Genomic DNA, 57,671 nt, shown 5'->3' with positions numbered 1-57,671 from the left:
TTATAGCTTTCTCTACACACACCTTCTGCAATGTTGCTCGGCACTGAAAGGCCTGAGCGTGTTAACTGATCTCTGAACCCATAATCTTTTATATCTGCTGTAGACCTGTAAATATCTACGCTAAGATGTGCAGATCGTTTCCATACATCTAAATTTTCAAAATTCATTAGTGTTACTTTTATTTATATCATTTTTACTAGCTTAGTTTTAAATATACAAATAACAACTAGCTAACTAAACTAGCCAACTAAACTAGCCAAAAAATACAATATTCATTAATAACTAAAATCTTCAGTCTAATCACTAATGTCTAAAAGCTTCTATCTGATAACTAAGTACTAACCACTGACAAACTAAATGAGGCCTTAAAGCTTTTCTAAGACATGTTCTGCACGGCTTACCGTGAACTCTTTGCCTTCTTCTACAAATAACCCAGTAACGACCCCGTTATTTACAATCATCGCGTAGCGAGATGAACGAATACCACCAAAGCCAGCGGTGTCTTTTTCAAGCCCGAGTGCTTTGGTAAAGCTTGCATCACCATCGGCTAGCATTAATACTTCTTCAGAGTTTTGCGAGTCGCCCCATGCTTTCATTACAAAGGCATCGTTTACCGAAACACAATAAATAGCATCAACACCTTTTGCTTTAATTTTATCAGCAAGCGTAATAAATTCAGGTAAATGCGCATTTGAACACGTTGGCGTAAACGCCCCCGGCACAGCAAATAACACCACTTTTTTACCATCAAATAATTCTTTGTTAGTCAGTGTTTGCATACCTTCGCTTGTTAACTGCGTAAGTGTAACCTCTGGTACGTTTTGGCCTTGTTCAATCATGATAAATCCTTAAAAATATAAATAACGAATAGCCCATAGCATAGTGGACTTTGCTAATAGGCGCAGCTTTATTATCAATAAGCATAAATACAAATTTTTCACACAATATACGTTAAGGTACAAGTTGGAATGCTCATCTACTAATGCAAACTTACAGTAGCACAGCGAATTTAATGTATGCGCTTTGCTTGCTAACGTACTTTGTTTATAGATAGTTAAATAAACAACCTTTTACGTGAGCAAGCTTCACACCTTCGTTGAAATAACTCTAAAAATTAATTACCACCGAGAACACTGAGGCGCTGCGCACTTCACAGAGAAGAGCGTAATACAATATATATGTTTTAGAATTACTTCTCCTGTACTACTCCTTGTCTTCTCTGTGGTGATAATAATGTTTTATTCACCTTATAAATCAAGTACAAAGCTTAACCACAAAACAATTTTGAGCACCGAGGCGCTGCGCGCTACACAGAGAAGAGCTTAATACAATGAATTGGTTTTAAAATCACTCCGCCTGCACTGCTCCTTGTCTTCTCTGTGGTAATAATAATGTTTTATTCACTTTATCAACTAGGTACGGCGCCCAAGTTACATAACAAGTTTGACCACCGAGAGCACCGAGGCGCTGCGCGCTACACTGAGAAGTCCGTAATACAATGCATTGGTTTCCCCCTGTGTCAGGATAGTTGTCGCCTCTAACATTTAGCAGAGGCAAATAAAATGAAACGTCAATTTACACAAGAGTTTAAAGTTCAAGCTGTTGAAAAAGCATTATCTCAATGTGATGATGTTCGCTTAGAAGATATTGCAGATGACTTAGGTGTCGGTTATTCAACGTTACAACGTTGGATAGCACTGGCAAAAAAGCATCAACTTGAAATACACCAGACGGGTAGCCAAATGACAGCAGAAAAACGACCACAAGACTGGAGTTTAGAAGAAAGACTCAACGCAGTAATTGAGTGTGGAAGTTTAGATGAAGCCGCCATAAATGAATACTGCCGTAATATAGGGCTTTATCCGCATCATATTCAGCAATGGAAGAAAGACTTAGTAACACCACCTTCAAATAAAACAGTAAAGTCAGACAGTAAACAGCTTAAGCAAGAAATAAAGCAACTGCAAAAAGAACTGAATCGCAAAGATAAGGCCTTAGCTGAAACTGCCGCTCTACTTGTACTCAAAAAAAAAGCGGATGCACTTTGGGGTTTCAACGAGGACGATTAACAACAGCGACTGAGCGACATGAATTAATAACGCTTATCACAAACGCACAGGCTTCAGGGGCAAGGAAAGAAAAGGCATGTGAGTTACTTGGACTGACACTAAGAACCGTTCAGCGGTGGATTGAAGCAGACGATATGACTGACAAACGGACGAGTACGAAAAAACAGCCGCCTAACCGTCTCACAGAGTTAGAGCGGCAGCGCATTATTAATACGGCTAATTCAGCCGAATATGGGCATTTACCGGCCAGTAAAATAGTCCCTAAGCTGCTTGATAAGGGCATATGGATAGCGTCTGAAAGTTCGTTTTATCGTGTCATGAAGGCACATAACTTATTAACGCATAGAGAAAAAGTAAAGCCAGCTAAGCCGATAAAAAAGCCAAGAGTATTGAAAGCAGTGCGTGCAAATGAAGTCTACACTTGGGATATCACCTATTTACCAACGAGCGTAAAAGGGCAATTTTTATACTTATATTTAGTGATGGACATTTTTAGTCGAAAGGTTGTTGGCTGGCAAGTTTACGACTCACAGTTAAGTGAATTAGCCGCAGATTTAATGAAGGATATTTGCAGTCGGGAGCAAATAAAGCGCGAGCAAGTTACGTTACACTCAGATAATGGCAGCCCAATGAAAGGCGCGACATTACTGGCAACATTACAGGAGTTAGGGATTGTGCCATCATTTAGTCGACCGTCAGTAAGTAATGACAATCCATACTCTGAGTCGTTATTTAAAACGTTAAAGTATCGCCCAGAATACCCAGAAAAGCCATTTGAAGATATAAGCGCAGCAAGAGAATGGGTAAGTGGGTTCGTTGATTGGTACAATAATGAGCACCTACACAGTGGTATAAAATTTGTGACGCCAAACCAACGTCATTCAGGTTTAGATAAAGAAATATTAGCTAAGCGTCAGCAGGTAAACGACGCAGCTAAATTGAATAACCCAAGCCGTTGGTCAGGGAAGTCACGAGACTGGTCAATGATAAATGAAGTAAATTTAAACCCTGAGAAAAAAGAAGAAATGCGGGCGGCATAAAATTTAACTTGAGGCGACAACTAACTTGAAAAACTCCGGTTTTTAAATGGCTTCTCCTGCACTGCTCCTTGCCTTCTCTGTGGTGCATAAATCACTTTTTGTTGTATTTCTTAATGGAGTTTAATTACCACCGAGAGCACCGAGGCGCTGCGCGCTTTACTGAGAAGAGCGTAATACAATATGTATGTTTTAGAATTACTTCTCCTGTACAGCTCCTTGTCTTCTCTGTGGTGAATAAATCACTTTTTTAAATAACGCTCATCAATACAAACCTTAATAACTATTCTGATAACTGCCGCCAACTTAAATGGAAAACTAACACCTGTAACTGCCATCTAATATCTAGAAACTTTCCCTTATAACTAGCAACTTAAAACCACTATGTATTAACGCTTTTTTCTTTCTTACTAACGTATTTATTGCTAACCTCGCATTAACGTATTTACTTACTATAAAAATTGGCAAACGGAATAATTATGCTCAAAAAAACATCGTTACTTATAGCATTAGCATTAAGTGCAAACGCTTTAGCAAAGGGAGGCGTATCGCCATATTTACCTTTAAACCAAGCACCAGAGTTAGAGCATAATGTAGAACGCCTTTTAGCAGTAAGTAAAAATACCCACATTATGAGCAGGCCTTATAAAGCGCACGATATATACAACGTACTACAAACCATTAGGCATAGTTACCCAGAGCTTTACCAAACTCTGTCGTACCAAATAAGCCCTTATATACAAAGTGATGCAGGTACATTAGTTAAAGCAACCCTTGCTGCTGGTACAAAAAACAAAACACTACCCAATCAACGCGGGCAAACAACTAAAACCAACTTAATTGTTGAAGGTGGCGCTTACGCTAACTTTGGCCGTTACTTTGGTGTAAGCGTGGCAGGCATTGCAAACGAAAGCGAAATACTCCCAACCCAAAGTTTTATTTACCTCGGTAATAAATATGCACAGCTCGATATAGGCTACCGAGAACATTGGTATTCGCCTTTTAACGACAGCGCCATGCTATTAAGCACACACGCTAAAACAACGCCGTCACTTACCATAAGTAATGTTGAACCAATAACTAACTTTAACATTCGGTACGATATGTTTATTAGTAAAATGACCGAGCAGCGTGGAATTTTAAAAGAAGGCAAACAAAGTGGTGTAGAAAGAGTATTTGAACCAGGTAAACCTTATTTATACGGCTTACATATTAGTTTTGCAGCAACAGATAACTTAACCATTGGCCTAAGCCGCTTAATGCAGTTTGGTGGCGGTCCGCGCAGCGTTACGTTAAAAGACTTTGCAGAAGGCTTTTTTACACCCGGCGCTAAAGATAACGTAGGCAGCGATGATGCTAATGAATTTGGTGAAAACTTTGAGCTGGGTGATCAATTAGGATCAATCACGTTTGAATACAATAATAGCCTATTTGATTTACCGTATGAGATTTATAGTGAAATAGCCCTTGAAGACACACTAGGTGGCTCTCGTAATAATGCTTATAGTTTTGGGCTTTATTTACCTTTTGTTGCAAATAACCACAGCTTGCGTTTTGAACACAATAATTGGCAAGAAAGATGGTACGCTAACGGTATTTATTTAGATGGTAACCGCAACTCAGGCAACGTAATAGGCCACTGGGGTGGAGACGAGCACGACTATACCGACTATACCCCAGCTAAATCGATGAGTGTTAACTGGCATTGGCAGCTTAGCGCTAAAGAGGGCTTGAATACAACGTTACGTGGCCTTACAAACAAGCGAGATGGTTACAATACAAGTTACGAACTCCAAACAGCCTATACACGTAAATTAAACAAACCTATTTGGGGCGCTAAAAGCCTAGGCGCTGAGCTTTACCTAGGTAAAGATGTGTATGGCGAAGCATTTTCAAGAATCGCTTTCTCCGCTAACTTTTAAATTTGGAAGCGCGAGTCTATTTCGCGCTTTCAAAAGCCATATAAACTATACTTCCTGAATACCAGCAGAGTACCCAAGCTTGTTTTTGTAAGCGCTTTGCTTGCTAGCCCATTTGATTTATACATAGTCACATTAATAACCTTTTGCGTGAGCAAGCTTCATGCCTACGTTAAGATAATTTAGGGATTTAATTACCACCGAGCACACTGAGGCGCTGCGCGCTACACAGAGAAGATCGCTATACAATATATTGGTTTAAATTGGCTTCTCCTGCACTGCTCCTTGTCTTCTCTGTGGTGATTATAATGTCTTATTCACTTTATAAATCAGGTAAAAAATTTAACCGCTAGACAATTTTGACCACCGAGAGCACTGCGCCCTACACAGAGGAAACATACTATTTTCTAATATCTTCTCCTGAACTACTCCTTGCCTTCTCTGTGGTGATAAAAATGTTTTATTTACCTTATCATTTAGGTAAAAAATTTAACCGCAAAAAATGTTAACCACCGAGAGCACCGAGGCGCTGCGCGCTACACTGAGGAGACATACTATTTTCTAGTATCTTCTCCTGCACTGCTCCTTGTCTTCTTTGTGGTGATTATAATGTCTTATTTACTTTATAAATCAGGTACAAACCTAACCACAAAACAATTTCTACCACCTAGGGCACCGGGGCGCTGCACGCTACACTGAGGAAACATACTATTTTCTAGTATCTTCTCCTGTACTTCTCCTTATCTTCTCTGTGGTGATAAAAATGTTTTATTCACTTTATTAACCAAATACAAAACTTGTCTAAAAAACAAAAAAACCGTGTTTAAATTAAACACGGTTTTATAATTTTAAAGTAAACCAAATTATTTATTACAAATTAACCACATTGTTAAGTGTTGCCGCATTTTCACCATTAACTAATGTATTTAAATGCTGTGCAAATTCTTTACCCAGCTTTTCATCACGCATACCATATTCAACAATCGCCTTTAAATAGCCCAGCTTGTCGCCACAGTCGTGCGCGCGGCCACTCATATGAAATGCCTCAACCGTTTCTTGCGCCATTAACGCATCAATCGAGTCGGTTAATTGTATTTCGCCACCCGCCCCTACTGGGGTTTTAGCAAGTAATGGCCAAATATTTTTACTTAATACATAACGGCCAACAACAGCAAGGTTTGAAGGCGCAACGTCAACATCCGGCTTTTCAACCATAGTTTTAATTTTAGCGCTTTCACCCGGTGCTAATTGCACACCATTGATATCGGCAATACCGTACTTGCTTACATCATCCATAGCCACAGGTTCAAGCATAATTTGGCTTGCTTGCGTTTCATTAAAACGTGCAATCATCGCGGCAAGGTTTTCTGTTTTTTGGTTAGCCGTATACGCATCAAGTATTACATCGGGTAGCACAACTACAAAATCGTCATTACCTACAATGGGCTTTGCACATAAAATCGCGTGGCCTAAGCCCTTAGCTTCGCCTTGGCGAACGTGCATAATGGTTACATCATTTGGGCAAATAGAACGGACTTCTTCAAGTAGTGTGCGTTTAACGCGTTTTTCAAGTGTTGCTTCAAGCTCGTAGCTGGTATCAAAGTGGTTTTCAATCGCGTTTTTAGAGCTATGAGTAACTAACACAATTTCTTTAATGCCTGCAGCTACACATTCATTAACAATGTATTGAATAAGAGGCTTATCAACAATAGGGAGCATTTCTTTAGGGATTGCTTTGGTCATGGGTAGCATACGCGTGCCAAGGCCAGCAACAGGAATTACAGCTTTCATAGGTAGTCCTTTATTTTTTAAATTAATTATTTTTAAACTAACAGATTAAATGTAGATAGAAGATGAATAGAAGATTTTTAATCTTTTAACTATATAAGAGTAAACACCGCTTAAAAGCAGTGTTTACTTAGTAATAAAGTTACTTGTAAAAGCTTTTATACCACTTAATTAACTCGCTAACGCCTTGTTTAACACCTACTTGAGCTTTATAACCCGTCGCATTAAACAGGTCTTGCGTGTCGGCAAAGGTTTTATAAACATCGCCTGCTTGCATTTCACGGAAGTTTTTATTTGCCTCTGTACCAAGCTCGGCCTCAATTGCTTCAATAAACTTCATAAGGTTTATTGGGCTACCGTGGCCAATATTATAAACCGCATAAGGAGCTGAGCTTGTAGCTGGCGAGCCGCTTTCTACACGCCAGCTTGGGTTTGCTTTAGGTATAACATCGGCAGCACGTACAACACCTTCTACAATATCGTCAATGTAAGTAAAGTCGCGCCACATATCACCATTGTTGTTTATATCAATGGTGTCGCCGTCGAGTATTTTTTTAGTAAAAATATACGGCGCCATATCTGGGCGCCCCCATGGGCCATAAACCGTAAAAAAACGTAAGCCTGTGGTAGGTAAACTATATAAATGCGAGTAGCTATGAGCCATTAGCTCATTTGCTTTTTTAGTTGCCGCATAAAACGATACCGGGTGGTCAACACTGTCGGTTGTTTCAAATGGTGTTTTTTCGTTTAGGCCATAAACAGAACTAGACGACGCATAAACAAGGTGCTTAACATTGTTATGCCTACACCCTTCAAGCACATTTAAGTGTCCTACTAAGTTAGAGTCGGCGTAGGCGTCGGGGTTTTCTATTGAATAGCGCACACCTGCTTGTGCAGCCAAGTGTATTACTTTATCAAACTGCTCTGCTGCAAATAATTCACTCATTGCTGCACGTTCGCTTATATCAAGCTTAATAAACGTAAAGTTATCGTGGCTTTCAAACTGCGCCAAGCGTGCAAGCTTTAAATTTACATCGTAATAATCGTTTAGGTTATCTATACCAACAACCACATGGCCAGCAGCCAATAATTTTTGACACGTTGCTGCACCAATAAAACCTGCAGCACCTGTAACTAAGTATTTCATAATTTCCTAATATTTAAACTGATAAAGTTGAAAGTTGAAAGTTGAAAGTTGAAAGTTGAAAGTTGAAAGTTGAAAGTTGAAGACTAAAAACCTAATCCCAAGTTTCAATCGTTTTCATTAAGGAATGATATCATTTTTGACAACTGCCTAGACTCTTCTATCCAGATTTCTGCTGTTTTTGTATCAACCTCACCAATTTTTAAGGCAATATATAACTGTGAACGAAGCTCTCCACAGCTACCTTTGGAGTAAGAGAGAAAACGGCAGTAATCTTTAGCTGTCTTTCTCTCATAACCCTCAGCAATATTTGATGAAATTGATAATGCTGAGCGCGTAATTTGATCTTTTAAACCAAATTACTTACCTTAAAATAAATAAAAACTTCACAAGCTAAGTCAGTAGAGCGTTGCCAAACGTTTAAGTCTTCAAATTGCACAACGCCCCCTAATATAAATTCACCTTAGTTTTTGACTTATACTTTAGCCTTTAACCTTTAGTCTTTAAACTTTGTTTATTAATCACTACCAAATAAATCACGCGTATATACTTTATCTGCAATGTCGCTTAGCTCTTCAACCATACGGTTAGAAACCACAACATCAGATATTTGCTTAAACTCATTTAAGTCTTTTATAACGCGTGAATGGTAAAACTCACTCTCTTCAAGCACTGGCTCATAAACAACCACCTCAATACCTTTGGCTTTAATGCGCTTCATAATGCCTTGAATGGCAGACGCCCTAAAGTTATCTGAGCCGGTTTTCATTACTAAGCGATACACACCCACAATTTTAGGGCTGCGTTTAATGATTGAATCGGCAATAAAGTCTTTACGTGTCGTGTTTGCGTCTACAATTGCGCCAATAATATTGTTTGGTACGTCTTGGTAGTTAGCACGCAGTTGCTTTGTGTCTTTTGGTAAACAGTAGCCACCATACCCGAACGATGGGTTGTTATAATGGCTGCCAATACGTGGGTCTAACCCAACGCCTTGAATAATTTGCTTGCTGTTTAAACCGTGCGCCTCTGCGTAGCTATCCAGCTCATTAAAGTACGCTACGCGCATAGCTAAGTAAGTGTTAGAAAATAACTTAATGGCTTCAGCTTCAGTTGAGTCAGTAAATAGCACTTCAACATCTTGCTTAACAGCGCCTTGCTTAAGTAAATTAGCAAAAATAGTGGCACGTTCGCTTTGCTCGCCTACAACAATGCGTGAAGGGTGTAAGTTATCGTAAAGCGCTTTGCCTTCACGTAAAAACTCTGGCGAAAATATTAAGTTTTCAGCACCTAATTGCTTTTTAATATCGGCAGTAAAGCCAACCGGAATAGTCGACTTAATCACCATTACTGCATTAGGATTATGCGTCATAGCATCTTTAATTACTGCTTCAACCGAGCTGGTATTAAAGTAATTATTTTCAACATCGTAATCGGTTGGCGTTGCAATAATTACATAATCAGCATTTTTATAGGCGGCTAATTTATCTGTAGTGGCTGTAAAGTTTAAGTCGCTACGTAATAAAAACTCACTAATCTCAGTGTCAACAATCGGCGACTCTTTTTTATTAAGCAGCGCTATTTTATTCTCGTCTATATCAAGCGCAACCACTTCGTTATGTTGCGATAAAAGCATAGCGTTCGAAAGGCCTACATAACCCGTACCTACTACCGTTATTTTCATATTAATCCTTTAAGATTAGTCAATATTTAAAAATTTTTAATGTGGAATAAAGCTAGTTTCGAAATAAGCTCATAAACGCTTTATTTACTCGCAGAATACTGCTTTTCTGGTAAATCGAGTTTGCGCCTAAAAAAGTTAATAATTTTACAGTAATTTATAAGCACCAATAAGTAAGCAAAGAACATGGCTATAAAACTGTAAAACATTAAAAATTCAGGTATAGCAAAAACCTCACCTATTATCCCCACCCCCGCAAACGCTGCAGCGACACTACATATTAAAACAAGTGTTTGCGTTGGCGAGCAGCCCAAACGTTGGCAAATATGGTGTAAGTGTTCACGGTCGGGCTTAAAAGGTGATTTACCTTGTTTTATGCGGCGTATCATAATAGCAACCATGTCCATAAGCGGTAATGCTATTAGCCATAACGCTGTGACCGGGCGAATCATCGGGTTGCCAGGCGTTTGGCTTGCCCCGATTAACAGCCAAATAACAGTAAAACCGATCATCATGCTGCCCGCATCGCCCATAAACACTTTTCGTTCACGCCCAATTAGGCCTAGGTTCATAACAATATAGGGGATCATACATACCACTAATAGCAAACATAAATAGCTTAAGCTCTGCTCATTAGCTAGGTTTAATAAAATACCAATGGCACCAAAGGTCACTACCGATAAACCACCTAACAGTCCATCAATACCATCAACCATATTAAACGCGTTTATACAGCCAATAACGGCAATTACGGTAATAAAGCCACCTACATAACCATAACTTAACGCTATTTCACCAAGCCCTAAAATATTACCCAATGTAACCAACTCAGCTTTTGCAAAGTAAATCATTGCAACCGATATAATCGCTTGTACCAGCATGCGTATTTTTACGCTTAAATCAAAGCGGTCATCTAATGCGCCTACCGCAGTTAAACCTACAATACAGTACATGTATAAGTTAGCATGATTAATCATACCTGGGTGCGTGTAAATGTAGTTTACTATGGTTATACAAATGGCCACTCCACCCACTAGCGGAATATTACCCGTATGCATTTTTCTGCCTGAAGGCTTGTCGACTAATCCTACATTTCGTGCGACTTTACGCATTAAAAATAACACTGCAAACGAAATAAAAAAGGTAAGTAGTAAATCGATAAACATTGTTATCCTTATAAAAAACTACATTAAAATACTATTATAAATTAAATTGCAATTAACTTTAGCACTGACTGCACATAATCTATAGCCTTAGCTGTGCTATCAGCTTCTGCATAACATCTAAGTTCAGGCGCATTACCTGATGGACGCAAATGAAGTATGTCACCATTACTTAGCGTTATGCGCAAACCATCTGTTATATTAGTTTCATAAACACCTTCTACACCTAGTTTTTTTAAAAAAGGTGTAGCATTACTTTTAAGCTCATTAATTAAATCTAAACTTTGTTCTTTAGCAAAGTTTTGTATCCGATCACTTGCTGTAAAACGCTTTGGAAGGCCTTTTATCAACTCAGAAATACTTTGTGGCTCAGTTAATAACATAAATGCAGGTAGTAATGCATCACGAGTAGGTAGTGCGGTTAATAGCTTATCGTTAAGGGTTACGTCTGTACCTAATAAATAGCCACCGTTAGCCTCAAAACCAGCCACAGAAGAAAATGATTCACTTAGCTCTGCAAACTCAGAAATTACATGGGGGGAACCAATTTGGGTGCGCACTACATGTTTAAAGTAACCAGATTTTTCTATTGCCGTATTACAACTCACAGGTATAGCTAACGCTTCAATATTCAGCAACTTACTACATAACAAACCAAGTATATCGCCTCGCAGCCACTCCCCATTTTCATCGGCTATTAACGGACGGTCGCCATCACCATCTGTTGAAAATATCGCATCAAAACCATGCGCTTTTGACCAATCACGGGCTTTTTGCTTATCCTCATCCGACACGGCTTCGGTGTCTATAGGAACAAAGGTATCACTTCTTTCTAAACTAGTTACTTCTGCGCCTAGGCTTTCAAATAATGCTTTATATATATCACGCCCCGCGCTTGAGTGCTCGTATATTCCTATTTTTTTACCCGCGAGAGCATCAGCACTAAATAGCTCTGCATATCGGCTTATATACACCTGCTCTGCTGCATTACTCACAGTTAATGCTGATAATCCACTCAACGGCATAAAAGGCGCATCATTATGTAAAATAGCCTGCTCATCTTCTTTCGTTATTTCACCATCCGGGCGGTAAAACTTTAAGCCATTGCGGTCAAAAGGAATATGGCTGCCTGTAATCATTATACTCGGCATTGCGTCTCGCATCGCTTTATAAGCCAATGCCGGGGTGGGTATTACACCATAGTAAACGGTATCAATATTCAGTTGCTTTAACCCTTGCGCGCAAGCTTGCGCCATCGCATAACTACTTGGTCGGTTATCTATCGCCAATGCAACAGTATTAAAACTAAATTCATTATCAATTGATTTTACAAAGGCGGTAGCAAACGCTGCGCATACGTTTGGCGTAAAGTCATTGACTAAACCTCGTGCCCCACTGGTACCAAAAGCAATACCACTTTGCGTGATTACTTGAGAACTTATCAATTTATTCATTAAACTTCCGGACTATTTTAATTTTATGGTATCCAAGCAGTAATGCACTTTCACTTTATAAACAAAAGAATGTACGTTTCTTTTTCGGATTTATCAGACTAGTGTTTCATCGAAAACCTAAAAGTGAATGCTGAAAAATACACATCGCTGTGAGCATATAAGACATTTACTTGAAGAGTACTAAAAGCTCTTGTTGGACGTTTTGACCACCGAAAGAGTTTTAGCCTCGCAGTGGTTAATATTATAAAGCACTAACGCTATAAAATAGCTCTACTTTACGCGTCCATAGCGGTCTTCAAAACGCACTATGTCGTCTTCACCAAGGTAAGAGCCTGATTGCACTTCAATCAACTCTAAATTAACCTTACCCGGGTTTTCTAAAGCGTGAACGGCTGTAATAGGAATATAAACCGACTCGTTCTCTGTTACATACTGCTCTGTATCATCAATTTGTACTTTGGCCGTGCCCGATACAACAATCCAGTGCTCTGCACGGTGGTGATGCATTTGCACAGACAATTTTGCCCCCGGCTTTACTGTAATACGCTTAACTTGAAAACGTTCACCATTATCAACAGAGTCATACTTACCCCAAGGGCGGTAGACCTCTCTGTGTAATTTAGCCTCTGTTCGCTGCTCATCTTTTAATTGTTGCACGATTGCTTTTACATGCTGAGACTTGTTTTTATGCGCAACCAGCACCGCATCTTTGGTGTTTACGATGACTAAGTCTTCAACGCCAACGGTAGCAACAAGTTTATCTTCGCCAAACACTAGGGTATTTTTTGTATCAACGGCTTTTACATCACCTTTAAACGCATTACCATTTTCATCTTGTGCTGATACTTCCCACAGTGCAGCAAAGCCGCCCACATCACTCCAGCCAGCATCCATAGGCACAACAACAGCATCTTTGGTTTGTTCCATTACGGCGTAGTCAATCGATTCATCTGGGCACAATTCAAATGCGGCTTTATCTACACGTACAAAATCCATATCATCATTTTGTAATTGCATTGCTTTTTCACACGCAGCATATATATCTGGGCGGAATGCTTTTAGCTCCTCTAGGTAACGACTTGCTTTAAACAAAAACATGCCGCTATTCCAGTAGTAGTCACCGCTTTTAATATATTCTTGTGCTGTGGCTTCATTCGGCTTTTCTACAAAACGTTCTACCACAAACCCAGTTTGATACTGCTCACCGCGCTTAATATAGCCATAACCTGTTTCCGGTTTATTACCCACAATACCAAAGGTCACCAACTTACCTTGCTTAGCAAGCGTTGCCGCTTGGTTAACACTTTGCTGAAAAGCACTCGTATCATTAATAACATGGTCCGCAGCAAGTATAAGTAACAATGGGTCTTCACCATTTTCTAATGCTTTAAAGGCTGAAAGCGCTATGGCAGGGGCTGTATTACGCCCAACGGGCTCTAAAAATATGCCGCTGTGCTTGATACCTAATTGACGTACTTGCTCCGCAGCTATAAAACGGTGTTCTTCATTACAAATTAGCATGGCTGGTGAATGAGCTAATCCATCTAAGCGAGTCAAAGTATTTTGCAACATTGAATGATCGCCACTCAAAGTTAAAAACTGTTTTGGATAATTGCCTCGTGATAGCGGCCAAAGTCGAGTGCCAGAGCCACCTGCCATAATTACTGGTAATATCATATAATTTCACTTGTTTTTATTTTAGGATGTAGAGAATAAAAAGAATCAACGCATAATAGCTTTTAAATACTTTTCAATTACTATCCTTTCATCAAATTCACTTTCTATTTTTAAACGACTGTTACTGCCTAGCTTTAATCGTTCATCATGGCTTAGGGCAATAATTTTATCTAATGAAAATTCTAAGCTCTTGCTACTTTTAGGTTTACAAATAAAGCCATTGTATCCATCATCAACAGTCTCCCGGCAGCCCACGTTATCAGTAGTAACTATTGGTTTGCCCATAGCGCCAGCTTCAAGCAGAGACTTTGGCACACCTTCACGGTAGTATGAAGGTAGTACCATACAGTCAACCTGTGCTATTTCAGCTTCTACATTGTCAGATGTACCAAGGTAATTAACTACACCTTCATTCACCCACTCTGCCATTTGCTCTTTCGATACTGCGGAGGGGTTATCAACATCTAAAAAACCGAGTAATTTAAACTCTACGCTACTACCGTACTTGTCTTTAAGAACCCTTGCAGCTTCAACATATTGCCCTATCCCCTTATCAAAAAGCATACGAGCAATAAGCAAAAACCTAACAACACCATCATCAGGGGCGGGAGATACTGTAAAACGAGATAAATCTGCACCAGAACCCGGCAGTCGATCCGACTTTACATTTTGGGCTATTTTATGAAATTTAAATAACGCTCTATCATCTTCATTTTGAAAAAAAATAAAATCAGCTTTAGATTGGCTATATTTGTAAAGTAATCTCGCTATTTTAGAGGGGATACTTTCGTTGATGAATAGCGTCCCCAAACCTGCAATATTATTAATGACTCTAACACCAGCGGTTCTAGCTGCAAACGTACTATATATATTATTTTTAGGAGTGAAATTTAATACAACATCAACTTTTTTACCTTTATAAATCTTATAAAAGTTATAAAGTGTGCCCATATCCTTAATAGGGTTTGTGCCCCCACTATCAATCTCAATATTGATAAATTTACACCCTAACTCTTCAAGTTTTTTTGAATAAGCATCTTTAGGTGCAACAGCATAAACCTCATTTCCTTCAGCAATAATAGCTAAAATAGTATTCTTTCTAAAATTATAGAGGTACCAGCTAGTGTTAGCAGTAATCACAACCGCTAAAGATTTATTACCTGTCATCAAACATTTTCTCTATAATAAACTTTGCGCGAGAAGCCCAATTATATCGATTTTCAATTAAGCTCTTATTTTTTTCTATCATGTGCTTAATGTCCTCATCGGATGCCTTGCAGTAACTGTTAAAGGCATTAACCAAATCTAGCCTTTCGTTAAAAACAAAGCCATTACTTTGGTCTAAAATCTCAGATACTGAGCCTATATTAGATCCAACGATCGGCTTACCTGCCTTCATATATTCAAATAATTTAAGAGGTGAAGTATATTTCCAAAGTTTATTAGTTTTCGTCAATGGAAATAACAATACATCCGCAGAAAACTGGTAATTTAGTACGTCAGAATGAGGCATGCGACCTAAAAACTTTACGTTTTTAAATGAAGAATAGCGGTTTGAATAAATTTTTACTTCCGCTTCTTTACCGCCTATAAATATGAAATCCCAATCAGGGAAACTATTAAACAAAGGGCTCAACGAATCCACATCTTCACCCTTATGTAATGCCCCTGTGTACAGAGCAGTCTTTTTATCAAAGGTAAGTACTTGTGTCTCCACTCGGTTAATGCTCAATTCACAGCCATCGTGGTAAGAGTAAATTCTTTTTTTTGGGATTGGTATTTCATCAGCCAGCTTTAATGCCTCTGAAATAGTTAAAACCTTAAAATTTTTAAACAAGCTTAGTAGCTTTAGCATAATTCTAGCTGTTTTACTCGTTCCTTGATGAGCCTCCCAAATAACATTTTTTCTTAAAAGAGAAAACACGAAAGCAATTAACAAATCTCTTGTGAAAACATCGTATCTCTTGGAATTGCCTTTGAAAACAGAAAAGCAGATTTTTAATGTTCGATATAGCTTACTACCCTCAGTGTTTAGAGAAGTAATATCATATTGAGTTGGTACTTTTAACTTACTCATGCCAAAGCAATAAAGCTTAAAATTATTGTTTAATTTACTAAACGCTGAGCACATTGAAATTATTTGTAGAGACTGCGCAGAATTATCGGCTACATTTACAGTAGTTATATAGAGTAGCTTCCTCATTTACTATTTAAATCCTTAATTAGCCTTTTTGTAATAGCATCCCAAGAAAAATAGTTGGTTACTTTTTTTGCATGCTCACTATTTAGCAAGCCATCGTAATTTAAAAAAGAAGACTCTAAAGTCGACTTGATGTCATCGACATCTGTAGGTTCAAAATAAACAGCCTCATTTAGGGTAACTTCCCTAAATACTTTAATATCCGAGCAAACAACTAAACAGCCATATTTATATGCTTCAATCAATGGCATTCCAAAACCTTCGTATAATGAAGGCGAACAAAAAATCTTACTATTTTTATAGGTATCAGTTAACTGTTCTTCCGAAATTTGATCTAAGAACTCAAAACTATGTCCAGCTGAAGCACTAACCGAATTGGCCTTGTTTATAACTTCGCTCATTAACCCTAAATCGGAGCCAACAAAAACGATATTTAACTTCCTATGAATAATTTGATTCAGGGCCTCTAACAACCTAGCGTGATTTTTTCTTTCTTCATAAGTCGCAATATAGAGTAAATCAATCTCTCTGTTATTAAAGCCTCCCTCATAACTACCAGATACCCCATTGTAAGAAGTTATGATATTTTCACGATTCTTTGAGCATAAGTTTTCAACCAGTTCAGTCGTATAATTACTTACTGACACGACATTCTCGGAGTACTTAAGTTGGGCCTTTTGAAAAAAAGCACTAAATACACCCAACCCACCCCGTTTAAATTTATCGAAATTTCTCAAATCATGAATTAGTTGAAAGTGTTTATGACGTTTTAGAACAAAAAAAGTAGGTTTAGGCTGAAAATCGTTATAAAGAACGCCCTTTGGTAATCGCCATAAAAGTAAAGAAAGTTTCACCCAAGCTCTCAGGCGCTGCAATTTACTTTTAAAACCAGAAATTTCAATACAATTTTCCTTGGGACACCATGTAGGCCTATTACCTGAAGTTACAATACAAACTAAGTCAAATGCACTCGATTCCAGGAGCCTAATTCCAATTTCATCAAAACGCTTATTTGCACCCGTAACGTGATCATTTTTGTAGTACAAAGAACAGTAATATAAATTCATTAGCTAAACATACTTCCTTAATTTATTTTTTAAATCGTCAAAACTGTCTACTATAAATTTAGCCTCATAGTTTACTGCTTCAGGCAATCCTCCCTTATTACTTACCAAAACAGGAATGTCTAAAAAGTTCGCCTCTACAGCAACTCGTCCAAAAGCCTCATTCCAAATAGAAGGAACAATAACAACTTTCGCTCTTGAGAATGGATAGGCAGTATTATTAGACCACCCCATGTGTGTTACATTTTTCAGCGGTGAAATAAAGTTTTTATTTTTACCGAAAATATAAAACTTTTCGTTAGGGAAACACTTAGCTATTTCTAAAAATGTATCAACACCTTTGATTCTTGTATCACCTATCAACACAATTCCATCATTAGAGATGTTATTTTCATATTGAGCTTGCTTATAGTTCTTTTTCAGGCAATCAAAATCAACTTTTGGATAAATAACATCAGCTTGTACTTTGTACTTTTCCCAGAGGCGCTCTGCCATATAATTGGAGTTAGCTATTACCTTTGTAGCTTCATTTAACGCTTTTTCGTTATCTGAGTTGAACTTGTAAATACCAGGTAGCTCTACTGCCTTATATACGTCGCGGGCTAAACGTTTCAATCCACTATAGTAATTATTTATATCACCAAGTGATGTTTCGTCTCTTAAAAAATAGACAGACTCTTTACCTAACCTATTAGCAGCATTTACAACCGCAGGTGCCCAACGGTTTTGTGTAACAACTTTATCAAAGTCTAAGCTCGCTATTTTTCTCTCAATATTTTTTATATTTAATACATACTCGTAATAGAAAAACCGCTTCAAAATGGTAAAGTCATTGTATCCAACAAAATCGCTAGATAGCTGCTCAATTCCCCTTACATATTTATGACTCAGTTGTTCAGCAAAAAATATTGAAGATATTTTTGTTTGACTTTTGAGCAGCTCTTCAAGAAGGCTATTTTCAGCTCCACCCTGATTATAGGGGAAATTACGGGTGAAAATGATTGTTTTTTTATTACTCATGAGCTAAAGCCTTCATCACTTGCTTTATATATTTTTCCCACGTGTAACTTTCACTTTTAACGTGTGCGTTTTTTGAAATTTCGGCTAAATCCATTTTTTTAATTTGAAGCATTGCGCTTTTAAGCTCATCTGTATTAAAAGCATTTATAATTAAACCATCAACTTTGTGTTCAATAACACTCCCTGATTGGTATGTAACTATACAGGGCAAGCTGTTAGCCATCGCCTCATAAACAGACTTAGATGAGCCTTCCATTAAAGATGGAAAAACATACACATCACATTTTTCAAAGTATTCCTGCGTATTAATAAAACCAGGAAAAACTATATTGCTCTGCTCTAGCGTAGCGACTTTATTTTTAATCTCTTTTGTAACATTTCCACAAAGATGCAATGTATCATTTGAAAACTCAGGGCTATCCCAAGCATCTAGTAAAAAGTTTACCCCTTTACGAGAAGAAACATTTCCAGCAAACACAAAATCTAGACCATGTTTTTTACCTAATTTTGCCACGGTGTTTCGAAAAGGCTTCTGTACTGAGCCAAAGGGAATTACCTCAACCTTATCTTTGTTAGTTAATTCAACAACCTCTTTGTAAACAAAATCTGAAGGCACTAAAACTAGATCAGATAATTGAAAACATAAGCGCTCCCTTTCATCTAAGTGTGAATGATAGACCAGTTCTTGCGTTTGATAATTATCTATTGCTTTTTTTACATAGTTGTTAGGTGCAATAGGAATATCTAACACAATGCGAAACCCCATTCTTTTTAGGGCTTTTACGATAAAAGGTGATATTTCAATTACATAAGCCACTTTTTCGCTATGCGTTCGGGATTTAAAGTAAATGTAAGGCAGTAGTAATACAAAAAAGAATTCAAATAAAAGCAAGTCGGCTTTTCTAGTATTCAAACGTTTAAAATAGTTGCGTCGTAAATAATGCAGACCTCTAGGGATTAAAGAGAATACACCCAAAGAAAAAATATTTTTTGTATGCTTTAATACATTCCCTCTGGCAACAGTTATAAAACCAATCTTTTGATCTATTTGCTCTTTTTGAACATAAGAAAACCTATAACCTATATTTCCAGGCTTACCAATTATTGAATTAATTATATTAACTACAAACATTTTTTATCACTTTACAAGGGTTACCTACAGCAATACTGTTTGAAGGGATTGATTTAGTAACAACACTTCCTGCACCTATGGTTACGTTATCTCCAAGCTCAACACCAGGTAAAATAACTACATTAGCGCCAAGCCAAACATTTTTACCGATTTTAATGGGCGCTGAGTCTAAATGCTCATCAAGGTTACCCGGATTATGGTTAGAAGAAATAATCTTCACGCCTGGCGCTATATTTAAACAAGAATGGAGCTCTACCCCATTGAGAGCCTGTACATAAACACCCGGTGACTCAGCAAAACACCTAAACACCGCGTTAGATTCATTTTTATTAACTATAATACTTTTCGGTGAACGAATTCGAGAAGTGAAGTGTATTAAATATGGAAATTTATTATTATACCTAAGCACTTTTTGGATAAAATAATTAATGAAAAATAACGAAACTCCAATTTTACTTATCATATGGTCACCCATTTCTTATATTTTTTGCGGGTATACCTACAAGGGTACTACCTTCATTAATTTCACTTTTAGTAACAACCGCTGAAGCCCCAACAATACACTTACTTGCAAGCTGTACACCAGGTAGAATGACGGAATTTACGCCCAACCAACAGTTATCATCTATTTTAACAGAAGCGCTGGTATGCATCCTATCAGAGTCCAGTCCAGTAGTTAATATTTTACAACCAGCTGAAACACTTACATTATTTCCAATATAAACCTTATCCCTACAATTTATATAAGCCCCCTCATTAATTGTAACATTTTTTCCAAGTGTTAAATTTTTTGGGTTTTCTATAGTCACTCTTCCATAGATTTTGAGGTTACCTTTATTTCTAACACACCGGCTTATTACGAGCACAGATATTTTGTTCTCTATTCTTTTTTTTAGATTGTATATTTTAGTGAACAAAATTTAATTTCCTATTTAATAATACATACCAACATAGGTATAAAAACAAATTCAATAACGGTATTAAAATTAAAAACAAATCTTTGCCATAATAAGCTGTTAAAGGTAGCACAATACATAAGTAGCCCAACGTCATTAATAAATTCACATAAAGAGAAAGTTTGGGGTCTACACTGTTAGAGAAGGGCCGGCACCACCATGTATGCTGTATAAATGAAAAACTAATTAAAACGGACAAATACACAAATATTATCTCATCAAATTCATAGCCATCAAAAATACCTATTGGTAAATAAGTAATAGCTAAGAAAGTTATAAATGCATAAATCAATTGCATGGTTAAAATATAAAAAGAAGATTTTTTTATCACATTTTTTATTTTTTCAAAGTTACCAGATGCATAGTTTGTAACAAAAGCAGGAAAGTAAATATTAGATAGAGGATTTACTAAAAACGTAATAGGTAAAACTATTTTTTTGCAAAGTTCGTATAAACCAAGAAATGCCGGACCTATAAAAAAGCCAATAATTAAGTTATCTATTTTTTTATTACCACTTTTCACTAAACTAGATAAAAATGTTTTTATTGAGTACGAAAAAAAGCCACGTACTATTTTTCTACTTGAAAAGCACCAAAACTGACTTAAATATAATGTTCTGATTAACAGAGGTATAAACACGATAGTAGAAATAGCATACGTTAAAGCTATGCCAGTATGATTTAATTTTGTTGAGTAAATAATGAAAAACGTCGATAAAAGCCTTATAAGTGATGATATAAAGTTGATTATTATAACGTCATTATACCTTCCATCAGCAATCAGTAAGCCTTGCGTAGTACCAAATAATATACGCGTTAATGGATATAACCCATACAATAAAATAGCGTCGCTTTCTATATTAGAAAGTGCATCGAGTTGGTGATAGTTGAAGTAAAATACGCCGACCACAAAAAAAAAAGCAACGGTTATTATTATATCAAAGGTACAACCTGAAAAGATAACATCTTTCCTGCCATGATTTAACTTTGAAAAATATGTAACCCCTTCACTTGTCCTTGAACTTACAATATCGAGCATAACGCCTATCAGGCTCATTAGAAGTACGAATAAGCCAAATTCTTCATAACCTGCCGACTTAACATACAGAAAAGATAAAAATGCGCCTATAAGAGAGGTTAAGGCACTATAAAAATATATGGAGCCTAACTTATCTTTTAACTTTTTAAACAAAATCACAACTACCCCAAATAAACAACATTAAATCTCAATATTTAAACATTTAAATATGCAGAGTTTCTAATTAATGCAATGTAATTAAAAGCAACTACACACAATGAATAAGTTACAACTATTTTCCTCGGTACATACTTAATAAACATTATGTATAGTAAAGGGATTAATATCACTGTTAACCTATCTGCAACCGGAAAAACAGATACGAATAAGAAGTACACCCCAGACAATAAATAAATATATTTAATTAAAAAAGCGTCTTTCCGGCTGACTATACTAACAAACCCCCAATTAGTAATTGTTTGTGTATATAATAATAGTAATGGAATTATAATGTAAAAGCCGACCTGCAATTTTTTTGAAAAAGAGAAAACCAAGTCACCTGTCAATCCACTATTTGAATAAAAATCGGTAATATAATTTATATATTTAATCATCTGACTTGCTATAACTTGTGATGAAGCATCAGTGAAAATATTTATAACACCAATAATTATTAAGACTATTAAAACTCGTACTGGCAAGATAACAGCTAAGAATAAGAAAATAAAAAACAATAGAAATTGCATTTTATGTATAAAGTACATTAGAGGGATTAATGCCAACCAAATATACTTGCTTCTAAAAAATTTCAAAAGTACATATATTAATACCGCCGAGCACACAAAAGAACGAATAATATTAAAATAATGCTCTAATGCCATTCTATTTAGTAATAAAATTGTAAATAAAATAAACATTGATTCGAAATTAAAAAATTTAACCCTGTCGTGCTGTGATATTGAAGATATAAACAAAAGGACAAAAATACTTAATAATAAAGTAAAGATAGTATTTGAACTGGTAAATCTAGATAGTAGGTATAACAAATAAGAGAAGCCAAGATCCTTCTCTCGTTCAAGATCAGAGAAGTCGTCAATTATAGCCACTTCATGAAACCATCTTAGATACTGCTTAAAGTCATCGCTATAACTATAGTCTAATAAGTTAAGGTAAAACATAAATATTAGCGCGGCTATAAACGCACCAAATATTGCTAAGCTATCTCGATTAATATCAACTTTTAAAGTGTTTTTTTCATCATATATGAAGAGTAAAATGGAAATATTTAAAAAAAATAAAACACTAAAAAAAATAATGTAGAAGTCAACCAACGCCACGTCCCTATTTATTGTAACAACAAAGTTTTTATAATTTTGTCTGTAATATTTATTGAAGGGTGATTATCGTCAAAATAAAGAGGAATTCCTCCCTTTATGGAATAACAGTGCGTTAAATCGCAAAAATAACTTTTCGTATCTATAAGTTTAATTTTTTTATCTTGTATTTTATTTAGATAGCTAATTACTCGAGAATTATTTTTATTATAATTTTCAAGTGTAATACTTATTGAGGATACGCTATTGTCATTTATAAAATTATGCCTAAAAGCTATTGAGTTAACTTTACTATCTGAAGAAGGAATAGGCATCAGTATGTAAATATTCGCATTTGTCTTTGATAGGGTTTTGATAATTTTATCAAACGACTCAAAACTGTTATCATCGTCTTCGAAAAGAATAGTTCTGTAACTGATCACTATATTCTTTATTTTTTCATTGTTAACTATTTCAGACACCGATTTTTCTGTCCATGCCATACAGCCGTTAGTTTCTTTTAATTCAAAAGAAGGTTTACAGCCAGCATAACTATACTCAATTAAGCTATTTTTAGTTTTAGCTAGTTCTTTTGCCAGTGAATATGCAATTTCCTTTGCATGGCTATCACCCAAGACAGCCCAACTAGGATTTGGATAAAAGTAATTACAATTTTTTTTATCACATTCAGTATGAAAAGGACTTTTTTGAATATTAAGTAATGATGGAACACGTCTTTCTGAAAGGCCATTTTTAAAATAAATGTAAGAACTAGCGACAGTAAGTAATACTACACACCATAATGGTTTAAAAAAGAATACCCGCTTTAAGGTTAACTGACTAAACTTACCTTTACTATTTTTTTCAATTAATGAATAAGCAAAACTCCCAACAATAATAGCCCCTGCTCCTCCTAAAACATCATATAAAGGAGATGTTAATGAACAATAGAAAAAGGCTGTTTTTATCGGCCAGTGCCATAAATATATAGAGTATGATCGAGTACCGATAGCTTGAACAATTTCACTTTTATCGAAAGGCATATTTGTTGACGCTAAAATAATAATAAATGTAGCTAAAGCAGGGACCAAAGTGTAAAAGCTAGGCCAGCCATATCCAGAAGTTAGTGTTATTATCGATATAATCAGCAGAAAATAACCAACGTAGGCTAATGTTTTTTTTATTTTTTCTGATTGAGTTTTAATTGGATATAAATGAGCAACACCTCCTAGCATTAACTCCCAACCTCTAGATTGAAGAGAAAAGAAACCCAAGGACTGGTTTATATTAGATAAATACATTCCATATATAAACAACGCGGCCAGTGTGAAAATATAAAAACACTTTAAATACCTAGAAGGTAGTAAATAATTTATAACCAACATGTAAACAGGAAATAATATATAAAACTGCCATTCGACAGAGAGAGACCAAGTATGTAACAACCACTTATAGTTAGAGCTAACATCGAAGTAACCTGTTTCCATATAATAATTTATATTTGAGATAAACAGACCACTAGAAAATATATGTTTATTTAAATTTCTAAAGTCAAATATAGACAAATAGAAATAGCCAAAAAGCATTAAAGCAAAACATAAAAATACTAAAGGAGGTATTATTCTTACACAACGAGCACTATAAAACTCTATAAATGAAAAGGATTGTGCATTAATTTTATCAGATATAATTTTTGTCATTAGATAGCCTGAAATAACAAAAAAAATATCTACCCCAACAAACCCACCTGAAAGCACTTCTGGGCTAAAGTGATAAATTAAGACTGCCATTACAGCAACAGCCCTCAAAGTATTTATGTCACGTCTAAATTTCACAGCTGCCTACTTTTCATTGCCAGTGCCATTAAATTGAAACTACAATTTAGTTTCATTTTTTATCACTTTTGTACTCATAGTTATAATAACCATAATACCCATAAGCATTACTTGCTTTTTTAACCACCCCGTTAAATACTAGGCCTTTTACGTCTATCCCATTTTGCTCAAAGCGGTTGCGGGTTAGGTCTATTTCACGTAAGTGGTTTTGGCCAAAGCGTGCCACTAATAATGTAGTGCCGGTATGCGCACTCACTATAGCTGGGTCGGTTACTGCCAGTATTGGTGGGGTATCTATAATTACTATGTCGTAAGCTGCGCTTACCTCTTCAACTAGTTTGTTAAAGTTGCTGTGCATTAATAGCTCAGAAGGGTTTGGCGGTATTTGCCCGCGGGTAATTACATTTAAGCCTTCAACCTTGGTAGGCTTAGTTACCTGCGCTAAGTTTAAACGACCTGAAAGGTAATCACTAAGGCCATCGTCCCATTTTAAGCCAAACTGGGTTTGCAGGTAGCCTTTGCGCATGTCGGCATCAATAATTAGCACTTTTTTACCACTTTGCGCTAACACTGCTGCTAAGTTAACCGATATAAACGATTTACCCACACCTGGGCTTGGGCCCGATATAGCAACAATGTTGTTTTTAGCTTCCATCATCGCAAAGTGTAAGCTGGTACGTAAGCTACGCAGGGCCTCTATTGAAAGGTCGGCTGGGTTATCAAGCGCGAGCAAGCTTTTAGCTTTACCTGCTTTATTTTTGCGCCCTGTAAAGCCGGTTAGTTTATCTTGGTAGTCTGAGTAGGGTACACTTGCGTATACCGGTATGCCTAGGCCTTCAATTTCGCTTGGGTCTTCAACCCCTTTATGCATGGCTTTTTGTATAAGTACAATAGCCACTGCAAGCATGCCACCAAGCATAGTTGCCATTACTACTATTAATGCTTTTTTAGGTTTTACTGGCTTGCTGGTATTTACCTCGGCGTAGTCTATAACGCGTACATTACCTACCGTGCCAGCACGCACTATGTCTAACTCTTGGGTTTTACTAAGTAGCAGTGTATATATTTGGTTACTTACCTCAACATCGCGCTTTAAACGCAGTAGCTCTTGTTGGGTTTCGGGCAGGTTACCTACCTCGCCAATTAACTCATTTTTTTGGCTTTCTACTGCTTGTATTTGCTCAATAATACCTTGGTATGCGGGGTGGTCTTTTTTAAATTTACGACCTAGCTCTAGGCGTTTTAGGTTTAGCTCTTGTAGTTTGGTTTCTAGCTTTACTACTTGCTCGAGTACGCCTTGGGTCTCAAGCGTTATGTTTATTGACTGGCGTTTTATTTGGTAGTCGTTAAAACGTTGCTCGGCGTATTCAAGTTGTTTTTTAATTTCAGGTAATTGCACCTCTAAAAACTCAAGCGATTTTTGTGCCTCTGCGCTATTACGCTCAACATTACGGCGTACGTAAATAGCGGCTACTTTATCAAGCACTTTTTCAGCGTAACTTGGTTTTGTGCTTTGTAGGCTTAAATTAATTATGCCTGAGTCTTTACCTTTTTCGCTTGCGCCAATAGCTGCTTGTAAGTTAAGAATAGTATTAAGTCGGTCTTTACGGGCTAATAAAAACTCCGTACCTGGGCGCGCATTAAGCTTGCGCACTGTTAGGTTAAATTTACCGTTAGTAAGCTCTTCACCTACTTTACCAGCGAGTATTTCGTCGCCACCACCATTTAGCAGAGCAACACCGTTACCTGCCTGTGCTACAAGTATAAACTCTTGGTTTATAGCAGCACGTGGTACGTCAAACCTAAATATATTTATGCTTTCGCCGCCCCATGCGTAGCTGCTTGCACCAAAACTTGGTTCGGCTAAATCGCCCTCTTCCATGGGGGTAAACTTACGGTAAGCTCGCTCTCCAATAAATGGGAATAGTTTTGGCTCAGCTATTATATCAAGCTTAAGTGAATCTACCGCCTCACCAATTACACTGCGTGATTTTAGCAGCTCAATTTCGGTCACCGCGGCCGATGTACTTTCAAACATGCCGGCCATGTCGTCAAACCCGGGGACCGATGCACCGCCGTCTTCCACTTGTATCATGGCGGTGGCTTGGTAAACCGGTGTACTTAATACTGCATAAACCACACCTATAAACATAAACAGTGCTGTTATGCCTGCTATAAAGTATTTACGGTCGAGTAATGCGCCGAGTAGTGCCATTAAATCAATTTCTTGGGTGGGTTGTGCGGTGTTTTTATTTTTACTTTCAGGCTGGGTATTCATTAAATTAGCCATTCCTTATAAATACTTTTGCCAAGCGCTGCATGCGCTATCAATTAATGTGTAAACGTGTTCAAATGCCTCGGTACTTTGGCGGTATGGGTCGGGAATTTCGGCGTTGTTAATCCACTTACCTAGTAAAAATGTTTTACCGCGTGCCTCGGGGTAACGGGCGTGTACATCGTTTAAATGGCGCTCTTCCATAACCAGTATTACGCTATTTTGCGCAACAAGTGCAGACGACAACTGCCTGCCTTGGTGCTCATCCATGTTTACACCATGTGCTTGGGCAATTTGTTTTGCTTTTGCATCGGCAGGTTTGCCTTCAAGCGCAGTTAGTCCAGCCGACGACACTTTAATATTTTTACCTTCAAGCTTTTGCTTTAATACATATTCACCCGTTGGGCTGCGGCAAATATTACCAGCACATACAACTAATACAGAATCGAACATTGCTATGCGCCTTAGTTATTTATGTCGTTTAGGTTATCAACCGTTGATACCGACGGTAACAATAAGCTTATTACGCGGTTCCAACGAGCCAATGGTGCCGATGTTACGTAAACAATGTCGTGCGGTTGCAGCTCAAACTGCTCGGCTAATACCATTGCAGTAATGTTTTTAGCGTGCAGCTGGTATACGTTTGCAATAACACCTGTTTGTTCTACGTTACTTTTGCGCAGTACAAACACGCCATTGGCGTCGGCTGTGGTTTCGTTTAGGCCACCGGTGTCGCTTAGCGCTTCGGCTAGGTTTAAGCCATATCGGTTTAATACAATAGACCCTGCACGCTTTACATCGCCCAGTACAAATACTTTTTGTGCGTCGTTACGTGTTACATGAATTATGTCGCCGTGTTGAAGTAAACGGTTTTGCGAAATATCACCCTGTGAATAAAAGCTGTCGAGCTGTATGGTTTCTGTTTTGTTGCCACGAGTAAACGTTACTGTGCGCCAATCGGCGGCTTCTGTTAATCCACCCGCTTGGTTTAGCGCGTCAATTAGGGTAAGTGGTATTTCGGTAACTGGGTACACACCTGGCTGCTTCACTTCACCTGTCACATAAGCTTTTTGGCTATTGAAGCCCACAACTTTTATGTCTACCTGTGGGTTTTCAATCACTCGGCTCAAACGTTTAACTAGGTCTTCGCGTACTTCGCTAATAGTACGCCCTGCTGCTGGAATGTTTGGCGCATAAGCATAGGTAATGGTGCCGTCTTTTTGTACGCGAAAGCCATCAAACTCTGCGGTTCGTTGCACCGCTGCGGGTATTGTAAGTTCGGGATGATCCCACACACCTATAGTTAACGTATCGCCTATGCCAATTTTATATTCGTAATTACTTACGTTTACACCTGCGGTGTTAGATATTGGCTTTGCAGATGCACGTGCTTGTTTTTGTTGTTTAATTAGCGACGAGTCGATAATTTGAATATTTACTTTTTCGAGATCTTGCTCAAGGTTTTGTGTTTGCTCGCCAGATTCTATGCCTTCAAAATGGCTACCTGGTACTATGGTGCAACCGGTAACTGATAGTATTGCGAGTGAAGTGATGAGTGATTTACAGCTTAACGCCATCGTAGAATCCCAAAATTATTTTAAATATTGCACTTGCCCACCAACCTTGGTGAGTACTTGTATTTTATCGGCTAATTAAAGCATGAGCTTACTTTGCACGCAAGCCGAAACACGCTTTTGCGCTTTGGCATTCGCTTAAATAAGTATTTATGCTTACTCAGTATTTTATAAAATATAGACAGCAAACAGTGGCTGATTTACTTTATGAGTTATTAGCATTCACGCTGGCAAACTACGCGTCTATGAATAGCCCTTCGGGCACGCTTCACGTTCCAGTTCGTCGCAGAGCTCCTCTCGCTCCAGCTTGAAAGCAAAACCATTTGCTTATCTAGCCCTTCGGGCACGCTTCCGCCCCTAGGTTGCAGTTCCTACTTACTGATAAAAGCTAAACTTTGATGAGCGGGGTAATAATTTAATACTTGCCACTAAGGAGTTTATTTAAAATCATTGTTGTCTATGCTTATTTCTACTTCTTTGTTAAGCAATTTAATTAACAAAATGCTTCGGATGTCTCCATCCGGTTCTTTATATATGGCATCTATATTGTTAAACGAGTTGTTATTTACGTTTACCCTATCACCTGATTTTGGCAGTTCGGATTTAGTAGTGTACAAACGTTCACACTTTAGTTGTTCTATTATTTGTATTGGTACAATTTGGTATTTGGCACCATATGCAACAAAACTTGCTATTCCGCGTGTGTTTTTTACAGCAGAAAAGTTACCGTTTTTTGAATCAAGGAACACAAATAAATAATTTGGAAATAAAGCAGATTTTTTGATGGTCTTACGACCTTTGACCAGCCTTTCGGTAGTCAATTGGGGGTAAAATGCTTCAATCCCTTGATTATTTAAGTTGGTTTTTGCCCGCTCTTCCTGACGAGGTTTACACACTACTAAATACCAACTTTCCATAGCAATCCCACATAACAAAATTGCAATTAACACAAGATTAAACTAAATCAGGTGAGCATTATAGCTAATACTAAACACCTATGTAAACTGGCAATTAAAATAAATAATGCCAAACTTATGCTTTGAGTACTAAGTTTATCACTAAAAATAAACTTAACTAATTATGTAACAGTAACTTAACACTGGTAACGTTTAAAATTGATTTTGTTAAATATTTTTACATATCTTATTTTAAATCTGATGAGTTAACTTATTTTCGGAAAAACATAGTAAAACAGCTATTTTTACCACTTTTTATTTTAACTAAATTTTAACACAAGGAGAGTGTATGCATTTACTTCACCACGGGGCTGTAAACGGTGTTACAGGCTCATGCCATGAGCTTTTAATTAATGAGCAAACAAGTGTACTTGTTGATTGCGGGTTATTTCAAGGGGAGGACTCAAAAGAAGACTTATCAATAGAATTTGATATTAGCCATGTTACCGCGCTTATTGTTACGCATTGCCATATTGATCATGTTGGCCGAATTCCCTATTTATTTGCCGCCGGCTTTAAAGGGCCAATATTTACCTCGCAAGCTTCAGCCAGTTTATTGCCGCTAGTAATAGAAGATGCGCTAAAAGTGGGCGTAACACGCGACCCTAAAATTATAAATGCCTGCTTAAACCTACTAAAGCGACGCATTGTACCCGTTGATTTTAAAACATGGTTTAACTTGCCATGCAATGGACAGCAAAGTGCTAAAGCGCGATTTCAGCGAGCCGGGCATATTTTAGGTTCAGCCTATGTTGAAATTGACATTAAAACTCATAAGCAAAGTACTAAACCAAATAGCACTCACCGCGTTGTATTTTCGGGTGATTTAGGCGCTCCATACACGCCATTACTCCCCTCGCCTAAAGCGCCTTATAAAGCCGATACTTTAGTGATTGAATCTACTTATGGTGATAAAAACCATCAAGGGCGTAAACAGCGTACCCAAACACTTAAAAAAATAATAGAGCGTGCGGTTGCAGATAATGGCGTGGTGCTAGTGCCTGCATTTAGTATTGGCCGAACCCAAGAACTTCTATACGAACTAGAACAACTTATACATAGCTCTGCCAAGCATACTAAATGGCGAGATATACACGTAATACTCGACTCTCCCATGGCAGCAAACTTTACTGCTCAATATAGAAAGTTTAAACACTTATGGGATAACGAAGCAAAACAGAAAGTAGCCAAAGGCCGTCACCCACTTGATTTTAAAAACCTAACCACGGTTGATTCGCATAAAGAACATATTTCCATTATTAATTACTTAAGTACGCGCCAAACGCCTGCTATTATTTTAGCCGCCAGCGGTATGTGTACCGGAGGCCGAATAGTTAATTACCTAGAACGATTTTTAGGTGATGCAACCACCGATGTTTTATTTGTGGGCTACCAAGGGAGAGGCACGCTAGGCCGTGATATTCAACAATACGGCCCACGTAATGGTTATGTATTTATAAACAATACACGCGTTACCATTAATGCCAAAGTACACACTATTAGCGGTTATAGTGCACATGCCGATCAAAACGGGTTAATTAAGTTTGTAACGGGTATGCGTAAAAAGCCAAGCCATATAAAAATTGTGCATGGCGATGATGATGCAAAAGCTGCATTGGCAAATAAATACAAAGAGGTGTTGGGTGAGAGCGTTAAAATTGAAATAGGAAGTTAGCTTTAACGCGCCAGCAAGCATGGTGCCTACGTGGGGTTAAAGCTTGATATTAGAGGTTTGGGGTACCTTTGTAGGCGTGAAGCTTGCTCACGCGAATAGTTAAATATAAACGCTTTTAACGCGCCAGCAAGCATGGCGCCTACATGGTGTTAAACCTTAATATTAGAGGTTTTGGATATCTTTGCAGGCGTGAAGCTTGCTCACGCAAATGGATTTAAAAGGTAAAAATTATATGGTAAACACACATAAACGCTTAAAAGGGCGGTGCCCTACAAGTAATGCCTTTTTCTCTATCACTTTATGTTGTAACCATCGCAAGCCATTATTTTCTAACTTCGTAAATGCACGTTTAGTTACTAAAGAACTGTATTTTTTTTCTAAAAATAATTCAATAAACACTATTTGTTATGTAGTTATGCCCGATCATGTTCATTGGCTCTTACAGCTTGGCAACACTCCTAACCTATCAAACCTAATTAGAAAGTTTAAAAATATTACAACGTATAAGCTTAATCAACAAAACTGTACCCACGGAAAAATATGGCAATCAAATTATTATGATCACAAAGTAAGAGATGAAAAGGACTTAATAACTCAAGCAAGATATATAGCTGCTAACCCTTTACGAGCAGGGTTAGTAGATAATTTAAGGGAATACCCTTATTGGAACTCTGTTTATTTATAGATTTTAACGCGCCAGCAAGCAAGGCGCCTACGTGGGGTTGAGCCTCAACATTAGTGGTTTGACATACCTTTGTAGGCGTGAAGCTTGCTCACGCAAATGGTTAAATATAAACGCTTTTAACGCGCCAGCAAGCATGGTGCCTACGTGGGGTTAAAGCTTGATATTAGAGGTTTGGGGTACCTTTGTAGGCGTGAAGCTTGCTCACGCGAATAGTTAAATATAAACGCTTTTAACGCGCCAGCAAGCATGGCGCCTACATGGTGTTAAACCTTAATATTAGAGGTTTTGGATATCTTTGCAGGCGTGAAGCTTGCTCACGCAAATGGTTAAATGTAAAAGCTATGCTTTTAAAGCGCCAGCAAGCAAGGCGCCTACATGGTGTAAACCTTAATATTTGTGGTTTGGCATACCTTTGTAGGCGTGAGCTTACTCACGCGAATTATTAGACCTAAAACACCAACAATCGTCTTAATAAAGCTACTCAAGAACTACTTATGTTAGGCAAAACGGTTACATTTGATTGGCTAGTTTGTTTTTCTTTCCAGTTAAGATCGCAAATACCATCCGTAGGTGAAAACGCTGTGGGTGCTTGTAAAAGTAGCTTACGAATTTGAGGATGGTCAGACTCGTCACATGCAACTTTTAGATTAGCTAAAAAGGTATCTAATTCAGCCCATGGCATTTTTATTTCGTGAGCACTTAATATTCTTGGGTGATCAGTCCCAGTAACGTTATCGCCAATTAATAACTCTTCGTATAACTTTTCACCTGGGCGTAAACCAGTACATTTAATTTCTATATCGCCATTTGGTCGTTTTTCATGCTTAACTTCAAGCCCTGACAAGTGCACCATTTTTGTTGCAAGGTCTTTAATTTTTACAGGCTCCCCCATATCAAGCACAAACACATCGCCACCGACCCCCATTGCACCAGCTTGAATAACAAGCTGAGCGGCTTCTGGTATTGTCATAAAGTAACGCGTTATATCTTGATGGGTTAATGTTATTGGGCCACCTGCTTTTATTTGTTTTCTAAAAAGCGGCACAACCGAACCCGATGATCCTAAAACATTACCAAATCTAACCATGGTAAAGCGCGTGGTGCTTTGCACCTCTGAAAGGCCTTGCAAAACAAGTTCGGCCATACGCTTGGTTGTTCCCATTATATTTGTTGGGCGAACAGCCTTATCGGTAGACACTAAAACAAATGTTTCTACATTAGTAAATATGGCTGCGGTTGCTACATTATAAGTTCCGTAAACATTGTTGCGAACACCTTCAACTACATTATGTTCTACTAGTGGGACATGCTTGTAAGCTGCGGCATGATATACAGTTTGAATACTAAAAGTTGAAAATGTTGATTCAAGTAATTTTTTATTTTGAATGGAGCCAAGTATTGGTAACACTTCAATATTTAGGTTGTTGGCAACGCAATATTCTGAAAGCTCTTTTTCAATAGCGTATAAAGCAAACTCTGAAAGCTCAAACAACACAATTTTTGTTGGAGTATTTTTTATTATTTGCCTACACAGCTCTGACCCTATTGAACCACCTGCGCCAGTCACCATAACGGCTTTATTGGTAATATTTGATGACATTAAATCTTGTCTTGGTTTAACTGATTCTCTGCCAAGTAGGTCATCGATTTCTACATCCTTAATTGCATCAACACTTGTAGTGCCCGACACTATATCGGCCATTCCAGGTATGGTCATCACCTGTAACTTGTACTTTTCAATTGCGTTAAGTATTTCTTTACGGCGGCTTCTTGATGTGCTTGGCAGGGCAAGTAAAATCTTCTTAGCACATTTTTGCTTTGCAACTTCTGCTATTTGTGTAGATGAGTACACGCATACTCCCTGTATTACAGATAAATGCTTTTTAGAGTCATCATCGATAAATGCAACAGGTGAATATTCAGGCCCGCTAGCAAGCGCGGTAGCTAATTGCCGACCTGCAGATCCTGCACCATATATAATTACACCTTCTTTGCGACGCATGGTGATTTGCCCTACAATGGCGCGCGCTGTTAACCTTGACCCACCTACAAATAAAATACAGAAACTAGCATATATAAATGGCACAGTACGCGGAACCGCGGCACTTAAAAAGAAAGACAAAACAGTTAAATATAATGTAGATAGCACAACGCCAGCGGCAATGGCCCACATAGCTTGTGTATTCATATATCGTAGAACAGCTCTGTATAATCCTAGCTTCACAAAACTAAGTAAACTCAGTGGTAACAAAGCGGCTAGTAATAACCAATTGTGTATGCTTTTTAAAACAACTACACTATCTAGCCTAAGCAAAAAAGAAAGCCAAAAAGCCACTATTATAAATACGCTGTCGATAAGGAGAGAAATAACTCTTTTTTGGGGGCGTGGTAAACTAACTAAAAACTTTAAAAACACAATACATTTCCCTGAAGCCAGCAATCATATTGCTATTCTATTGGCTACAATTTTACTACAAGATGAGCAACCAATGCACTTAATAAATAAAGACTATAGGCAATATTTTATATAGTCTTTATGTATTTAGTTATTTTTTGTAAATTTGTGTATGTTATGTTGCTATTTTACTCTATCGCCACTGCCACTTCCTGTTACTGTTTGCAGTATATAAGTAAAGTAATCTTTAAGGTTTAGCGTGGCAATCATTTTTGCATCGGTTTCAGCTAACAGCTCTGGAGTAGACATATCTATTTCGCTCACTTGTGCCAAGCCAGTAATGCCAGGGCGTACATTGTATATATTTTTAGCATCACGAGCCTGAGTAAGTTCTTGCTGATTAAATAGCCCGGGACGTGGTCCAACTAAACTCATTTCACCTTTAAGTACATTCCAAAGCTGCGGTAGCTCATCTAATTTAGTTTTACGTAAAAAACCACCAAAACGAGTGATAGATGCACTGCTTGCAAGATGGCTAGCCACCGACGCTGTATCTACTGACATTGTTCTAAATTTAACTAAAGTGAAAGGTTTTTTATTACGACCAACACGCTCTTGTTTAAATAGTGGTGAGCCAGTATCGAATAAGCCAATAAGGTATAAAATCAATAAAAACGGTAAAGCAAACAATAAACCAAAAAGTGAAAAGAAAAAATCGAGTACACGTATCATTTATAATTCCATATTATTAAAATAGTAGTTATTTAAAGCAACGACGAATGCCTTCTTCCAGAGTAATTGGCGGCTTCCAGTTTAATGTACTTTTAGTATGCTCAATATCAACAATTAACGAACTTGAAAATCTTTCAACGGTATCTTTTTTGCCAACTATAGAAGCTATGAGTTTTAAAAAAGATACTGGAATAGGTATCAACCAAGGCTTTTTACCTGCTGCCAACGTAAGCTTTTTCAAAAGATTTGATGTCGATATATCCTCATCATCGCTTACCAAAAATGTATGATTAACAGCATTTGGATGATCAATACATGTAACTATTAGATCAACTAAGTTATCTACAGCTACAAAGCTGCGCTGATTATTAATTGCACCCAAAGGAAGTGGTAGATTCCTCTGTGCAACATTTAAGAGTTTACCAAAGTTACCTGGAGCATTTTTGCCATAAACTAGAGGAGGTCTAATTATAACGAGCTCCATATCAGTATTCTTTACTATTTTTTTTAGCGCTATTTCAGCTTCATACTTAGAAATAGCATAATTTTCAATTGGAGTAGGTTTATCGTTATATTTAAAAGGAGATGAGTTTGATACCCCATTTACTCCTATAGAACTCATAAAAATAAACTTTTTAACACCTGCAATTACGGCTTGCTTCGCTAAGTTGACGGTACCATATGTATTTACCGAGCGGAAAGCTTCCAGCGACGACGCATTACTTACCTCATGTGCTTTCCCTGCTAAGTGAATGACAACATCGGCTTCTGCAAGTAACTCACTCCAACCCTCTTTTTGATTTAAACCTGGACATAACTGAAAGTTCGGCGGCAATGGCTCTCTTGCTAACGGTATAAAATTAAGGTAGTTGTATTTACTTAAATTTGAGCATAGAGCTTTACCAACAAAACCTTTAGCACCAGTTATAATGATTTTTTTACTAAAATTACTTGCCAATTTTTATCTCAATTTTGTTTTTCAAACAGTTCATCTACCAGGGATTTATACTTTTCAAGTGATTGTTCTTCAGAAAAGTGGTCAATCATACACTTCCGAGGGTAAATGCGATTATTAACTGTTAACCAGTTTTCGGATATTGTATCAATACTCTCGGCTAAAGTTACTGGGTTACCACTTTCACAAAACCAGCCTACATTATGCTCATTTATTAATAGATCCAACTCAGACTCCTTATCAGCCACTAATAAAATAGGTTTGTCTGCAGCCATAGAAAAATATGCCTTGCTAGGTACACCTAAACCATACATTCCCTGCCCAAGAGTAACTAAGGCTATATCGCCACAATTTAAGCCTATATTATTATCTTTTAGCTGTAGTTCACCGTAATAGTAACTATTCCTTTTACCAACTGATGAAACAAACTTCTTCACCAAATGGTCTTCTGAACCACCACCAATGAATAAAAACCTGCTAGACTCCGATTTCACTAGCGCGATAGCAGATAATAAATTATCGATACCCTGCAAACGACCGATATTTCCAAAAAAACAAAAAACCAAATTGTTTTGCCAATTAAGCTTTTTAATTATTTGGTTTTCGTTTTTAGCCATCATCTTTATTTTATTATGATCAGCCCAATTTGGTACTACTACAATTCTTTCTTGAATCACACCTTTTTGCTGAAGCTTAACCGCCATATCTCTACCAATAGGTGTAATTATATCTGGGGTTCGATACAAAAGTGAGAATACTTTATTCACCAATTTGTACTTCAATCCTAACTGCATTACACCTGATGGAATTAAATTGTCAGGAAATATATCGTGGCATAGCATTATCCACTTGAAGGCTTTAAGCTTCTTAATTAACCCGGTAAAAAACATGCTAATTATTGGGTTAGTTCCAGTAAAAACTATATCTTCTTTACTAATATATTTAAGAATATGCCTGTTAAAAGACCATGCATATTTCAATTGTCCAAAAACTCTTGATACTAATTTATTTTTATCAAAAGCAATATCTTTAACATAGTAAACGTTAAGCTTATGCTCGCGAAAAAAGCTTTCTGTATGCGAGTTTTTAGGACATATAACAATTAATTCATAATGTTTATTAAAAAATAATGCAATTTTCGCCCAATAAAAAGCTGTAGAATTATGATTGAGACCAATATATTCAGTAACTATAAATATTTTATTATTTTTACTCAATTTAATATTTTTTCCATACAACTCTATTTACATAGTCAGTGTAAGAATGGATTATTCTCACCACTTTATCTGCAACATTTGGCATGCTGTAATCATAAACCTGGCGAAGTAAGCGTTGTTCCCCTGCAGGTTGAGATTCCAATATACGTAACCCCTGCATAACTCGCTCAACCCCTAAACCGACCATCATTACTGATGCCTCTTCCATTCCTTCAGGGCGCTCATGAGCTTCTCGTAAGTTCAATGCAGGAAAGTTCATAATAGAAGATTCTTCATTGATTGTTCCACTATCAGAAAGTACAGCTTTTGCATTTTTTTGTAAGTTATTATAATCATGAAAACCTAAAGGTTTTAATAATCTAATATTTTGATGAAACTCAATGCCCTGTGCTTCTATTCTATTTCTTGTACGTGGGTGAGTAGAAATAATTACAGGCATGTCATAATGTTCAGCAAGCGTGTTAAGCGTTTCAGCTAAGTATGCTAGTTGTTTTGGGGAGTCAACGTTTTCTTCTCTGTGAGCACTGACTACAAAAAACTGACCCTTTTGCAGTTCCAGTTCATTTAGTACACTTGAATCATCAATTTGAGGCATATAGTGGTTTAATACTTCAAACATCGGGCTACCTGTTTTTATCACGCGGTCTGCCGGTACCCCCTCTGCTAACAGGTAATCTCGTGCAATAGTGCTATAAGTCAGGTTTATATCAGCAGTATGATCAACTATTTTGCGGTTAGTTTCTTCAGGTACTCGCTGATCAAAACAACGATTACCTGCTTCCATATGAAATATTGGAACTTTTCGACGCTTTGCAGGAATTGCTGAAATACATGAATTTGTGTCACCTAACACAAGCATCGCTTCTGGATTAACTTCTTCAAGTACTTGGTCAACTTTAATAATTACTTGACCAATTGTTTCTGCAGCATTTTTACCTGCAGCATTTAAAAAATAATCAGGCTTTCTTACACCTAAATCGTTAAAAAAAACTTCATTAAGTTCAAAATCATAGTTTTGACCAGTATGTACCAAAATATGTTCGCAATGCTCATCAAGCTTAGCAAGTACTCGAGATAAACGGATTATTTCTGGTCTTGTTCCTACAACAGACATTACTTTTAACTTTTTCATTTTTTTCACTTTAAACTTATTAAATTAAATAACGCACTTTATAAAGGCATAGCGATAGTATCTGGTTTCTTTCTATCGAATATTTCATTTGCCCACAGCATAACGATTAGGTCTTCTGTACCAATATTAGTTATGTCGTGAGTCCAACCTGGTATAGTTTCTACTATAGTGCGGACTTGTTCCGATGTTGTAAGTTCATACTCTTCGCCTGTGACAATGTGCTTAAACTTAAATCGAGCATAACCCTTTAATACTAAAAACTTTTCATTTTTAGTATGGTGATAGTGCCCACCGCGAGTAATACCTGGGTGCGCAGTGAAAAATGAAAACTGACCTGAATCATTTGTTTTAAGCATTTCGCTGAATGAGCCTCGCTCATCAGTATAACTTGGCACGTCATAATTAAACTGCTCAGGTTTAAAATAACTCAGATAAGTAGAATAGAGCGCTCGTTCAAACCCAACACCTACCTTACTCGTTATTAGAGAGGTGCGACTTTGTTTATAATCATTCAATAAGCTAACAACCTTACCTACTGAAGTTTTGTAAACAGGCTCTACATAATTATACTCTTCAGACTTTGAAGGTGTATTGATTAGTAAGTTAACAAATGCATGACAAACATCATCTATGTAAACAAGATTAATGGGTGCATCAGCTTTGTGTACAGTAATTGGTAAATCGTTTATTACGTTATAGCAAAAGGTAGCCACTGCAGAATTATAATTAGGTTTACACCACTTACCAAAAACATTCGGTAGTCTATAGATGTATGCCGTGCTTCCAGTTTTTTCCCTGTAAGAAAAAATAGCGGACTCTGCACCGGCTTTACTTTTTCCATATGGATTATTTAATTCAGCCTGAATTGATGATGTAAGTAAAATTGGAGTGCTTCGTTTATTATTGACTAGTATATCAACTATTTTTTTTGTTAAGTCAGTATTACCCGCTTGAAACTCAGCGTCATTTTCAGGTCTATTTACACCTGCTAAATGGTATATAAAGTCAGCACTGTTTACCTTTTTATCAATACTTTCATCAGTGTCATCGCGGGTTATTGTTTCTATACTTTCAAAACCAGCCTCTTTCAAATGAATGCATAAATTTTTACCAATAAAGCCGTTAGCACCTGTTACTAAAATATTCATTACACACCTTCTGGTACTATTAATTTACCAGCTTCAATATCACGCATAAAGTCAAGTTTACGTAATAACTGCTTCATCCCTTCAACATCTAAGCGAGCTGTATTATGCGAATTGTAATCTTCGACATTAGATAAGTCTTTTTCACCTTGTTCAGTATATTGCGCATAGTTCAAATCACGATTATCAGCAGGTATACGGTAATATTCACCCTGATCTTGTGCTATGAACATTTCTTCACGGCTACATAATGCTTCAAACAGCTTTTCGCCGTGGCGAGTACCGATTACATTTACTAAATGCTCCGGTGTTTTTAACATTTCAAGCAATGCTTTAACTAACACGTCAATGGTTGCAGCAGGCGCTTTTTGTACAAAAACATCACCATTTTGGCCATTTTCGAAAGCATGTAATACTAAATCAACCGCATCGTCTAAAGTCATCATAAAGCGAGTCATGGTAGGGTCGGTAATCGTAATTGGCTCATTATTAACTACCTGGCGAATGAACAATGGAATAACCGAGCCTCGTGATGCCATAACATTACCGTAGCGAGTACAACAGATTGTAGTGTTCGTGTGCTCTAAATTTCGGCTTTTTGCAACGATCACTTTTTCCATCATCGCTTTTGAAATACCCATAGCATTAATTGGGTACACCGCTTTATCAGTACTTAAACACACTATACGCTCAACATTATTCGCTATAGCAGCTTCTAGCACATTCTCTGTACCTAATACATTTGTTTTTACGGCTTCTAGTGGGTAAAACTCACATGATGGAACTTGTTTTAATGCTGCCGCATGATAAACATAATCAACACCGCGCATAGCCATTGAAATACTTTGAGGATCACGAACATCGCCAATGTAAAACTTTAGTTTTTCATTATTAAAAGCCTTACGCATATCATCTTGTTTTTTTTCATCCCGAGAGAAAATACGAATTTCTTTGATGTCTGTATTTAAAAATCGGCTGAGTACAGCGTTACCAAATGAGCCTGTACCACCTGTTATGAGTAGTGTTTTATTTTTGAACATTCTAAACTTTTAACCTCAAATAAGATAAATATAATAATTTTATAAACTTGGTTCTAATTTTAATTTTTTGTAAAAACGTAAGGCCCTTTTTAGGGCTTAAATTATTGTTATGCTGTCGATAACTTATCAATACTTTGTCATCGAAATATAAATTAGAAGAAACTACACCAAAGGCATTTAACCAATGATCATGTGAGTATACTTGTTTTGGAAAAGGCACAATAAGAGGTACTATTTTTTTTCTAAAAGCCATAGCGCATCCATAACACTTCGGCTTAAGAATTGTTAATAAAACCTTACTATAGTAATTTTTCTGATTAAAGGAGGGAGGTACATAATTGAAGGTTTTATCTAATAAATTTCCATCACTACTAATAGTCTCCATGCCATGATGTAAAATATCTACGTTAGAATTCATTTCATCATTAAAAAAATCGGATATATATTTAACTTTATCTTCATTCCAAATATCATCTTGATCACTCAAATAAATGATATCACCTCGTGCTTCATAGATTGCTTGTTCAAAATTTTTTACATAGCCAAGATTTACTGGGTTCTTTTTGACTTTGACAATAGAGTTTACTTTAGAGAAATTAACTAGAAACTCATACGTGCCATCAGTAGATTTGTCATCAAAAATTAAAACTTCATCTGTAGAAGACAACTGATTCAATATACTGTTTAATTGTTGCTCTATGTAAGCTATGCCATTATATGTGGTCATACAAACTGATATCACAAAACTATCCTCTTCTAATTAACCTCTTCACTAATAACCTTATAGTCTTGAGATACTTAATCTGCGAAAAAACTAATAAACCAACTCTACCTCTATACTCACTAAGCAATCCAGTATGCAAATATTTGTCATACTCCACTGGGTCATAAGCTGGATTAAAAGCAATACTAATAGCTTCCTCATAAACCATCGGATCATGTGTCCATGTATTTGAATGTGTCCCATCAGTTCCGAAACCTACATTTCTTATAAGGTTTCCATTTGGTATAATACAATATTGATGTTTATTCCTAAAAAGCATTTCATATGAATATGCCCATGAATTAACCTGTCGTGATGAAAGCAAACCTAGGACGCCTTGAACATATAAACGCTCCACAATACTACTCGGCGTGTTTAATAACTTAAAATTGGATTTATAAGGAAGTTCTACATCTAACCCTAATATTCGATCAGACCAAGATGCCCAGCCCCAACAAAAAAAGCGAGAACAAAACGAATAATCTTGATGCATATCTAAATCGAAGTGTTTTCTACCAGATATAGTGGCAACTCTCAAATCACTTCTATAGTTATTTAGCATATTGCGACAATAACTAAAAAAGCGCTTATTTGGTACACAATCGTCTTCTAGTACAATACCTGCGTCTACCTCAGAAAAAAACCATTGTACTGCAGTATGAACTGCTCTTTTACAGCCAAGATTCTCTTTTTGGTACAAGGTCTTAACTTCACATGGCCAGTCAATAAAAGATTCAACTTTACTTCTTATTGCATCGACATCGAAAGATTCAGATTCACTACGTGCACCGTCTGAGGCTAAATAGATATATTTGACTTTAATTTCTCGGAGTATATTGAAAGTATCTTGCATCCCTCCTAATCGATTGAAGGAAAGAATTAAAACAGGTACTTCGTTTTCATTTTTAAATTTAATCATCTAAATTAACAAATTTTTTAAATTGGGTAGAAACCGTTTCTTGTTTGAATAAACTAGACGCTTCTTCTAAATCAATATTTTTCGCGTCTTTCATAAGTTTTTCAATACAATGTAAGATTCTATTTTGCTCTAGTGACGTACAAGTAACTCCGCAGTTATATTTCAAAACAAAACCACATACATCGGCACTTTCTGGTCCATGGTAAAAAATTGGCAAATTCATTGATAGGTATGAAGTTACTTTTCCTGGGAATGAAGTTTTAACAACTAACTCTTTTTTTAAACTAAACCAATAAGGCATATAACCAGCATCACAATCTTTTATTACATTAAGAGTTTGACTCTGAGTCAAATAACCTAAATTAATAACACCAAATTCGGGGAATTTAGTAAGTCTACCTGGCGTTCCGATAAAAACCAACTCAACCTTCTTGTTTGATACTATAAAATCAACGGATTGAAGCGCTGTCACTAATGCATCCCACTCTGCTCTGCAATATAAGGAACCCGCAAAAACAATCCTAAACTTCTTGGCTTTACTATCAGTCAACATAGGTAAGTTCTTACTATATTTTTCCTGATTATCAATAGCATTTCTAAGTATAAATACTTTATTAGGTTCAATATCAAATTTATTCAAAGCAAAATAGTTTCTATACATGCCTTCAGATACAACGCCCAATGACAAAGATGAATTTATAATTTTTTTATATGCTTTGCCTAGCATATTTGAGGTAAACCTTGAAACTCTGAGGTTACTACAGATATACTCTAATACATCCCACACTAATACTCTAAATTTGAATCGCCCATTAATTTTTATTATTTCTGACAATATTAAAATTATAGCTGGACTAGATAATACGAATACTACCTCTTTATACTTATCTTTTCTTATTTCAGTCAGAATTTCACGAGCATACTCCGCTGCTTTAGTTTTATAGAAAAAGTATATATTTATATCAGAAAGTATTGGCCATGAGATATTTTTGTAAAAAAAGCTATCTACACAATTCGCATCGCTAATGGCTATATTTTTATCTACATCTGAAACAAAAATTCTTTTTACATCAATCCCACTACACATATTCGATAAAAAAATCTCGCCCACGCCAATTTTATCTGGACGGGTTCCTGATACAACTAAAACTGTCATTTATAGAGTTAACCTTAGAAGCCAAGGGGAAAATTAGTAGAAGTAAAATCCAATATTCCTTTGATTGAAACAAACTACCAGAAAACATTCCATTAACAAAATAGAATATGTAGAGATAAAATACTAACTTAAGTATTTTATCTAATATTATATTAGAACTAAAATATACAGCAATTGTTATAATGTTAATAAAAATAAAAACGACTAGACCTACCGCTCCTATAGACATCATAACTTCAATTAAAAAATTATGTGGATAATAATTTGTATTAATTTCCACCGCTCTATCCCCTATAAAAGGAGAATTAGAGAATTGTTCAAAGGCTGAAATATATAATGAAAATCGTTGGTTTGCACTCTGATCTTCGCTGCCACCTACTTTACTAAACATCTCTATTAAATCAACATTGTAACCAACGAACTGAGATACTGAAGTGTAAATAATTATTATCGCAAATAAAGAAATGACCAAGTAAGTTATTTTCTTCAAGCTAAAATTACCTAAAACGAAAATAAATAATACAACAGCTAATCCTAACATTGGCCCCCTTGCTAAAGATAACAACAACCCTGTTGAACCTACGATAAAGATTAAAAGTGATAATAGCTTATGCTTACTTGGAATAAACATCTCGATAATTATTAATACTGCACTTGCTCTTCCGATTGAAATCGGGTTTAGTCTTTCAAATCCAGCCCTAATATTAGTTAGACCACCACTGCTAAAATCCAATAAAAAAAGCGAGATTATTAATACCGTTGAAATCAATAATAGCACTTTTAAACTTACCATTACTTCGAGTAGTAATTCTCTCGTTGAATTAATAGAAATTAGGATAGAGGCAAGCAAACTAAAAAGTAACCCAAAGACAAAATACTCAACAAGATAAGAGTCATCAATGAATTTTTCTGAGTATACCGAGTCAATAAAAACCCTATAAGTAAACATTATATAAATGCATACAACTGACATTATAGCAATAAGATGTGTAAACTTTATTCTTCTATTATCAGTTTTTACTGATATAAAAAAAAGCAAAAATAAAAATACTACCTGACATATTCTTAACACTATCGTTATTGGTGATATACCTTCTGTATAACCTAAAAACTTACTGACAGGAGATAATATATAAAAACCATATAATAATAAAATAATGGTTATGTATATAAGTCTATTTTCTAAATCATTATATTTAAATAGCATTTTTAAACCTTCTCTAACTTTAATGAAGAAGGTAATTCCACAATTAAAAAGCACATAAAAAACACTATAAATGGATTTATTTCGAGCTGGAAATACAAAACTAAAATAAGCACTAAAATAGAGGTAATTGCTTTGATTAAAAATATATTGGAAATTTTATTTATTTCATCTTTAGCTGTAAGTATGCAAAAAAACATATTACTCCAAATTAACGATGAGAAATATAATGATGCAGAAAACACATAAAAATATGAAAAGTCAATTTTATAAGAAAAATACCAAGTAACCAAATACTCTGCAATAGTGCTTCCAACTATTAAACTGGCTGTGATTAATAAAAACCCATAAGATTTCAGTCTTTTCACACTAGATTCGAACCAGGTTTTTTCACCTTTAATAAGTGATTCCCTAAGAGCTGGTATCAATGGAAGAGAAATAATAGAAAACAAACCACTACAAAGTAGTATAAGAGAATTTAAACTACTATATTGTGACGACCACTCAATACTACTAAACTTAGCTAAGATAATTACAGGTAATACATTCAATATAAAATTAACTAAAGTCGAAGCTTTTGTGTACTCTAATGCTGATAAAAAAAGTTCTTTTATAATCCTGGCATCAATTAAACCTACCAAAAACAAGTTTTCTTTGATAGTAAATAAGAGGCCTGTAATATATTTCATAATTAATGCTGGAAGAATTACAACTAAAAGAAAAATAGGGACTGAATCAATATAATCACGAAAGAAAATTAAGGTAATAATAGAGACTATACTTCCGATGCAAATAGCTAAACTCGACAAATATTGCTTTTGAAAGGATAAAACGATTGCATCAACTGGAAGACAGATACATTGGCTCATGAATAAAATAAATACTATAAATATCCCCGCGAATAAATTTTCACTTCTCAAACCCAATAAAAGCAGATTTTTAACATCTATTATATTGATGAAAATAATCATAATAGAAGAAACAAACAAACCAATTACCAAAAATAATGCCATACCATTGGTAATCCACACCCTAGCAGTATCACTGCTACTCGAACCCGATATTTTTGTAATCATTGCAGGTGATATTCCTGCTGTAGAAAGCATCAACCAAGAGTTTATACTTAATAAAACTGAGTAAAAAACTAGCCCCTCTGCTCCAAACTTTTCTGCAACCATAGGTAGTGACGTTAACTGCAGTAATAAAGTAGTTACTTTTGCGATAAGCGATGTTGATATTGAAGCTTTTAATTTGTTACTTCTGTTCATATTACCAATTTTTTAATATAAATTACTTGGTTACGCTAATATAGCTTATATTCATGACTAGCTAACTCTAAGAATAACTCATCACTGAATCGTATAAATTTAGAAGTAAATTTTAACTGCAATTAAATGAGTGTAATAACATTCACTCTTAACAATAAGGGGTCAAGAGACCACGTGAACTTACTTCATCAATTGATAATGAATTAGTATCCTTACTGGATAACACAGGCTTATTTTCAATAGGCCACTGAATACTCAAGATATTATCATTCCATGCAATAGATACTTCAGCTTTCGGGTTATAATAATCCGTACATTTATAAACAAATTCAGCTTTATCGCTCGTCACATAGAAACCATGAGCAAAACCTTTAGGTATCCATAATTGATGCTTATTTTCAGCTGATAGATATGCACCAACCCACTTTCCAAAAGTTGGTGAGCCTTTTCGAATATCAACAGCCACATCAAAAACCTCCCCTGAAATAACTCGAACAAGTTTCCCTTGAGTATTTTCAGTTTGATAATGTAAACCACGTAAAATCCCTTTATTTGACTTAGAATGATTATCTTGAACAAATCGAGTTGGTTTACCTGTAACTAGCTCTTCAAATTTTTTTTGGCTCCAGGTTTCCATAAAAAACCCGCGTTCATCACCAAATACTGTAGGCTCTATAATTTTCACATCTGGGATGCTTGTATCGATTACTTTCATTTTTTCAGCCTACTTATTTATATTTTTGAATAGTGTTTAATGCGGCTTTCCAGTCACTTGGCTCTACAGAAAAATTTGTTAAAATTTTACTGCAATCCAATTTTGAATTAGCTGGACGTTTAGCAGGAGTCGGATACTCTGAGGTTGAAATTGCACTAACTGTTACGGGCGATTCAATCGCTTGTTGCGATAACGCTTGAGAAAATATTTCTGTTGCAAACTCTTGCCAGCTAACGTGTGGGTAGCCTGAGTAGTTATATACACCGAACTTAGTAATACCTTTCTGAAGCTGTTGCGCTATGTTAATTAACGCTTTCGCTATATCACCTGCATATGTTGGGCCGCCAAATTGGTCCCCAACAACACCTAGAGTATCGCGTGTTTGTGCTAAACGCAGCATCGTTTTTACAAAGTTATTCCCATATTCGCTAAACACCCAAGCTGTACGAAAAATAATATGAGCATCGCACTCTTGTGCAACACTTTGCTCACCAGCAAGCTTAGTTTTACCGTAAACGCCTTGTGGGTTTACTTCATCACCCTCTGTGTATAAGCCGCCTTTATCACCAGCAAAAACATAGTCAGTTGATATATGAAGAATGACCGCATTCACATTCGATGCTGCTTTCGCTAAGTTTTTTGGACCAACATTATTTATAGCATTTGCCAGCCCAAATTCAGACTCTGCTTTGTCAACTGCAGTATATGCCGCCGCATTAATTATAATAGTCGGCTGATACTTGTTTACTACTTCATTAACTTGTTCTGCATTCGTTATATCAAGCTCTTCTCGTCCTAACGCCAAAAAGTCAATGGAAGGGATATCAATTAATTGCGATACCAAGCAGCTTCCAACTTGACCATTTTTACCAGTAATAAGTACTTTCATTACTTTGCCTCAGACGCCAAACGAGTTAAATATTGACCATATTCATTCTTCATCATTGGTTTAGCTATTGTAAGTAATTCATCTGTGCTTAACCAACCGTTGCGCCATGCTATTTCTTCTAAACATGCCACCTTCAAACCTTGTACGTTTTCAATAGTTTGTACAAACGATGATGCTTCATGAAGACTTTCATGCGTCCCAGTATCAAGCCAAGCAAAACCACGCCCTAACAGCTCAACATTTAAACTTCCATCGTTTAAATACATTTCGTTTAAGGTGGTTATTTCAAGCTCACCACGGTGAGAGGGCTTTACCTGTTTAGCGAGATCAACTACACGATTGTCATAGAAGTATAAACCTGTAACAGCATAGTTTGACTTTGGCTTTTCAGGCTTTTCTTCTATAGAGATAGCTTTCATGTTTTTGTCAAATTCGACTACGCCAAATCGTTCTGGGTCTTTAACTTGATAGCCAAATACCGTAGCACCTGATGCTCTACTTGCCGCGTTTTTAAGCGTTTTACTAAACGATTGACCGTAATAGATATTATCGCCAAGTACTAAGCACACGCTATCATCACCAATAAAGTCTTCACCAATAATAAAGGCTTGTGCAAGTCCGTCTGGAGAGGGTTGAATCGCGTAACTCAAGTTAATGCCGTAATCGCTACCATCACCTAATAAACGTTTGAAGCTATCACTATCTTCTGGTGTAGTGATTATTAATATATCGCGTATTCCCGCTAACATTAACGTTGATATTGGGTAATATACCATTGGCTTGTCATAAACTGGGAGTAATTGCTTTGATACACCGCGTGTTAGTGGATAAAGTCGAGAGCCTGATCCCCCAGCTAAAATAATTCCTTTCACAAAATGCTCCTTTATTTATGTTTAATTTCGCCTAGGCGTTCGCGTTGATATGAACCATTTTGTACATTTTCACACCACAATTGATTTACTAAGTACCACTCAATTGTTTTGCGTAGACCGCTCTCGAATGTTTCCTCTGGTGTCCAGCCTAGCTCATTTTGCATTTTTGATGAATCAATAGCATAACGTCTGTCGTGGCCCGGGCGGTCTGCCACGAACGTTATTTGTTCTGAATATAGGGAATCTTTAGGCACTAAAGTATCTAAAATACTGCAAATACTTTTCACCACTTCAATATTTTGCTTTTCATTGTGACCGCCTATGTTATAGGTTTCTCCAACAATACCTTCGGTCACTACTTTATACAAAGCGCGCGCATGGTCTTCTACGTATAGCCAGTCACGTATTTGGTCGCCTTTACCATAAATAGGCAAGTCTTTTCCTTCAAGGGCATTGAGTATCACTAAAGGAATTAACTTCTCAGGAAAGTGGTAAGGCCCATAATTATTTGAACAGTTAGTGACAATTGTAGGAAACCCATACGTGCGCAGCCATGCCCTTACTAAATGATCGCTCGATGCTTTACTTGCAGAATAGGGACTACTAGGCGCGTAAGATGTTTCTTCTGTAAATAATGTAAGTTCACCTTCTTGTTCATCAGGGTGAGGTAAATCACCATATACTTCATCAGTTGAGATATGATGAAACCTAAACGATTTTTTGGCATCGTTACTTAATGTATTCCAGTATTCACGAGCCGCTTCTAATAAGGTATAAGTTCCTACAATATTAGTTTGTATAAATTCGGCAGGACCAGTGATTGAACGATCAACGTGGCTTTCAGCCGCTAGGTGCATCACAGCGTCAGGCTTATGTGTATTAAAAACTCGATCTAATTCCGTTCGATTACAAATATCAACGTGTTCGAAATAGTAACGCTCAGACTCATCTGCATTTGAAAGAGACTCTAGGTTCCCTGCGTACGTTAACGCATCAACGTTAGTTACACTATCTTGAGTGTTAGAAAGTATGTGACGAATAACGGCGCTACCAATAAAGCCTGCACCACCAGTTATTAATATTTTCACAATAAATACCTTTATATTTTTTGGGGATTATTCGTGCAAAGACGCTTTGCGCAGTCCTAATTATGTTTTATTTCTACAAAGTGTCTCAGTCATTTAATTAAGGACTGAGACACTTTTTCTAAATTGAGACAGTCAATTTAACTACCCCATTATAATTACTTGTTTTTATACTTTTATTTAAACGTGTCCAACAGGCCCGAAAGTAGGTTCCAAATTCAGGATTTGGAATTACCAACAAAATGTCTGATCAATACTATCATTACACTTAACATGCCACCTAAAAGTAAACCCAGCACACAGATTAAAGCACGCTTAGGTTTAAACTTTTCTTCTGGCACGAGTGCTGCGTCTATAGTTTTAAATACATATTCGTCGCGCACTTTTGCAAACATAATTGTTTTAGTTTGCTCTTCAACAAGTTTATAGAGAACAGCACGTATATCAGCAATTTTAGTTTGTTCTAGTTGCTGAGTTAAAAAGTCGGTACTTTTTATTGCCTCTAACACATCACGCTGCTTCATGGTTTGGTTAATATCTTGTATTAACCAGCTCACCCATTGTTGAGCAATAGTTGGAGAAACATGCTCAATCGATATTTTAACCATGCCTGTTTCTTTATCTGTGCTGGCACTAAGAATTTTACTAAACTCTTTATATGCCTCTTGCATTGAAGGCTTTGGTTTAAAAGGTGCAGAAACTTCTCGCACCCATTTATTATTTTGAGCATTGTATATTTCGCTGTCATGGATAATGGCATCTGTTTGCATATTCCATGTTTTAGCGGACATTAAATCAGGGAGAATGTTGTGCTTTTTAATAAAATCGCTGGTGAATTGGCGTGATTTTAACACCTCAATTGCTAATTGTGCTTTATTGCTTGAACCGCCACCTAAATTAACGCCAGCCAAACTCGCTAAACCACCGAACTGGCCTGCTAAGCCTGCTAAACCACCTGAATTTTCTTGCTCTGCAGGAGCTAACAACGCCTCTGACTTATAAATATTAGGTAGGTGGATTGCATAAAAAACGGATGCCAGAGCAAACAAGGCAGTTACAGCTATAATTATCCATTTACCCTTCCAAATTACGGCAAAGAGTTCACGCAAGTTTATTTCGTCGTCGGCGATGTCACGGCTTTGTACGTAATCGTTATTTTCTTTTATACTTGCTTTGTTATTGTTCATATAAATCTCGGTTGATAGCTAAAGCTATTTATTAGTCTGGCAGCCAGGATTGCGATCCAATTCGTCGCAGAGTTTCTCTCGTTCTAACCTGAAGGCAGAATTATTTGCTTGCATAGCCCCTAGAGCACGCTTCCGCCCCTAGGTTGCAGTTCCTAAGGCCTGATAAAAATATAAATTTTGTTTTTACTATCTTGTACATGCCAACTAAAGCCAAAGGTTTTCTTTGGCTTTAGTTGCTAGTTTATTGCTTTAATTAAAGGCTACCAATTGCGGCTACTGCTACACCTAGTTGATAAAGGATCTGCGTCGCTGTGCTCCACAGTGTTAGCTTATCCATGTGCCCAGCATCCATTGGTACCACTATTGTATCGCCTGGCTCTAACTGGTTTGCATTATTAGCCGCGAACCAGCCTCCTGTATTTGGAATTTCAACAGAGCCATTGGCTTTAATAATGTAAATGCGGTCTTCTGCAGCTCGCTCTTTAAGGCCGCCGCTTAGGTCAATGTAATCATCAACACTTACACCAGCTTTATAAAGATGCGATGTAGAATAGTTAACTTCACCAATAATGCTTATAGAATCACGCTTACTTGGTACGTAAAGCGTATCGCCATTTTGTAGTACTAAGTTTTGTTGGTTATTTACTATTAATGGTAAATCAATAACTAAACGTCCTACCGCTTCAACACTAGCTAAATCGTTTAGTAGTTTATCCATCTCATCGTATGAAAGAGAGTTACCGCTAACTGAGTTTTGGAAGCTTTTAGAAGCAATATCGCGGCGAAGCTCGGTTGATAAACGAGCAAGCTGTTGTTGCTCTTGCTCTTTTATAGAAACACGGGTAAATATTGCTGCGTTTTGTTCTGCAAAATCAGAAAATCCACCTGCACGTTTAAGTAAATCAGTGAGCGTTTCGCCTCGGCGAATAGTGTAGGTACCCGGGAATTTCAGTTCGCCTTTTAGCTCTACCTTTACATTTTCTTGCCAGTTAGGAATCGAGAAAATGTTAATGCTGTCTTTGCTACGAAGGGTAATATTGTTTTGTGATTCACCTTTTAGTGCACTTTCAAGATCAAATCGTACATGTTCTACCTGAGAGGCATCACCTAAAACAATGCGCGTTATTTCAGCTTGTTTAGTATAAGCCGATTCTAATAAGCCACCGGCTGCGGTTACTAAGTCGGCTACTTCGCCACTCACTGTAAGAGGGTAAATACCCGGGTAAGTGACGTTACCGTTAATTTCAACTAGTTGCATAGCTTGCGATATTGATGCTTGCTGTTTTAACTTTTCGATAATAGGAAGAAGTAAGTTATGGCGACTAAAAAAAGCATAGTCTTCTGCTTTTAATTCTTGCGATTGTTGATTCGCTTTACGTTTTGAGAAATCAGCAATTGTAAGCCCTTGCTGATTTTTTTTAATAGTTTCATCTTTTTGACTTATACCGATGTATTTTTCAAACTCTTTTTGTTTAAACTTATGCCATTGCTCAGCTTTAAATTGTTGCTCTTGTTGTTCTTGGCTTAGCGCCATGTTTTCAAGCGCTGTTTTTTCTATTTCTTTTTCTTCAAAGCGGCTAAATACAATGATTTTATCATTAGCTTTTAGCGCTAGGTTATTGTCAGTGTTTTTAATAATCGCTTGCGCTACGTCAAACTGGTGCGCTTCTATGTCACCATTAATGTTTGTTTCACGAATTAATAAACCATAGCTTAAATCTGCTTGGGGGAGTAAATCGCCACGCACAGACTTAAGTACGTCTGAAATGCGTTTACCTTGGTACCACTGATAGTTACCTGGGCGTGCAACAGTACCAATTAGGCTAATTGAATTTTCGTATTGTGAACTTACCGAATTAAAACGAACTCGATCGCCATCTTGTGGAATATAGTTAATGTTACTTTTGCTAAAATCAACAGAGAGTATTTCTTTACGCTGATTATTAAAACGCTCAACAACCACGTTTTTAGCATAAGCCTCTGGTTTTAATCCGCCGGCCATGTTTAAAAGTTGTTTAGCTGTTTCACCTTGTTTAAGTTCAAAAATAGCCGGGCGTTTTACAAGGCCTTCAACCGTTACTTGTGAACCAACAGAAGGTACAAATACAACGTCCCCAGGTTTTAATACTATATCTTTACTGCTATCACCTTTGATCAGTAAATCGTATAAATCGAAGTTACTAACCACTTTACCAGCGCGTTTAACTTGAATATTACGAAGAGAAGCAATGTCAGATACACCACCACTGACAAATAATGCATGCGATACGGTGGTTAAAGACGAAACACTATAGCTACCCGGTTTGTAAGCCTCACCTAATACTAAAATACGCATACTGCGTAACTGCCCAAGCGATACAAACGCTTTTACGCCAATAACTTCTTGCTCTACCTTAGCATTAATAAGCGCTTTTACTTCTGCAAACGTTAAGCCTGCTACTTGGACTGGTGTTAAATCAGGAATGCTAATTCTGCCTTCACGATCGACTGTAACATCAAAACTTTCACTTTCTTTACCATAAAAGTTAATGTTTAACTGATCCCCAGGGCCGACTAAATAAGTATCAGGAACTGCTGCGCTTTCATTTGGCATAAAAGTGGTTGGCTCACCGGCAAACAGTGAATAACCAAATGGTTTTAATTCATCTTTTTTTGGATTAAAGCGCTCGTCATCGCTGAGTTCTGCTTGCTGTGGTTCTTCGCGTTCGCCAATCGTTGGCTGACTGGTTTGTGTTTGATTGCTTGGTTGATTTGATCCTGTGATTGAAGAAAGGTCAACACCATACTGCCTAGCTAAGGCTTCTTGCTGTGATTTAGGTAGTTTTTTAAATTGCTCTAGCTGCGAAGCAGTTGGCGTAAAAGCCATAGCGTTGATGCTAAATAAAAGAACAAAAGCACTTAATAATTGTGTAAAAACTTTCACGAGTAGGTATATCCCTAGGTCTACAACCAAAATTGGTGGCTATAATACATTAATCTGAGGCAAATAAAAAAGGGACTTTCGCCCCTTTTGTCATTTTAGTGTCACTAATTTAATGGTTTTGGTTAAAAACTGTAAACTAGTGTAAATGACGTCTCTGTGTCTGTGCTTTCTTTGTCATCAGCAACGTCTGAGTTGTTGGTAACATTAAAAGCCACTTTCATTTGTAGAGAGCCATTAATTTTAGCAAGTAATGCCGTTTCTGAACGTGTTTTAGTGTTCGTGTCACCGTATTCAACCGCCACTAGCTGCGTAAAACGTGCATTATCAGAAATTTGCCAATTGTAGTCTAATTTACCAAGGGCAATCACTTCACCTTCAAACTCACCAGCAAGTGGTTTGCCATTTTCATCTACTTCAGTGCTGTCATCTGGGTATTCAAAGTATTTGTAACCCGGACCAATCTCTGCGCTTAACCACATTGTTTTTTCATTTAACAAACGTAAGCCATAACCCGCTGAAATTACAGACTCACTGCGGTATGCGCCAAAGTAGTCTGAAACGTGTGAACCATAAATGAATAAATGAGAATGCTCTTCATTTAATTTGTAGTTACCTTGGGCCGAAATTGAGTACTTTTCGTTTGTACGTTGAGTAACTTTTTTACCGTTAGCATCATCAACTTCATCTTCTTTGTAGATTCCGTCAAGCTTGTACTCGTTGTTCCAGCTTTCTAGGTTGTGTTGTACTTTAATACCACCTTTAAGCGTTGTTGTTTCAGTGTTACCACTGGTAACAATAGCACCAAGCTCACTGGTAACTTCCCACGTTTTTTGCTCTGTATCTTCAGCGAAAGCGTTAGTCGCAGCAGATGCTGCAACTAACACTGATAAAAGCTTTAATTTCATTAAAAATAACCTATTTAATACTAAAAATTAGTCTTGCTTGTGTAAATGAACATCCATTTGCGGAAATGGAATTGAAATATTTGCGTCGTCTAGTGCAATTTTAATATTTTCCATTAATGAAAAATATGTAGGCCAGTAGTCAGCAGCATTAACCCAAGGACGCACAACAAAGTTAACGCTTGAATCACCTAGTTCAGAAACAGCTACGGTATAAGCAGGGTCTGTAAGTAAGCGTGTTTCTGCATCAAGTACTGATTTTAATACTTCTTTTGCCTGACGTAAATCAGCATCGTAACCAACACCAATTACTAAATCGATACGGCGAGTTGATTCGCGCGATACGTTTGTAATCGCACCTGACATAATTTGAGAGTTTGGCACAATAATTACTTTATTATCTGGTGTGCGAAGTTCTGTAGAGAATATTTCGATTTTTTTAACCGTACCAGATTTGCCACCGGCTTCTACAAAATCACCCGATTTAAACGGACGAAGTAAAATGATTAGTACACCCGACGCAAAATTAGACAGTGAACCTTGTAACGCTAAACCTACCGCTAAGCCGGCTGCACCTAAAATAGCAATGAATGACGTTGTTTCAATACCAATTTGCGAAAGCGCCATTAGTACTGTTAGTGCAAATACAAGGGTATACACAATACTTGCTACGAAAGAGCCAACCGCTTTATCTACTTGTTTTTTCGCAAAGCCCTTTTCTGTTAAGTTTGAACAAAACTTAGCAACCCTACTACCTATTAAAAAGATAATAAGCGCAACAACTGCTTGAATACTATAGTGTAAAATTAAGCCTGAGTTATCATTAAGCCAATTAAGTACTGAATCCATGTTTACTCCAAATGTTTTTGATTAGTATTTTTCCGGATAGCATTATACATTAATTTACAATTTGTTCTCATTTATTAATGAATTCATACTATATATATGGCGAATTGTTTATAGTTTTTAATCGCGCATAGCTTGAAGAAGCATTACTGAACTTTCGCTGTACGAGAGTGAATTTTTAGATTTTATTTTTAAATTTAATTTTTTTTAATTTAAGGCTTCACAAGGTTTATTATTTTATGTATTATGCGCGCCACACCAAACAAGGTGTGTAGTGGCGGTTGTAGCTCAGTTGGTAGAGCCCCGGATTGTGATTCCGGTTGTCGCGGGTTCAAGCCCCGTCAATCGCCCCATTTTTTCTATACCAATCTCCCTCTGTAAATAAAATCTACAACGTTAATCTTACACAAACTTTTTAAACCCGCTTATATTCAAATTTGTTAGCCCTATATTATCTTCGATGAATTGATATTTATGCTTAAAATTAAATATCATTGAATTTATTATGTATTTTCATTAAAAACCGCTTGTTTTCTGTTCAAAACCTATTTTTACTGTAAAATATATCTACACTTTTCAAGATATATAACTAAGTATGATTAAACCGATTCTAAAGCTTTTCCTATGTAGTTATTTAACCGCCCTCAGTTTTAGTTCTATTGCACAAAATATTAACAGCTACAGTCAGTTTTTAATCGATGTACAAAAATTAGTCTCTGAAAAAAAATTTCATCAAGCCTACCAGCTAAGCCACGAACAAAACCAGTATTTAGGCGAGCCCACTTATGATTTTTTGTTAGGCGTTTCTGCTTTAAAGTTAAATCATACTGCTGAGGCTATTTTTGCTTTTGAGCGCACCATTGAAAGCAACCCAAAGTGGTATGAAGCGCGTTTATTTTTAGCTCGCGCTTATATGTTGGTAAAAAACTTTCCTGCTGCACAAAATCAAGCCTTAATACTTGTTAACTCATCTATGGCGCCAAACACTATAAAAACCTCTGCACGGGCATTGCTAGATAAGGTCGCTTTACAAAGTAAACGAGCAGGTGATTTTTATTCTCAAAATATTGAGTTTGCGTTAGGTGTTGATGGCAACGTAAATGCAGGCACTACAGAAGATACAATTATTATTCCTGAAATTGGGGAATTTTTATTATCTCCTGAAAGCAAAAGCACAGATGATAGTTACGCTAAGCTTAATTACTCAGGTAAATACTCTTACCCTATTAACCAACAAAGCACTGTAGTAATAAACGCTAACGCTGGATGGTATAAATTCGCCGAACTTAGTCAGTATGACAGAGTTAATGCCCATTTTAGTGCTGCATACAATTATGATATTGGAAGTATTAATTGGCACGTTCAGGCTTCAACAACGCCTTTAATGCTTGATTCAGAACTTTATAGAACTGAGTCGGCTATTACCTTGGGGGCTGATTTTGCGTTATCAGACGGTATTACCCTTTTTGCAGCGCTCAGTGGGGGGGAATTAAACAACCGGTTTGACGACAAGCTCGATAATACATTTTATGCGATTAATACAGGAGTAAGTTATTCAACACAGCATTGGTTTAACCGCTTTAGTGTCAATGTTAAAAATGAAGACGCAGACTTAACTCAGGGAGAGTTCAATAGTCGCCAAAGCACCAGTGTGTACTACCAAGCCAACACTCAATTAGCCAAAAATTGGCAATTACTTTCACTTGCTGGTTACCAATGGATTAATTATCAAGAAGATCATCCTTTATTTTTGCAAGAACGTGCCGATAATCTACTTATGCTCTCGGCTACTGTTCGCTACTTAGTTAGTCGTGATTTTGCGTTGCAACTAACCACTAACTACCAGGATAAAAGCAGCAATATTGCTTTGTTCGAATACGACCGTTTAGACATTAATTTAAGCGCCTCTTACTCATTTTAATTTAAGGTATTTATGAAACACATACTTCCTATCATTACCGCCTTACTTTGTGTAAATTTTTATGCGCAAGCAAGTGAGCCTGCGGGTAAAACAATTTTGGCCCGTGGTTCTGTATTAGCAACAAATGAGGCAACCCAACAACGTCAATTGCAGCGTCGTGATACTGTTTTTGGTATAGACCGAATAATGACTGGCAACCAAAGTAAAGCGCAGTTTTCAATGTTAGATGGCGGTTTAATTTCTTTAAAAGAAAATTCAGAACTTAATATAGCCAATTACCAGTTTGATAAAAACACACAACAAGGGTCTGCATCTATTGAGTTACTCAAAGGCGGCCTGCGTTCTATATCTGGCGTTATCAAAAAAAATGGCGGTGCTTATGACGTCAAAACCCCTGTGGGGTCAATTGGTATTCGTGGCACGCACTTTGAAGTGCAGCTAGTAGGTAGTGATGTATTTATAGCTGTATGGGATGGTGCAATCGACCTAACACTTACAAATAATAACGTGCTGTCGCTTGGTGATAATGAAGCGTTTTCGTTTGCACAAATTACAAGTACTGGTGATGTTTTTACAACAACGCGTGCCGCAGCTGTATTTGATCAAACCGTTGCAACTATTGAGCCTAATAGCGAAAGTGAAGAAACAGAGCAAACTCAAACAGCCTCAACAAACAACACAATCATAGAAGATGATAGCACAGCAGACGCATACTCTGAGCAGCAATTTCAGGCTGTAGATAACGCCTTTTTAGTTGACCAAATAGCTCA

48 protein-coding genes, 1 tRNA gene and 1 pseudogene (1 of these 50 running past the window's edge) are annotated in these 57,671 nt (G+C 36.8%); 7 read left to right on the top strand and 43 right to left on the bottom strand.

Features of this window, described 5'->3' with window-relative positions; translation table 11 throughout:
- Both BCG07_RS07020 and BCG07_RS07015 read right to left on the bottom strand, forming a co-directional pair.
- Positions 1-167 carry the 5' portion of a four helix bundle protein gene (locus BCG07_RS07020; protein ID WP_286889507.1) on the bottom strand. It extends 178 nt beyond the left edge of the window, so the window shows 167 of its 345 coding nt (coding positions 1-167); its start codon is at positions 165-167; its stop codon lies beyond the left edge, outside the window.
- A gap of 198 nt (positions 168-365) precedes the next feature.
- On the bottom strand, positions 366-839 hold the full coding sequence (locus tag BCG07_RS07015; protein ID WP_286889505.1) for a peroxiredoxin: 474 nt from the start codon (positions 837-839) through the stop codon (positions 366-368).
- A 723-nt stretch (positions 840-1,562) separates the two neighbouring features.
- Here BCG07_RS07015 and BCG07_RS07010 point away from each other — a divergent pair.
- Positions 1,563-3,109 (top strand): IS3 family transposase gene (locus BCG07_RS07010; RefSeq protein WP_086007399.1). Its coding sequence is split into 2 segments (ribosomal slippage): positions 1,563-2,043 and positions 2,043-3,109, totalling 1,548 coding nucleotides; the frame shifts between segments, so codons are not numbered across the junction.
- Between the two features lie 476 nt (positions 3,110-3,585).
- Positions 3,586-5,028, top strand: a complete 1,443-nt coding sequence (locus BCG07_RS07005) for a capsule assembly Wzi family protein (RefSeq protein WP_286889502.1) — start codon at positions 3,586-3,588, stop codon at positions 5,026-5,028.
- 867 nt (positions 5,029-5,895) lie between these two features.
- Here the strand turns inward: BCG07_RS07005 and galU are convergent.
- The 21 genes and pseudogenes from galU to rfaH form a co-directional block, all read right to left on the bottom strand.
- Positions 5,896-6,816 (bottom strand): UTP--glucose-1-phosphate uridylyltransferase GalU, encoded by a 921-nt coding sequence (gene galU, locus BCG07_RS07000; protein ID WP_286889500.1) that lies wholly within the window; start codon positions 6,814-6,816, stop codon positions 5,896-5,898.
- 139 nt (positions 6,817-6,955) lie between these two features.
- On the bottom strand, positions 6,956-7,960 hold the full coding sequence (locus BCG07_RS06995; RefSeq protein WP_286889498.1) for an NAD-dependent epimerase: 1,005 nt from the start codon (positions 7,958-7,960) through the stop codon (positions 6,956-6,958).
- A gap of 104 nt (positions 7,961-8,064) precedes the next feature.
- Positions 8,065-8,265 carry a four helix bundle protein gene (locus BCG07_RS06990; protein ID WP_286889509.1) on the bottom strand — a complete coding sequence of 67 codons (201 nt, stop codon included), beginning with the start codon at positions 8,263-8,265 and terminating at the stop codon, positions 8,065-8,067.
- Positions 8,266-8,474: 209 nt separating this feature from the next.
- Positions 8,475-9,641, bottom strand: coding sequence for a nucleotide sugar dehydrogenase (locus BCG07_RS06985; protein WP_286889496.1), 1,167 nt, complete (start codon positions 9,639-9,641; stop codon positions 8,475-8,477).
- An 80-nt stretch (positions 9,642-9,721) separates the two neighbouring features.
- Positions 9,722-10,804 carry a UDP-N-acetylglucosamine--undecaprenyl-phosphate N-acetylglucosaminephosphotransferase gene (gene wecA, locus BCG07_RS06980; protein WP_286889494.1) on the bottom strand — a complete coding sequence of 361 codons (1,083 nt, stop codon included), beginning with the start codon at positions 10,802-10,804 and terminating at the stop codon, positions 9,722-9,724.
- A 41-nt stretch (positions 10,805-10,845) separates the two neighbouring features.
- Positions 10,846-12,255, bottom strand: a complete 1,410-nt coding sequence (locus BCG07_RS06975; RefSeq protein ID WP_286889492.1) for a phosphomannomutase — start codon at positions 12,253-12,255, stop codon at positions 10,846-10,848.
- Positions 12,256-12,525: 270 nt separating this feature from the next.
- Positions 12,526-13,932, bottom strand: a complete 1,407-nt coding sequence (locus tag BCG07_RS06970; RefSeq protein WP_286889490.1) for a mannose-1-phosphate guanylyltransferase/mannose-6-phosphate isomerase — start codon at positions 13,930-13,932, stop codon at positions 12,526-12,528.
- Between the two features lie 45 nt (positions 13,933-13,977).
- A complete protein-coding gene (locus BCG07_RS06965) occupies positions 13,978-15,099 on the bottom strand; it encodes a glycosyltransferase family 4 protein (RefSeq protein ID WP_286889487.1) in 1,122 nt (373 codons plus the stop codon).
- Positions 15,089-16,009 (bottom strand): glycosyltransferase, encoded by a 921-nt coding sequence (locus tag BCG07_RS06960; protein WP_286889486.1) that lies wholly within the window; start codon positions 16,007-16,009, stop codon positions 15,089-15,091. The genes BCG07_RS06965 and BCG07_RS06960 overlap by 11 nt, the downstream gene beginning before the upstream one ends.
- A 122-nt stretch (positions 16,010-16,131) precedes the next feature.
- Positions 16,132-17,199: a glycosyltransferase gene (locus tag BCG07_RS06955; RefSeq protein WP_286889484.1), complete on the bottom strand. Its 1,068-nt coding sequence runs from the start codon at positions 17,197-17,199 to the stop codon at positions 16,132-16,134.
- 3 nt (positions 17,200-17,202) lie between these two features.
- Positions 17,203-18,216 (bottom strand): glycosyltransferase family 4 protein, encoded by a 1,014-nt coding sequence (locus BCG07_RS06950; protein WP_286889483.1) that lies wholly within the window; start codon positions 18,214-18,216, stop codon positions 17,203-17,205.
- Complete coding sequence (locus tag BCG07_RS06945; protein ID WP_286889482.1) at positions 18,209-19,348, bottom strand: glycosyltransferase family 4 protein; 1,140 nt, start codon at positions 19,346-19,348, stop codon at positions 18,209-18,211. The genes BCG07_RS06950 and BCG07_RS06945 overlap by 8 nt, the downstream gene beginning before the upstream one ends.
- Positions 19,335-19,511, bottom strand: a pseudogene (locus BCG07_RS06940) (DapH/DapD/GlmU-related protein); the annotation flags it as partial. The gene BCG07_RS06945 and the pseudogene BCG07_RS06940, both read right to left, overlap by 14 nt.
- A gap of 304 nt (positions 19,512-19,815) precedes the next feature.
- Positions 19,816-20,265 (bottom strand): acyltransferase, encoded by a 450-nt coding sequence (locus BCG07_RS06935; protein ID WP_286889479.1) that lies wholly within the window; start codon positions 20,263-20,265, stop codon positions 19,816-19,818.
- On the bottom strand, positions 20,255-21,502 hold the full coding sequence (locus tag BCG07_RS06930; RefSeq protein ID WP_286889477.1) for a lipopolysaccharide biosynthesis protein: 1,248 nt from the start codon (positions 21,500-21,502) through the stop codon (positions 20,255-20,257). Before BCG07_RS06930 ends, BCG07_RS06935 begins: the two co-directional genes overlap by 11 nt.
- A gap of 35 nt (positions 21,503-21,537) precedes the next feature.
- Complete coding sequence (locus tag BCG07_RS19905; protein WP_353743794.1) at positions 21,538-22,659, bottom strand: EpsG family protein; 1,122 nt, start codon at positions 22,657-22,659, stop codon at positions 21,538-21,540.
- 8 nt (positions 22,660-22,667) lie between these two features.
- A complete protein-coding gene (locus BCG07_RS06925; protein ID WP_286889475.1) occupies positions 22,668-24,470 on the bottom strand; it encodes an acyltransferase family protein in 1,803 nt (600 codons plus the stop codon).
- Positions 24,471-24,522: 52 nt separating this feature from the next.
- The gene (locus tag BCG07_RS06920) at positions 24,523-26,748 is read right to left on the bottom strand and encodes a polysaccharide biosynthesis tyrosine autokinase (protein ID WP_286889473.1); all 2,226 of its coding nucleotides are present in this window, start codon (positions 26,746-26,748) and stop codon (positions 24,523-24,525) included.
- A gap of 15 nt (positions 26,749-26,763) precedes the next feature.
- On the bottom strand, positions 26,764-27,198 hold the full coding sequence (locus BCG07_RS06915) for a low molecular weight protein-tyrosine-phosphatase (protein ID WP_058403315.1): 435 nt from the start codon (positions 27,196-27,198) through the stop codon (positions 26,764-26,766).
- Positions 27,199-27,209: 11 nt separating this feature from the next.
- Positions 27,210-28,322 carry a polysaccharide export protein gene (locus BCG07_RS06910; protein WP_286889471.1) on the bottom strand — a complete coding sequence of 371 codons (1,113 nt, stop codon included), beginning with the start codon at positions 28,320-28,322 and terminating at the stop codon, positions 27,210-27,212.
- Positions 28,323-28,756: 434 nt separating this feature from the next.
- Entirely contained in the window at positions 28,757-29,236 is a 480-nt protein-coding gene (rfaH, locus tag BCG07_RS06905; protein WP_039036310.1) for a transcription/translation regulatory transformer protein RfaH, read from the bottom strand.
- Positions 29,237-29,564: 328 nt separating this feature from the next.
- Here rfaH and BCG07_RS06900 point away from each other — a divergent pair, with 328 nt between their 5' ends.
- Both BCG07_RS06900 and BCG07_RS06895 read left to right on the top strand, forming a co-directional pair.
- On the top strand, positions 29,565-30,950 hold the full coding sequence (locus BCG07_RS06900; protein ID WP_286889469.1) for an MBL fold metallo-hydrolase RNA specificity domain-containing protein: 1,386 nt from the start codon (positions 29,565-29,567) through the stop codon (positions 30,948-30,950).
- Positions 30,951-31,158: 208 nt separating this feature from the next.
- Positions 31,159-31,635 (top strand): REP-associated tyrosine transposase, encoded by a 477-nt coding sequence (locus tag BCG07_RS06895; RefSeq protein WP_286889467.1) that lies wholly within the window; start codon positions 31,159-31,161, stop codon positions 31,633-31,635.
- Between the two features lie 481 nt (positions 31,636-32,116).
- Here BCG07_RS06895 and BCG07_RS06890 read toward each other — a convergent pair whose 3' ends face one another.
- The 20 genes from BCG07_RS06890 to BCG07_RS06795 all read right to left on the bottom strand — a co-directional run bounded on the left by BCG07_RS06890 (position 32,117) and on the right by BCG07_RS06795 (position 54,983).
- Complete coding sequence (locus BCG07_RS06890; protein ID WP_286889465.1) at positions 32,117-34,051, bottom strand: polysaccharide biosynthesis protein; 1,935 nt, start codon at positions 34,049-34,051, stop codon at positions 32,117-32,119.
- A 162-nt stretch (positions 34,052-34,213) separates the two neighbouring features.
- Positions 34,214-34,762, bottom strand: coding sequence for a sugar transferase (locus BCG07_RS06885; RefSeq protein ID WP_286889464.1), 549 nt, complete (start codon positions 34,760-34,762; stop codon positions 34,214-34,216).
- A 28-nt stretch (positions 34,763-34,790) separates the two neighbouring features.
- Positions 34,791-35,720, bottom strand: coding sequence for an NAD-dependent epimerase/dehydratase family protein (locus tag BCG07_RS06880; protein WP_286889462.1), 930 nt, complete (start codon positions 35,718-35,720; stop codon positions 34,791-34,793).
- A gap of 8 nt (positions 35,721-35,728) precedes the next feature.
- The gene (locus tag BCG07_RS06875; RefSeq protein ID WP_058428287.1) at positions 35,729-36,934 is read right to left on the bottom strand and encodes a glycosyltransferase family 4 protein; all 1,206 of its coding nucleotides are present in this window, start codon (positions 36,932-36,934) and stop codon (positions 35,729-35,731) included.
- A gap of 1 nt (position 36,935) precedes the next feature.
- Complete coding sequence (gene wecB / locus BCG07_RS06870) at positions 36,936-38,066, bottom strand: non-hydrolyzing UDP-N-acetylglucosamine 2-epimerase (protein ID WP_039036304.1); 1,131 nt, start codon at positions 38,064-38,066, stop codon at positions 36,936-36,938.
- 38 nt (positions 38,067-38,104) lie between these two features.
- The gene (wbjC, locus tag BCG07_RS06865) at positions 38,105-39,214 is read right to left on the bottom strand and encodes a UDP-2-acetamido-2,6-beta-L-arabino-hexul-4-ose reductase (RefSeq protein WP_286889460.1); all 1,110 of its coding nucleotides are present in this window, start codon (positions 39,212-39,214) and stop codon (positions 38,105-38,107) included.
- A complete protein-coding gene (locus BCG07_RS06860) occupies positions 39,214-40,251 on the bottom strand; it encodes a polysaccharide biosynthesis protein (protein ID WP_039036302.1) in 1,038 nt (345 codons plus the stop codon). Before BCG07_RS06860 ends, wbjC begins: the two co-directional genes overlap by 1 nt.
- 1 nt (position 40,252) lies before the next feature.
- Positions 40,253-40,978, bottom strand: coding sequence for a glycosyltransferase (locus BCG07_RS06855; RefSeq protein WP_052242849.1), 726 nt, complete (start codon positions 40,976-40,978; stop codon positions 40,253-40,255).
- A 19-nt stretch (positions 40,979-40,997) separates the two neighbouring features.
- A complete protein-coding gene (locus tag BCG07_RS06850) occupies positions 40,998-41,933 on the bottom strand; it encodes a hypothetical protein (protein ID WP_039036301.1) in 936 nt (311 codons plus the stop codon).
- Positions 41,926-43,089 (bottom strand): glycosyltransferase family protein, encoded by a 1,164-nt coding sequence (locus BCG07_RS06845; protein WP_286889457.1) that lies wholly within the window; start codon positions 43,087-43,089, stop codon positions 41,926-41,928. The genes BCG07_RS06850 and BCG07_RS06845 overlap by 8 nt, the downstream gene beginning before the upstream one ends.
- Positions 43,052-44,296 carry an O-antigen ligase family protein gene (locus BCG07_RS06840; RefSeq protein ID WP_286889455.1) on the bottom strand — a complete coding sequence of 415 codons (1,245 nt, stop codon included), beginning with the start codon at positions 44,294-44,296 and terminating at the stop codon, positions 43,052-43,054. The genes BCG07_RS06845 and BCG07_RS06840 overlap by 38 nt, the downstream gene beginning before the upstream one ends.
- A 2-nt stretch (positions 44,297-44,298) precedes the next feature.
- Entirely contained in the window at positions 44,299-45,561 is a 1,263-nt protein-coding gene (locus tag BCG07_RS06835; protein WP_286889454.1) for an MATE family efflux transporter, read from the bottom strand.
- Positions 45,562-45,709: 148 nt separating this feature from the next.
- The gene (rfbC, locus tag BCG07_RS06830) at positions 45,710-46,276 is read right to left on the bottom strand and encodes a dTDP-4-dehydrorhamnose 3,5-epimerase (protein WP_286889452.1); all 567 of its coding nucleotides are present in this window, start codon (positions 46,274-46,276) and stop codon (positions 45,710-45,712) included.
- Positions 46,277-46,289: 13 nt separating this feature from the next.
- Positions 46,290-47,165, bottom strand: coding sequence for a dTDP-4-dehydrorhamnose reductase (gene rfbD / locus BCG07_RS06825; RefSeq protein ID WP_286889451.1), 876 nt, complete (start codon positions 47,163-47,165; stop codon positions 46,290-46,292).
- On the bottom strand, positions 47,165-48,037 hold the full coding sequence (gene rfbA / locus BCG07_RS06820; RefSeq protein ID WP_286889449.1) for a glucose-1-phosphate thymidylyltransferase RfbA: 873 nt from the start codon (positions 48,035-48,037) through the stop codon (positions 47,165-47,167). Before rfbA ends, rfbD begins: the two co-directional genes overlap by 1 nt.
- A gap of 11 nt (positions 48,038-48,048) precedes the next feature.
- The gene (rfbB, locus tag BCG07_RS06815; RefSeq protein ID WP_286889447.1) at positions 48,049-49,125 is read right to left on the bottom strand and encodes a dTDP-glucose 4,6-dehydratase; all 1,077 of its coding nucleotides are present in this window, start codon (positions 49,123-49,125) and stop codon (positions 48,049-48,051) included.
- 215 nt (positions 49,126-49,340) lie between these two features.
- A complete protein-coding gene (locus BCG07_RS06810; protein WP_286889445.1) occupies positions 49,341-50,309 on the bottom strand; it encodes a Wzz/FepE/Etk N-terminal domain-containing protein in 969 nt (322 codons plus the stop codon).
- 253 nt (positions 50,310-50,562) lie between these two features.
- Complete coding sequence (locus BCG07_RS06805; RefSeq protein ID WP_286889443.1) at positions 50,563-53,232, bottom strand: SLBB domain-containing protein; 2,670 nt, start codon at positions 53,230-53,232, stop codon at positions 50,563-50,565.
- 122 nt (positions 53,233-53,354) lie between these two features.
- The gene (locus tag BCG07_RS06800; RefSeq protein ID WP_286889441.1) at positions 53,355-54,137 is read right to left on the bottom strand and encodes a DUF481 domain-containing protein; all 783 of its coding nucleotides are present in this window, start codon (positions 54,135-54,137) and stop codon (positions 53,355-53,357) included.
- Between the two features lie 27 nt (positions 54,138-54,164).
- Positions 54,165-54,983, bottom strand: a complete 819-nt coding sequence (locus BCG07_RS06795) for a mechanosensitive ion channel family protein (RefSeq protein ID WP_058428275.1) — start codon at positions 54,981-54,983, stop codon at positions 54,165-54,167.
- 274 nt (positions 54,984-55,257) lie between these two features.
- Between BCG07_RS06795 and BCG07_RS06790 the strand changes: the two genes are divergently transcribed.
- The 3 genes from BCG07_RS06790 to BCG07_RS06780 all read left to right on the top strand — a co-directional run.
- Positions 55,258-55,333 (top strand) — tRNA-His (locus BCG07_RS06790).
- Between the two features lie 242 nt (positions 55,334-55,575).
- Positions 55,576-56,901: a porin family protein gene (locus BCG07_RS06785; protein WP_286889439.1), complete on the top strand. Its 1,326-nt coding sequence runs from the start codon at positions 55,576-55,578 to the stop codon at positions 56,899-56,901.
- 12 nt (positions 56,902-56,913) lie between these two features.
- Positions 56,914-57,671 (top strand): FecR family protein (locus tag BCG07_RS06780; RefSeq protein WP_286889437.1); only part of this gene is annotated, 758 nt, incomplete at its 3' end.

Origin of the sequence: Pseudoalteromonas sp. ESRF-bin5, assembly GCF_002632075.1 — a bacterium.
In the GTDB taxonomy this organism is placed as follows: domain Bacteria; phylum Pseudomonadota; class Gammaproteobacteria; order Enterobacterales; family Alteromonadaceae; genus Pseudoalteromonas; species Pseudoalteromonas marina.
The sequence above is the reverse complement of the archived record's forward strand: the minus strand, read 5'-3'. Positions and strand labels throughout refer to the sequence as shown.

What these genes read in the sequence shown, in the direction of transcription:
- BCG07_RS06965 (WP_286889487.1), bottom strand. Translation starts at nt 15,099, where the DNA reads ATGACAGGTAATAAATCTTTAGCGGTTGTGATTACTGCTAACACTAGC.
- BCG07_RS06950 (WP_286889483.1), bottom strand. Translation starts at nt 18,216, where the DNA reads ATGAGTAATAAAAAAACAATCATTTTCACCCGTAATTTCCCCTATAAT.
- wecB (WP_039036304.1), bottom strand. Translation starts at nt 38,066, where the DNA reads ATGAAAAAGTTAAAAGTAATGTCTGTTGTAGGAACAAGACCAGAAATA.
- BCG07_RS07005 (WP_286889502.1), top strand. Translation starts at nt 3,586, where the DNA reads ATGCTCAAAAAAACATCGTTACTTATAGCATTAGCATTAAGTGCAAAC.
- BCG07_RS06810 (WP_286889445.1), bottom strand. Translation starts at nt 50,309, where the DNA reads ATGAACAATAACAAAGCAAGTATAAAAGAAAATAACGATTACGTACAA.
- BCG07_RS06920 (WP_286889473.1), bottom strand. Translation starts at nt 26,748, where the DNA reads ATGAATACCCAGCCTGAAAGTAAAAATAAAAACACCGCACAACCCACC.
- BCG07_RS06975 (WP_286889492.1), bottom strand. Translation starts at nt 12,255, where the DNA reads ATGAATAAATTGATAAGTTCTCAAGTAATCACGCAAAGTGGTATTGCT.
- BCG07_RS06840 (WP_286889455.1), bottom strand. Translation starts at nt 44,296, where the DNA reads ATGCTATTTAAATATAATGATTTAGAAAATAGACTTATATACATAACC.
- rfaH (WP_039036310.1), bottom strand. Translation starts at nt 29,236, where the DNA reads ATGGAAAGTTGGTATTTAGTAGTGTGTAAACCTCGTCAGGAAGAGCGG.
- BCG07_RS06995 (WP_286889498.1), bottom strand. Translation starts at nt 7,960, where the DNA reads ATGAAATACTTAGTTACAGGTGCTGCAGGTTTTATTGGTGCAGCAACG.
- BCG07_RS06885 (WP_286889464.1), bottom strand. Translation starts at nt 34,762, where the DNA reads ATGATACGTGTACTCGATTTTTTCTTTTCACTTTTTGGTTTATTGTTT.
- BCG07_RS06955 (WP_286889484.1), bottom strand. Translation starts at nt 17,199, where the DNA reads ATGAATTTATATTACTGTTCTTTGTACTACAAAAATGATCACGTTACG.
- BCG07_RS06910 (WP_286889471.1), bottom strand. Translation starts at nt 28,322, where the DNA reads ATGGCGTTAAGCTGTAAATCACTCATCACTTCACTCGCAATACTATCA.
- BCG07_RS06800 (WP_286889441.1), bottom strand. Translation starts at nt 54,137, where the DNA reads ATGAAATTAAAGCTTTTATCAGTGTTAGTTGCAGCATCTGCTGCGACT.
- rfbD (WP_286889451.1), bottom strand. Translation starts at nt 47,165, where the DNA reads ATGAAAGTACTTATTACTGGTAAAAATGGTCAAGTTGGAAGCTGCTTG.
- BCG07_RS06845 (WP_286889457.1), bottom strand. Translation starts at nt 43,089, where the DNA reads ATGACAGTTTTAGTTGTATCAGGAACCCGTCCAGATAAAATTGGCGTG.
- BCG07_RS06970 (WP_286889490.1), bottom strand. Translation starts at nt 13,932, where the DNA reads ATGATATTACCAGTAATTATGGCAGGTGGCTCTGGCACTCGACTTTGG.
- BCG07_RS06850 (WP_039036301.1), bottom strand. Translation starts at nt 41,933, where the DNA reads ATGATTAAATTTAAAAATGAAAACGAAGTACCTGTTTTAATTCTTTCC.
- BCG07_RS06915 (WP_058403315.1), bottom strand. Translation starts at nt 27,198, where the DNA reads ATGTTCGATTCTGTATTAGTTGTATGTGCTGGTAATATTTGCCGCAGC.
- BCG07_RS06795 (WP_058428275.1), bottom strand. Translation starts at nt 54,983, where the DNA reads ATGGATTCAGTACTTAATTGGCTTAATGATAACTCAGGCTTAATTTTA.
- BCG07_RS06945 (WP_286889482.1), bottom strand. Translation starts at nt 19,348, where the DNA reads ATGTTTGTAGTTAATATAATTAATTCAATAATTGGTAAGCCTGGAAAT.
- BCG07_RS06895 (WP_286889467.1), top strand. Translation starts at nt 31,159, where the DNA reads ATGGATTTAAAAGGTAAAAATTATATGGTAAACACACATAAACGCTTA.
- rfbC (WP_286889452.1), bottom strand. Translation starts at nt 46,276, where the DNA reads ATGAAAGTAATCGATACAAGCATCCCAGATGTGAAAATTATAGAGCCT.
- BCG07_RS06985 (WP_286889496.1), bottom strand. Translation starts at nt 9,641, where the DNA reads ATGAAAATAACGGTAGTAGGTACGGGTTATGTAGGCCTTTCGAACGCT.
- BCG07_RS06855 (WP_052242849.1), bottom strand. Translation starts at nt 40,978, where the DNA reads ATGACCACATATAATGGCATAGCTTACATAGAGCAACAATTAAACAGT.
- wecA (WP_286889494.1), bottom strand. Translation starts at nt 10,804, where the DNA reads ATGTTTATCGATTTACTACTTACCTTTTTTATTTCGTTTGCAGTGTTA.
- BCG07_RS06860 (WP_039036302.1), bottom strand. Translation starts at nt 40,251, where the DNA reads ATGTTCAAAAATAAAACACTACTCATAACAGGTGGTACAGGCTCATTT.
- galU (WP_286889500.1), bottom strand. Translation starts at nt 6,816, where the DNA reads ATGAAAGCTGTAATTCCTGTTGCTGGCCTTGGCACGCGTATGCTACCC.
- BCG07_RS06835 (WP_286889454.1), bottom strand. Translation starts at nt 45,561, where the DNA reads ATGAACAGAAGTAACAAATTAAAAGCTTCAATATCAACATCGCTTATC.
- BCG07_RS07015 (WP_286889505.1), bottom strand. Translation starts at nt 839, where the DNA reads ATGATTGAACAAGGCCAAAACGTACCAGAGGTTACACTTACGCAGTTA.
- wbjC (WP_286889460.1), bottom strand. Translation starts at nt 39,214, where the DNA reads ATGAATATTTTAGTAACAGGTGCTAACGGCTTTATTGGTAAAAATTTA.
- BCG07_RS06960 (WP_286889486.1), bottom strand. Translation starts at nt 16,009, where the DNA reads ATGAGTAAGTTAAAAGTACCAACTCAATATGATATTACTTCTCTAAAC.
- BCG07_RS06785 (WP_286889439.1), top strand. Translation starts at nt 55,576, where the DNA reads ATGATTAAACCGATTCTAAAGCTTTTCCTATGTAGTTATTTAACCGCC.
- BCG07_RS06900 (WP_286889469.1), top strand. Translation starts at nt 29,565, where the DNA reads ATGCATTTACTTCACCACGGGGCTGTAAACGGTGTTACAGGCTCATGC.